This window comes from Anaerobiospirillum thomasii, assembly GCF_900445255.1.
GTDB lineage: Bacteria > Pseudomonadota > Gammaproteobacteria > Enterobacterales > Succinivibrionaceae > Anaerobiospirillum_A > Anaerobiospirillum_A thomasii.
In genome coordinates this window covers 680,687-738,357 of record NZ_UAPU01000007.1, presented here as the reverse complement: position 1 = coordinate 738,357, position 57,671 = coordinate 680,687, and the positions used below count along the sequence as shown (strand labels likewise).

At 41.5% G+C, this 57,671-nt stretch carries 49 protein-coding genes and 1 tRNA gene (2 of these 50 running past the window's edge); 32 read left to right on the top strand and 18 right to left on the bottom strand.

The features are described 5' to 3' along the window. Together ahpC and DRZ93_RS10435 are read left to right on the top strand one after the other, a co-directional pair. A protein-coding gene (gene ahpC, locus DRZ93_RS10440; protein ID WP_113743688.1) for an alkyl hydroperoxide reductase subunit C crosses the window boundary here: on the top strand, window positions 1-215 show its final stretch. 349 nt of this gene lie to the left of the window's left edge; 215 of the gene's 564 nt are visible here — the last part of the coding sequence; its start codon lies beyond the left edge, outside the window; the stop codon is at window positions 213-215. Between the two features lie 87 nt (window positions 216-302). Further along, window positions 303-1,934, top strand: coding sequence for an FAD-dependent oxidoreductase (locus DRZ93_RS10435; protein ID WP_113746553.1), 1,632 nt, complete (start codon window positions 303-305; stop codon window positions 1,932-1,934). Between the two features lie 57 nt (window positions 1,935-1,991). Here the strand turns inward: DRZ93_RS10435 and DRZ93_RS10430 are convergent, their stop codons facing one another. Continuing rightward, window positions 1,992-3,146, bottom strand: a complete 1,155-nt coding sequence (locus tag DRZ93_RS10430; RefSeq protein WP_113746552.1) for a methyltransferase domain-containing protein — start codon at window positions 3,144-3,146, stop codon at window positions 1,992-1,994. A 109-nt stretch (window positions 3,147-3,255) separates the two neighbouring features. On the opposite strand from DRZ93_RS10430, the gene DRZ93_RS10425 reads away from it, so the two are divergent. From DRZ93_RS10425 to DRZ93_RS10405, 5 genes are all read left to right on the top strand, one after another. Continuing rightward, the gene (locus tag DRZ93_RS10425) at window positions 3,256-4,539 is read left to right on the top strand and encodes an alpha/beta fold hydrolase (protein WP_113743691.1); all 1,284 of its coding nucleotides are present in this window, start codon (window positions 3,256-3,258) and stop codon (window positions 4,537-4,539) included. Window positions 4,540-4,548: 9 nt separating this feature from the next. Next, window positions 4,549-5,658: a glutamate 5-kinase gene (gene proB / locus DRZ93_RS10420; protein ID WP_218564288.1), complete on the top strand. Its 1,110-nt coding sequence runs from the start codon at window positions 4,549-4,551 to the stop codon at window positions 5,656-5,658. Between the two features lie 3 nt (window positions 5,659-5,661). Further along, window positions 5,662-6,933, top strand: coding sequence for a glutamate-5-semialdehyde dehydrogenase (locus DRZ93_RS10415; protein ID WP_113746550.1), 1,272 nt, complete (start codon window positions 5,662-5,664; stop codon window positions 6,931-6,933). Window positions 6,934-7,066: 133 nt separating this feature from the next. Further along, on the top strand, window positions 7,067-7,993 hold the full coding sequence (locus tag DRZ93_RS10410; RefSeq protein WP_113746549.1) for a flagellin N-terminal helical domain-containing protein: 927 nt from the start codon (window positions 7,067-7,069) through the stop codon (window positions 7,991-7,993). 208 nt (window positions 7,994-8,201) lie between these two features. Then, window positions 8,202-9,116, top strand: coding sequence for a flagellin N-terminal helical domain-containing protein (locus DRZ93_RS10405; protein ID WP_113743695.1), 915 nt, complete (start codon window positions 8,202-8,204; stop codon window positions 9,114-9,116). 84 nt (window positions 9,117-9,200) lie between these two features. Here DRZ93_RS10405 and DRZ93_RS10400 read toward each other — a convergent pair whose 3' ends face one another. Further along, entirely contained in the window at window positions 9,201-10,097 is an 897-nt protein-coding gene (locus DRZ93_RS10400; protein WP_113743696.1) for a universal stress protein, read from the bottom strand. Window positions 10,098-10,319: 222 nt separating this feature from the next. On the opposite strand from DRZ93_RS10400, the gene modF reads away from it, so the two are divergent. Continuing rightward, window positions 10,320-11,774 carry a molybdate ABC transporter ATP-binding protein ModF gene (gene modF, locus DRZ93_RS10395; protein ID WP_113746548.1) on the top strand — a complete coding sequence of 485 codons (1,455 nt, stop codon included), beginning with the start codon at window positions 10,320-10,322 and terminating at the stop codon, window positions 11,772-11,774. Between the two features lie 41 nt (window positions 11,775-11,815). Here the strand turns inward: modF and ychF are convergent, their stop codons facing one another. The 7 genes from ychF to dksA all read right to left on the bottom strand — a co-directional run bounded on the left by ychF (window position 11,816) and on the right by dksA (window position 18,246). Continuing rightward, on the bottom strand, window positions 11,816-12,910 hold the full coding sequence (gene ychF, locus DRZ93_RS10390) for a redox-regulated ATPase YchF (protein ID WP_113743698.1): 1,095 nt from the start codon (window positions 12,908-12,910) through the stop codon (window positions 11,816-11,818). Next, window positions 12,911-13,516, bottom strand: coding sequence for an aminoacyl-tRNA hydrolase (gene pth / locus DRZ93_RS10385; protein ID WP_113746547.1), 606 nt, complete (start codon window positions 13,514-13,516; stop codon window positions 12,911-12,913). It lies immediately after the preceding gene. Beyond that, window positions 13,503-14,003, bottom strand: coding sequence for a 2-amino-4-hydroxy-6-hydroxymethyldihydropteridine diphosphokinase (gene folK, locus DRZ93_RS10380; protein ID WP_113746546.1), 501 nt, complete (start codon window positions 14,001-14,003; stop codon window positions 13,503-13,505). The genes pth and folK overlap by 14 nt, the downstream gene beginning before the upstream one ends. Window positions 14,004-14,006: 3 nt before the next feature. Then, window positions 14,007-15,503: a polynucleotide adenylyltransferase PcnB gene (gene pcnB / locus DRZ93_RS10375; protein WP_258400083.1), complete on the bottom strand. Its 1,497-nt coding sequence runs from the start codon at window positions 15,501-15,503 to the stop codon at window positions 14,007-14,009. 138 nt (window positions 15,504-15,641) lie between these two features. Beyond that, window positions 15,642-16,793: a methyltransferase domain-containing protein gene (locus DRZ93_RS10370; protein ID WP_113743702.1), complete on the bottom strand. Its 1,152-nt coding sequence runs from the start codon at window positions 16,791-16,793 to the stop codon at window positions 15,642-15,644. Window positions 16,794-16,868: 75 nt separating this feature from the next. Beyond that, window positions 16,869-17,747 carry a tRNA glutamyl-Q(34) synthetase GluQRS gene (gene gluQRS / locus DRZ93_RS10365; RefSeq protein ID WP_113746545.1) on the bottom strand — a complete coding sequence of 293 codons (879 nt, stop codon included), beginning with the start codon at window positions 17,745-17,747 and terminating at the stop codon, window positions 16,869-16,871. Between the two features lie 49 nt (window positions 17,748-17,796). Next, window positions 17,797-18,246, bottom strand: coding sequence for an RNA polymerase-binding protein DksA (gene dksA / locus DRZ93_RS10360; protein WP_113743704.1), 450 nt, complete (start codon window positions 18,244-18,246; stop codon window positions 17,797-17,799). A 417-nt stretch (window positions 18,247-18,663) separates the two neighbouring features. Between dksA and mrcB the strand changes: the two genes are divergently transcribed. The 7 genes from mrcB (at window position 18,664) to DRZ93_RS10330 (ending at window position 25,856) form a co-directional block, all read left to right on the top strand. Next, complete coding sequence (mrcB, locus tag DRZ93_RS10355; protein WP_113743705.1) at window positions 18,664-21,201, top strand: penicillin-binding protein 1B; 2,538 nt, start codon at window positions 18,664-18,666, stop codon at window positions 21,199-21,201. Window positions 21,202-21,210: 9 nt separating this feature from the next. Next, window positions 21,211-21,423: an acyl carrier protein gene (locus DRZ93_RS10350; RefSeq protein ID WP_113743706.1), complete on the top strand. Its 213-nt coding sequence runs from the start codon at window positions 21,211-21,213 to the stop codon at window positions 21,421-21,423. Between the two features lie 21 nt (window positions 21,424-21,444). Next, window positions 21,445-23,010, top strand: coding sequence for an AMP-binding protein (locus DRZ93_RS10345; protein ID WP_172458192.1), 1,566 nt, complete (start codon window positions 21,445-21,447; stop codon window positions 23,008-23,010). Window positions 23,011-23,019: 9 nt separating this feature from the next. Then, complete coding sequence (locus tag DRZ93_RS13595) at window positions 23,020-23,160, top strand: hypothetical protein (RefSeq protein ID WP_172458190.1); 141 nt, start codon at window positions 23,020-23,022, stop codon at window positions 23,158-23,160. A gap of 270 nt (window positions 23,161-23,430) precedes the next feature. After that, a complete protein-coding gene (locus tag DRZ93_RS10340) occupies window positions 23,431-24,279 on the top strand; it encodes an AMP-binding protein (protein ID WP_113746543.1) in 849 nt (282 codons plus the stop codon). Further along, window positions 24,210-24,995, top strand: a complete 786-nt coding sequence (locus DRZ93_RS13890) for an AMP-binding protein (RefSeq protein ID WP_342767051.1) — start codon at window positions 24,210-24,212, stop codon at window positions 24,993-24,995. The genes DRZ93_RS10340 and DRZ93_RS13890 overlap by 70 nt, the downstream gene beginning before the upstream one ends. Before the next feature lie 9 nt (window positions 24,996-25,004). Further along, window positions 25,005-25,856 (top strand): AAC(3) family N-acetyltransferase, encoded by an 852-nt coding sequence (locus DRZ93_RS10330; protein ID WP_113743708.1) that lies wholly within the window; start codon window positions 25,005-25,007, stop codon window positions 25,854-25,856. 43 nt (window positions 25,857-25,899) lie between these two features. Here DRZ93_RS10330 and DRZ93_RS10325 read toward each other — a convergent pair whose 3' ends face one another. The 5 genes from DRZ93_RS10325 to DRZ93_RS10305 form a co-directional block, all read right to left on the bottom strand. Continuing rightward, window positions 25,900-27,267, bottom strand: a complete 1,368-nt coding sequence (locus DRZ93_RS10325) for a DUF4910 domain-containing protein (RefSeq protein ID WP_113746541.1) — start codon at window positions 27,265-27,267, stop codon at window positions 25,900-25,902. 229 nt (window positions 27,268-27,496) lie between these two features. Continuing rightward, complete coding sequence (locus DRZ93_RS10320; RefSeq protein WP_113746540.1) at window positions 27,497-28,915, bottom strand: sodium-dependent transporter; 1,419 nt, start codon at window positions 28,913-28,915, stop codon at window positions 27,497-27,499. Window positions 28,916-29,024: 109 nt separating this feature from the next. Then, window positions 29,025-29,879, bottom strand: coding sequence for a methionyl-tRNA formyltransferase (locus tag DRZ93_RS10315; protein WP_113746539.1), 855 nt, complete (start codon window positions 29,877-29,879; stop codon window positions 29,025-29,027). An 18-nt stretch (window positions 29,880-29,897) separates the two neighbouring features. Further along, window positions 29,898-30,212 (bottom strand): EscU/YscU/HrcU family type III secretion system export apparatus switch protein, encoded by a 315-nt coding sequence (locus DRZ93_RS10310; protein ID WP_113743712.1) that lies wholly within the window; start codon window positions 30,210-30,212, stop codon window positions 29,898-29,900. Window positions 30,213-30,221: 9 nt separating this feature from the next. Beyond that, a complete protein-coding gene (locus tag DRZ93_RS10305) occupies window positions 30,222-35,378 on the bottom strand; it encodes a hypothetical protein (RefSeq protein WP_113746538.1) in 5,157 nt (1,718 codons plus the stop codon). 178 nt (window positions 35,379-35,556) lie between these two features. Between DRZ93_RS10305 and DRZ93_RS10300 the strand changes: the two genes are divergently transcribed. From DRZ93_RS10300 to DRZ93_RS10285, 4 genes are read left to right on the top strand one after another with little or no spacing between them, the layout of a single operon-like run. Beyond that, window positions 35,557-36,345 (top strand): MlaA family lipoprotein, encoded by a 789-nt coding sequence (locus tag DRZ93_RS10300; protein ID WP_172458188.1) that lies wholly within the window; start codon window positions 35,557-35,559, stop codon window positions 36,343-36,345. Between the two features lie 2 nt (window positions 36,346-36,347). After that, on the top strand, window positions 36,348-37,472 hold the full coding sequence (tyrA, locus tag DRZ93_RS10295) for a bifunctional chorismate mutase/prephenate dehydrogenase (RefSeq protein WP_113746536.1): 1,125 nt from the start codon (window positions 36,348-36,350) through the stop codon (window positions 37,470-37,472). Window positions 37,473-37,476: 4 nt separating this feature from the next. Continuing rightward, complete coding sequence (locus DRZ93_RS10290) at window positions 37,477-38,820, top strand: hypothetical protein (RefSeq protein ID WP_113746535.1); 1,344 nt, start codon at window positions 37,477-37,479, stop codon at window positions 38,818-38,820. Window positions 38,821-38,822: 2 nt separating this feature from the next. Next, the gene (locus DRZ93_RS10285) at window positions 38,823-39,212 is read left to right on the top strand and encodes a hypothetical protein (RefSeq protein WP_113746534.1); all 390 of its coding nucleotides are present in this window, start codon (window positions 38,823-38,825) and stop codon (window positions 39,210-39,212) included. Between the two features lie 217 nt (window positions 39,213-39,429). On the opposite strand, the gene DRZ93_RS10280 is transcribed toward DRZ93_RS10285, so the two are convergent. Then, entirely contained in the window at window positions 39,430-40,179 is a 750-nt protein-coding gene (locus DRZ93_RS10280; RefSeq protein WP_113746533.1) for a hypothetical protein, read from the bottom strand. A gap of 67 nt (window positions 40,180-40,246) precedes the next feature. Between DRZ93_RS10280 and htpX the strand changes: the two genes are divergently transcribed. Next, window positions 40,247-41,146 carry a protease HtpX gene (gene htpX, locus DRZ93_RS10275; protein ID WP_113743719.1) on the top strand — a complete coding sequence of 300 codons (900 nt, stop codon included), beginning with the start codon at window positions 40,247-40,249 and terminating at the stop codon, window positions 41,144-41,146. Window positions 41,147-41,181: 35 nt separating this feature from the next. Here htpX and DRZ93_RS10265 read toward each other — a convergent pair whose 3' ends face one another. The 3 genes from DRZ93_RS10265 to DRZ93_RS10255 all read right to left on the bottom strand — a co-directional run bounded on the left by DRZ93_RS10265 (window position 41,182) and on the right by DRZ93_RS10255 (window position 44,402). Beyond that, a complete protein-coding gene (locus tag DRZ93_RS10265) occupies window positions 41,182-42,972 on the bottom strand; it encodes an RNA-binding domain-containing protein (RefSeq protein WP_218564287.1) in 1,791 nt (596 codons plus the stop codon). A 104-nt stretch (window positions 42,973-43,076) separates the two neighbouring features. Further along, window positions 43,077-43,151: transfer RNA gene (locus DRZ93_RS10260), tRNA-Arg, on the bottom strand. 81 nt (window positions 43,152-43,232) lie between these two features. Next, a complete protein-coding gene (locus tag DRZ93_RS10255; protein WP_113743720.1) occupies window positions 43,233-44,402 on the bottom strand; it encodes a flagellar assembly protein T N-terminal domain-containing protein in 1,170 nt (389 codons plus the stop codon). 130 nt (window positions 44,403-44,532) lie between these two features. Here DRZ93_RS10255 and DRZ93_RS10250 point away from each other — a divergent pair, with 130 nt between their 5' ends. The 12 genes from DRZ93_RS10250 to DRZ93_RS10195 all read left to right on the top strand — a co-directional run. Continuing rightward, window positions 44,533-45,579 carry a FlgO family outer membrane protein gene (locus DRZ93_RS10250; RefSeq protein ID WP_113746532.1) on the top strand — a complete coding sequence of 349 codons (1,047 nt, stop codon included), beginning with the start codon at window positions 44,533-44,535 and terminating at the stop codon, window positions 45,577-45,579. A gap of 8 nt (window positions 45,580-45,587) precedes the next feature. Continuing rightward, window positions 45,588-46,049, top strand: a complete 462-nt coding sequence (locus tag DRZ93_RS10245; protein WP_113743722.1) for an LPP20 family lipoprotein — start codon at window positions 45,588-45,590, stop codon at window positions 46,047-46,049. A 22-nt stretch (window positions 46,050-46,071) separates the two neighbouring features. After that, window positions 46,072-46,521 carry a flagella synthesis protein FlgN gene (locus tag DRZ93_RS10240; RefSeq protein WP_172458186.1) on the top strand — a complete coding sequence of 150 codons (450 nt, stop codon included), beginning with the start codon at window positions 46,072-46,074 and terminating at the stop codon, window positions 46,519-46,521. 340 nt (window positions 46,522-46,861) lie between these two features. Continuing rightward, window positions 46,862-47,845 (top strand): phenylalanine--tRNA ligase subunit alpha, encoded by a 984-nt coding sequence (pheS, locus tag DRZ93_RS10235; RefSeq protein WP_113743724.1) that lies wholly within the window; start codon window positions 46,862-46,864, stop codon window positions 47,843-47,845. A 24-nt stretch (window positions 47,846-47,869) separates the two neighbouring features. Then, window positions 47,870-50,272, top strand: a complete 2,403-nt coding sequence (gene pheT, locus DRZ93_RS10230) for a phenylalanine--tRNA ligase subunit beta (protein ID WP_113746531.1) — start codon at window positions 47,870-47,872, stop codon at window positions 50,270-50,272. A gap of 55 nt (window positions 50,273-50,327) precedes the next feature. Beyond that, window positions 50,328-50,585 (top strand): exodeoxyribonuclease VII small subunit, encoded by a 258-nt coding sequence (xseB, locus tag DRZ93_RS10225; protein ID WP_113746530.1) that lies wholly within the window; start codon window positions 50,328-50,330, stop codon window positions 50,583-50,585. Between the two features lie 31 nt (window positions 50,586-50,616). Beyond that, entirely contained in the window at window positions 50,617-51,498 is an 882-nt protein-coding gene (locus DRZ93_RS10220; RefSeq protein ID WP_113746529.1) for a farnesyl diphosphate synthase, read from the top strand. Between the two features lie 2 nt (window positions 51,499-51,500). Then, a complete protein-coding gene (dxs, locus tag DRZ93_RS10215) occupies window positions 51,501-53,384 on the top strand; it encodes a 1-deoxy-D-xylulose-5-phosphate synthase (RefSeq protein WP_113746741.1) in 1,884 nt (627 codons plus the stop codon). Window positions 53,385-53,430: 46 nt separating this feature from the next. Beyond that, on the top strand, window positions 53,431-53,919 hold the full coding sequence (locus DRZ93_RS10210) for a YajQ family cyclic di-GMP-binding protein (protein ID WP_113746528.1): 489 nt from the start codon (window positions 53,431-53,433) through the stop codon (window positions 53,917-53,919). A 2-nt stretch (window positions 53,920-53,921) separates the two neighbouring features. Continuing rightward, window positions 53,922-55,211 carry an AmpG family muropeptide MFS transporter gene (locus DRZ93_RS10205; protein ID WP_113746527.1) on the top strand — a complete coding sequence of 430 codons (1,290 nt, stop codon included), beginning with the start codon at window positions 53,922-53,924 and terminating at the stop codon, window positions 55,209-55,211. Window positions 55,212-55,586: 375 nt separating this feature from the next. Next, window positions 55,587-56,936, top strand: coding sequence for a Na(+)-translocating NADH-quinone reductase subunit A (locus DRZ93_RS10200; RefSeq protein ID WP_113743730.1), 1,350 nt, complete (start codon window positions 55,587-55,589; stop codon window positions 56,934-56,936). Window positions 56,937-56,954: 18 nt separating this feature from the next. Continuing rightward, window positions 56,955-57,671, top strand: partial view of an NADH:ubiquinone reductase (Na(+)-transporting) subunit B gene (locus DRZ93_RS10195; RefSeq protein ID WP_113743731.1) — the 5' portion only. Its footprint extends 519 nt past the window's final position; 717 of the gene's 1,236 nt are visible here — the first part of the coding sequence; the start codon lies at window positions 56,955-56,957; its stop codon lies beyond the right edge, outside the window.

Below are 57,671 nucleotides of genomic sequence, written 5' to 3'. Positions count from 1 at the left end.
TTGCCGAGCGTGGTACCTTCGTTGTTAACCCAGAGGGCAAGATTGTTGCCTATGAGGTTGTAGCTGGTAACGTTGGCCGTAATGCTGAGGAGTTACTCCGTCGCGTAGAGGCTCTGCAGTTCGTTGCCGAGCACGGTGATCAGGTTTGCCCAGCCAAGTGGAAGCCAGGTGCAGCCACCCTCAAGCCAGGTCTTGATCTGGTAGGTAAGCTCTAATCTATCTTACTAAAATAGATTACACATAAGTTTTATGCAGCCCTGCCATTAAAAGCAGGGCTGTTTTAATTTATAGAAGGGAAAACAATGGCTGATAACAATATTTATGATGCAATTATTGTAGGCGGCGGCCCTGCAGGTTTAACCGCTGCTATCTATCTGGCACGTGCAAGATACAGAGTGCTGGTACTTGAAAAGGACAGATTTGGCGGACAGATTACCATTACCCATGAGGTGGTAAATTATCCTGGCATTGAGAGCACAAGCGGTGAGGCTCTGACTGAGACCATGCGTGTGCAGGCTGCAAATTTCGGCGCTGAATTTATGCTCGCTGAGGTCAAGGGCATAGAGGCCAATGACACCATTAAAACAGTAAGTACTTCAAAGGGTGATTTTAAAGCCTTTGCTCTGCTTATTGCCACAGGCGCCAATCCAAGACATATTGGCTTTGAGGGGGAGAGCGAGTTCAGAGGCCGAGGTGTGGCCTACTGTGCCACCTGTGACGGTGAGTTTTTTACAGGCAAGGAGCTTTTGGTCATCGGCGGTGGTTATGCATCAGCTGAAGAGGCTATGTTTTTAACCCGTTATGCCAGCAAGGTGACAATTTTAGTGCGCAAGGATGCCTTCTCATGCGCCAAGTCCATTGCCGATGAGGTTATGGCCCATCCTAAGATTGAGGTTAAATTCAATCATGAGTTAAAGAGCATTGAAGGTACTGATATGGGTATTGTCAAAGCTCATATCTATGATAATAAAAATGACACAAGCTTTGAGTACACAGCCTCAAACCAGGATACCTTCGGTGTCTTTGTCTTTGCAGGCTATGTGCCAAATACCTCTCTTGTAAAAGATATAGTAGCATTGGATGAGAGTGGCTATATCATTACCGACTCTGACATGCAGACCAATGTCAAAGGGGTCTTTGCAGCAGGTGATGTTTGCATTAAAGGACTGCGTCAGGTAGTAACTGCCACAGCTGACGGAGCTCTTGCTGCCTGTGCCATGGAGAAGGTGGCTGCAGCTGCCCATGAAAGCACCGGTATTATTCCTGTTGTGCCAAATGCCACAAGAAAGGCTCCACAGGAGAGTGTTTCAGCTAAGGCCTCAGCCTCTGCAACTACTGATGGCTCCTTTGTTACAGAGGATATGATCCCTCAGCTTAATGCCGTATTTGAAAGAATGGAGAGTGCAATAACTCTTGAGGTCTGCTCTGACGGCTCTGACAAGGGCAGCGAACTTTTATCTGCCATGAATGAAATTGCAGCACTAAGTGACAAGATAACTGTTACACAGGGTTCATGTGATGATATGCCTGCAGTGCGCCTTGTAAAAAATGGACAGTTTACAGGTTTATCCTTCCATGGCGTGCCAGGCGGTCATGAGTTTACCTCATTTATATTAGGTCTGTACAATGCATCAGGTCCTGGTCAGGCAGTTGATGATGCTGACATGCAGCGCATTAAATCAATTGCAGCACCTACAAAAATACAGGTCCTGATCTCCCTGTCTTGCACCATGTGTCCTGATCTTGTGGTGGCAGCTCAGAGAATTGCCTCACTTAATGACAATGTGACAACAGAGGTTTATGATTTAAATCTCTTCCCGGCGCTAAGAGACAAATATAAAGTTATGTCTGTGCCATGTCTTGTGGTAAATGAAGAGCACATAAGCTTTGGCAGAAAGAATATGTCAGAGCTTTTGGATATCATTTTAAAATAAGATAAAAAGCAAAAAAACCAGAGCAAAGCTCTGGTTTTTTGATGGTTAAAGCTTTTATCAGATATAGAAGAGATCTTTTACTTTGCAGTTTAACTGCTTTATTCTCTCTAGAATCTCATTGGTAAATTCATGTGAGGCGCAGATGATAAGAGCATCAATCTCTTTATCCTTAAGAGAGTTTACAGAGTTTACAGTAAACTTGGTCTTGCATGGGGAGACATAAGTTTTACCTTTTCTGTCCTCATGACCGTCAACCACATAAAAATCAATTCTTGAGAGCAGCTCGTGATCTACAGTATCAAGCATTCTGAAGGTGGTTGAGCCTGTACCCCACAGTACAATCTGATCTTTCTGGTGGTTTTCAATAAAGTCCTTGATTTTTATCTGATTCTCAAGGCTGATTGGATGGCTGTTAAGACCTGCAATGGTACGCTCTAAATCCTTTTGAGCCTCCTCCTGACTGAAGAAAGGTACATGAGCTTCACCAGCCTTGAGCTTAACAAAGACGGCGCGGTTAAACTCGCTGTTATCTTTTGCCTCATAGCCTTCAATCATATTAAAGCCATGATCGCAGGCCAGTCTGTCAAAGGCAGACAGAGGAATGCGGTAGTTTTGAGTTGCAAGCGCAATCTTTGATGAAGGTACTTCAAAAATAATATAGCCGCCTTCTTTAAGATTATCTCTTAGATTTTCAAATATGGCATTAAGATCGGTAAAGATGTCTACAGAACTTTGCAGAATAAAGCCATCAAGCTTAGGATTGAACTTTATATCATAGGTATAAAAGTCCTTGCAGGCAGTAATATGCTCTGTAGAGGTAAATTCAGCACCTGGATCATAACCTGTAAGATTGGTATAACCCTTTTGTTCGAGCAGTTTTAAAAGATTGCCGCTTCTTGAGCCAATCTCGACAATGGCATCATCTTTTTTAAGGTATTTTTCAATATATTCAGTAATCTTGGTGTAGTGATTGACGCCTATGCCAGCATATGCACCTAAAAATCCTGTTTTGCAGGCATAATCAATAAGATCCTGCGGCAGGGAATTTAAGTTAAAGCCTATATGACAGTCAAGACAGATAGCGCTTTCCACAGTTGCGCTGGCACCATTGTATGGATTGTCATACTCAAGAGGACTTACCACTATAAGTTCACGTATGGTATTAAGACGTTTGATATTTGAGCTATTGCAATAAGGGCATTGTGTTAACATCTAAAACTCCTTTATTTATATTAACTCAATGATACTATAATATTTGTCATTAGGGCATGATAAAGGTGTATATACCCAACATAAATCTTGTAAAGCGCTGGAGATAGTTATGAGTGATAGCCATGAAAGTAAAAATCTAAGTGAAATTCTGTTCAAGCCTCGGCGCACCTCTCGTGAGACCTCTGTTATATCAAATTCAGATTTGAACATATCTGAGGATCATCTTTTTGGCGGCTATCTTACAGGTTATTTCAACAAGTGGTATCGTCCTGTATATCGCTTTTTGTGGACCTGGCTTGGCGGCAATCTGCTCGATATTGATATGGCTCTTGCTAAAATTGCAGCTAGTGACAATAAAAGATCGCGTGAAAACTGCCTGGATACAGTTATAGATTATGGTCCTGGCAACTGGATTTATGAATTTTCAAGTATAGCTCAGGATCGCTATTTAAGGGCCAAGCAGGAGCTTTTGGCAGGAGAAGAAAAGGCGGCCAGCCATCATTTTAGAATGGCATCGCGCTATTTTGCCATAGCATCATATCCTAATTTAAAAGGTGATGATCTGGCAGCTGAATCTGCTCTTTTAGGCCGCAAATCCTATCGCGAGATCTTTGCCCATGATAAGGATCTGGGGTATTTTTCAGAGGAGAGCTTTAAGGTGCGTGATACAACAGTCACAGCCTTTTTACACAGTCCTGATAATACCTCCTTGCACCCATGCGTCATTATTGCAGGTACCTACTGGCAAAGTGCCATTGACTATTTCCGTATCTATGCTGACTATTTAAGCCGTCATGGTATTGCTGTTTTAATTCTGGATCTGCCAGGTGTGGGCGGCAGTATTTCACTGTCTTTAAACGAAAGAAGCTCTGATATACTTGAATCTGCCATTGAACATCTTAAAGAGAAGGTGCCTTTTATTGACAGCACCAATATAGGTGTTACAGCACATTCTGTAGGCTGCAATCCTGTAGTACGTCTGTCCATATTGCGCCCTGATCTTATAAAGGCCATAGCTCTTATCGATCCTATGGTTGACAAGCTTTATACCAATCAGGATTTTTTAAATGAAATGCCTCTTTGCAACAGAGCTTCACTTGCCAACAGAATGGGGCTTGATGCTGCAAGCTGGTCTACCATTATTCCACAGCTGCAGATTATGTCACTTAAAAAGCAGGGACTTTTGTCAATGTCAGGCAATTGTGCCATACCATGCTTTATCTGCTCTTTATCCCATGGCAAAATAAAAAATGATGATGTTAAACTTATCAACTACAATTTTAAGAATACCTATATAAAAGAGTTTAAAAAATTAAGTTTCACTATGCGGGATTTTCCTGTATTTCTGGAGATTGAAAAGTTTTTCTGTCAGAAATTTGATATAGAAAATTAGGATTTGAATGTGAAAGATTGCAAAACAGTTGTTGTAAAGCTTGGAACCAGTACTTTAACCAGAGGCTCAAAACATTTAAATAAAGCCCATATGCTGGAGATTGTAAGAGCAGTGGCCGCCCTTAAAAGTCAAGGACATAAGGTGCTTTTAGTCTCATCAGGTGCCGTGGCTGCAGGACGTGAACAGTTAAATGATCCTAAATTGCCTGCGCTTTTGAGCTCAAAGCAGATGTTAGCCTCTGTAGGTCAGAGCAAGCTTATGGAGCTGTATGAAAGATTTTTCTCTATTTATAACATACATATAGGACAGATACTTTTAACCCGAGCCGATCTGGAAAACCGCGAGCGCTTTTTAAATGCTAAGGATACATTATCTGCCCTTTTGGAGCATGACATAATACCTGTTATCAATGAAAATGATGCTGTATCCACTATGGAAATTAAAGTGGGTGACAATGACAATATGGCAGCACTGACCGGTATTTTATGCTCTGCTGATATGGTGATACTGCTAACAGATCAAAAAGGTCTGTATGACAGCGATCCAAGAGAAAATAAAGATGCAAAACTTATACGTGAAGTAACAGAGATTAATGAAGATATTATAAAAGTGGCAGGCGGTTCGGGCACCACACTTGGCACCGGTGGCATGTCCACCAAGGTTAAAGCTGCAAGGGTAGCTACAATGGCAGGTATTACCTTGGTTGTGGCCTCAGGTGATGATCCGCAGATAATTGCCGATATAGTCAGTGAAAAGGCCGAGGCTACTTATTTTAGACCGCAGCTTAGCAAAATACAGTCACGCAAGATCTGGATACAGGCAGCAACTAAAACCTCTGGCTCTGTGGTTATTGATGATGGTGCAGTACAGGCGCTGATGCAGGATGGATCAAGTCTTCTGCCATCTGGTATCAAAAAAGTGTGCGGCGAGTTTGAGCGTGGCAGCTGTATATCTGTGACAGACTCTAAAGGTATAGCTCTGGCTATAGGCATATGCCGCTATAACAGCGATGAAATTGATATTATAAAGGGTCTTAAATCACATGATATTGAAGAGGCTCTTGGTTTTTCGCATGGAGCTGTAGTTATACATCGTGATGATTTATGCATAGAGAGCTGATATATGGATATTAAACTTTTAGAAAATATTATAAACAATGCCCACAGAGCAAGTTTTGATATAGGCTCATTTGACAGTGCACTTAAAAATAAAATACTGCACTCATTACATGACATTCTTTGTAAGAACAAAGATCTTATCTTTAAAGAAAATGAAAAAGATATAAATGAGGCTAAGGACAGGGGCCTTAATGAGGCCATGACTGACAGATTAAGATTAAATGATGCCAGGTTTGAGGAAATGACTGATGGCATCTTAAGGCTTATAGCCTTAGATGATCCTGTGGGCACAGTCAGTGAGGGCAGACAGGTAACATCAGGTCTTAAGATACAAAAAGTCAGTGTACCTTTTGGTCTTGTTGGTGTTATATATGAATCACGTCCCAATGTAACTGTGGATATTGCCGCTTTGTGCATTAAATCTGGCAATGCTGCCATACTGCGTGGCGGATCTGAGGCCTATCATACCAATCTCTGTCTGCACAGTCTTATAGTTAAAGCGCTAAAGAGTCTTGATGTCAATGAGCATATAGTAAGCTTTATTGCCTCAAAAGACAGAGAGGATGTGCTCAATATGCTCTCTTTTGACCGCTATATAGATGTAATTATTCCGCGCGGAGGTGAGGCTCTGCACAGATTATGTCAGAAAAACTCTAGCATACCTGTTATTGTAGGCGGTTTTGGCATATCACATATTTTTGTAGATGAGGGTGCTGACAGGGATAAATGTACAGATGTAATTTTAAATGCCAAGTTAAGCAAGCCATCAGCCTGCAACTCATTAGATACTCTGCTCATTCATAAAAATCTTGACAGAGATCTTTTAGCCAGCATAGTTAAGGCTTTAAAGGAGCATAAGGTTAGCATCTATGCAGACAGGGCTATGTTTGATGAGCTTTTACATATGGGCTTTGGCGATTATATTAAAGCTACAGATTCACAGAGTTTTGATACAGAGTATCTGTCTTTGGCTCTTAATATCACTTTTGTGGATGATGTCTATGCCGCTCTTTTACATATGCGTGAGCATGGAGCTATACACTCTGATGCCATTCTAACTGAAAATCTCCATCATGCTGATATTTTTACCAAGGGAGCCACATCAGCTTGCGTCTATGTCAATGCCTCAACCCGTTTTACAGATGGCGGACAGTTTGGTATGGGAGCTGAAGTTGCCATATCAACACAAAAACTGCATGTCAGAGGGCCTATGGGACTAAAAGAGCTTAATACCTATAAATATATCTGCTCTGGTGAATATATCTCAAGAAAGTGATAAATAAGCCATGCGTACGACATGGCTTATACAAAAAAAGCTATAGTTTTATAAAAAGACTAAAGGTTTTGACAGTGCTGTCGTTAATAAAAACAACTAAGCAATAATAATAAGTATTAAAGAGGAATTCACCATGGCCTTGTTTGTAAATACCAACGTTTCATCAATTAACGGTCAGCGCAATCTTACCAATGCAACCAACAATTTAAATACCACCTATCAGAGATTATCCTCTGGTATGCGTATTAACTCTGCCAAAGATGACGCTGCCGGTCTGCAGATTTCTGATCGTTTAACATCTCAGATCAATGGTTTAAATCAGGGTAACCGCAATACCAATGACGGCATTGCTTTGGCTCAGACCATGGAAGGCGCTATGGATGAGATGACCACTATGCTACAGCGTATACGTACCTTAGCCGTACAGTCATCAAACGGTACCAATAACGCCAAAGACCGTGAAGCAATACAACAGGAAGTAACACAGTTATCAAATGAGATTACCCGCATTGCTTGTGCTACAAAGTTTGGTGGTGAGCAGATTTTAGCAGGTGTTGGTGGTGCAGCTGCTGGTGGTGGTGCAGCGGCCAATGGTCTTATCGATAAAGATGGTACCATAACAATTCAGGTTGGTGCCTATCAGGGCGATACTCTCAAAATGACAGGCTTCTCTACTGGATTTACTTTAAGTAAGATGGCCTCTAATGCTATAGGTGCAGCAGGTCCTACAGCTGCAGATCATGGATTTGCTGGAGCTGTCTTTGCTGTTTCATTACAGTCATTTGCACAAAAAGCCATTGATACGGTAGATAAGTTTATCGCAGCGATTGATACTCAACGTGCTCACTTAGGTGCTATGCAGAACCGTATGGAATCATCAATTCGCAATCAGTCAAATGTTTCCATGAACGTATCTGATGCCCGTGCCCGTATCCGTGATACAGACTTTGCCGAAGAGTCAGCAAAACTGTCACAGCAGACCATCATTCAGCAGGCAGCATCATCCATGCTGACACAGGCCAACTCAAGACCACAGCTGGCCCTGTCACTGCTTGGCTAAAAATTTCTAAATTTGAATTCTGTTTGATTAAGGGAGGCTCAGGCCTCCTTTTTTCATCTGCGTTGTATATATCAAAAGGCACTAAGTCTATGGACTTTAGTTTCATATAATCTAAAGATAAAAAAGTAGTAAATTATCCTAAAGTTTTAATTTATAAAACCGTTAATAAGATAAGCTATATACGCAAATAATATTTAGGGGTTTTAACATGGCCTTGTTTGTAAATACTAATGTTTCCTCAATTAATGGTCAGCGCAATCTTACCAATGCTACCAACAGTTTAAATACAACCTATCAGAGATTATCGTCAGGTCTGCGTATCAACTCTGCTAAAGATGATGCCGCTGGCCTTCAGATTTCAGATCGTTTAACCTCACAAATCAACGGTTTAAATCAGGCCAATCGCAATACCAATGACGGTATAGCTTTTGCTCAGACAGCTGAGGGCGCCTTGGATGAAATGAGTAATATGATGCAGCGCATCCGTACTTTAGCTGTACAGTCTGCCAACGGTACCAATAATGCCAAGGACAGAGATGCTATTCAGCAGGAAGTAACACAGCTGTCTCATGAAATTACCCGTATTGCCTGCCACACCAAGTACGCAGGTGAAAAGTTTATGGCGGGTCCAAACAATGCAGCTCAGGGTCAGCCATCATTTTTAAATTCAAAGGCAGCTGTTACTGTGCAGGTAGGCGCCTATCAGGGTGATACTCTTGATATATTATTTTTCTCAAGCGGCTTTGTCATGTCTGCTATAGTAGATGAAGTGCTTAAAAAGAAAGTTGACGGTACTGAAGGCTTTAATAAAGATACCGGTGCCTTTACTGTAAGTAAGCAGTCTTTAGCTGCCCTTGCAATTACTATGGCTGATGACTATATAAGAGCTATTGACTTCCAGCGCTCCGTTTTAGGTGCCATGCAGAATCGTATGGAATCATCAATACGCAATCAGTCGAATGTGGCTATGAACGTATCTGATGCTCGCGCCCGTATCCGTGATACTGACTTTGCAGAAGAGTCTGCCAAACTGTCACAGCAGACCATCATTCAGCAGGCTGCCTCATCCATGCTGACACAGGCTAACTCAAGACCACAGCTGGCTTTATCACTGCTTGGTTAATAAAAAAGATAAATGAGAGATCTCTCCTTTATCTAATAATAAAAATGGCGCCTAATGGCGCCATAATTGTTTTAATGCCTAAAATCAGTCACATTCGCACCTGCTTTCTCTGGCATTGACAATAAATACATCTCCTTTTATCTGCTCTAATACAAGCTCACTTGCATTACAGTTTATAGAGCCTAAAAGTCCTGTTTTATTTGATGTTCCCATGCAGACCATACGTGCCTCAAGATTGCGGCACAGCTTTGGTATTTCCTCATCGACACGGCCGATTAGTACATGGGTTCTGTCATCGCCTATATCATGCTTTACAGCAAACTCTTTTAATAGTTTGTTATGAAGATCCTTTCTTGAATCAGAATTGTTGCTGATAATGGCAGACATAGTGGTATTGGCAGACATCAGACCATGATGCAGAGGTGATACTACATTGGCCACATGTATCTCACCATTGAAGTGATCTGCAAAGATTCTGGCCTTTTCATAGAGTTTCTCATCAACATCAAAATCATGATCATCCTCATCAAAGTCAATAGCCAGTAAAATAGCCCGACCTAAACGCTGAGGAGCATTGGCGTCTTTAACCACAAGCAGAGGGACTGCAATCTGACGCATAATGCAGCAGTCAATGGTACTTATAAAGAGATCTTTTATGGTATTGCGCTTGTTGGCACTGATAATTGCCAGATCAAAGTGACCTGCATTGGCCTCATTTACAAAGGTATCAGGTACATTCTCGCTAAAGATCACCAGAGGAATAAGATTCTTGATTGAAGGGTAGGATGCGCCTATTCTGGCAATTTCCCTTTCGGTCTGAGCCTTGATTTTGTCTATCTGCTGTGAGTCAAATTCATTTATAACTCTGCATGCAACAATTTCTATTTCTGGCAGAAATCTAGCAAACTGAGCTGCACGATCAAGAGCGGGCTGATTATCACCAGGCTTTAATAAAATAATTACTCTGTAGTTCTGACTCATATAGGCCCCCCAATGTTTTTTACGTCGATAAATTTAGATCCTTATATTTATAATTTAATATATATTTTTGATATTAATATTAAAAAATTCATTATTTTTGACATGGGTACACTTTTAACTGATTATTTTTGTCGCACCTTTTATGTGCCTTTTTAAACACTGTTTTAATAAAAATTCAAAGTGTTTTAAGATAAAAAAACAGTTGTTAAAACAGGTATCATCATGGAACTTCTCAATATTTCTAAAGCCTCCTTTGCTATTAAGGAGGGACTGTCATGTCACATTGAAAATCTAGTGGTAAATACTGATAGTCTATGGGTTTTAGTAGGGGCCAATGCCTCTGGTAAAAGCTCTGTAGCCAAAGCCATTGCAGGTGCTATTGAATGCACAAATGGACAGTGTGTAAAAGACAGGTCATGTAAATGTGCTTTAGTTTCATTTGAAAGACAGAGCGAGCTTTTTGAAGATGACTTTAAGTACAGAAATTCAGATACCAATTCAGATGAGGAGCTAAATGGTATCAGGGTGTCTGACTATCTGTCAGGGTGTAATAAAGAGTATGTTACAAAAGCCATGGAGCTTTTGCATATAGACTATCTTTATGACAGGCCGGTGCGTGTGCTCTCAGGTGGAGAGGGGCGCAAAATTATGATTGTAAAGGCAATCTGCTCTGATAATAATCTTATTGTGCTTGATACTCCATTTGATGCCCTGGATACAGAATCAAGATGCAGACTTATTGAAATAATTGAATATATACATCAAAACACAGCCTGTGCCATTGTACTTATTGTCAACAGAAAAGAGGAAATTCCACAGAGTGCATCAAACTTTGGTCTTATAAGTGCATTAAGTCTTAAAAAAACAGGTGACAGAAAATTGCTTGATGACAGTGATTTTGCCTCTTTTTTAAATATAGTCTCACTGCCGCAGATTACTATTCCCAAAGCGCCTTTTAAATTTATACAAAAGGATGTGGCAGGGGATAATCTTGTGACTATGCACAAAGTTAACATCACCTATGACAGAGTTATTTTCAAAGATTTTGATTTTACACTCAACAAAGGAGATCACTATCAGATCTTAGGGCCTAACGGCTGCGGTAAATCCACGCTCATCTCCCTTATAACAGGTGACAATCCTTTGGTCTATGTCAATGATATAACTGTCTTTGGCTATAAAAGAGGACAGGGTGAGTCTATCTGGGATATTAAAAAATACTATGGCCTGGTATCAGGTGCCCTGCATCTTGACTACAGAGTCTCATCGCCTGTCATCAATGTCATACTCTCAGGCTTTTATGATTCAATTGGCCTTTATACCAAAGCCTCTGATGATGAGATCAAATGCGCCAGAGCCTGGCTTGAAATTGCTGGTCTGTCCCATCTGCAGCGCCGCTCATTTAAAGAGCTGTCATTTGGACAGCAAAGACTTGTGCTTATTATAAGAGCCCTTATAAAAATACCGCCTTTGCTTATTCTTGATGAACCGCTGCAGGGACTTGATACCTATGGTCGAGAGCTTGTCAAAGAATTTATATCTGTGATTATTGAAAACTCTAAGACCACTGTGATCTTTGTATCTCATCATACAGAAGATACGCCGCGCGGCATCAAATATAATCTGCGCTTTGTGCCATGCGATGGCGGCTATACAATTGAGAATGACAGGATCTAAAGACAAAGGTGCCAGATTGCTTTGGCACCTTTTAAGAATGATTAGACGTTAAAGAGGAACTCAAAGAGATCGCCGTCTTTAACTATATAGTCCTTACCCTCAGCGCGCAGTTTGCCAGCCTCTTTGGCACCTGCCTCACCGTTGTACTTTATAAAGTCCTCATAGGCTATAGTCTGTGCACGGATAAAGCCACGCTCAAAATCAGAGTGAATCTTACCTGCTGCCTGTGGAGCAGTAGCACCAACCTTGACAGTCCAGGCTCTTACTTCCTTGACACCTGCTGTAAAGAAGGTCTGCAGACCTAAAAGGGAGTAGCCGGCGCGAATTACACGGTTAAGACCTGGTTCCTCAAGACCCAGGCTCTCCATAAACTCTGCTCTGTCCTCTTCCTCCATGGAAGCAAGTTCAGCCTCAATAGCTGCAGATACAGGTACTACAATGGACTTCTCCTTTGAGGCAAGCTCTCTTAGACGGTCAAGATATTCATTGTTCTCAAAACCTTCCTCAGAGACATTGGCAATGTACATGACAGGTTTTAAAGTCAGGAAGTTAAAACCCTTCATAGCAAACAGCTCTTCTTTGGTAAATTCAACCTCACGCAGCATTTTGCCAGACTCAAGAGCAGGCTTGCATTTTTCAAGTGCCACCACCTGAGCTAAAGCCTCCTTGTCACCTCCAGTTCTTGCTCTTTTCTCAAGACGGGATAAAGCCTTGGTGCAGACATCAAGATCGGCAAGAGCAAGCTCGGTGTTAATGACCTCAACATCATCAATAGGATCAACCTTGCCGTTGACGTGAATAACATTAGGATCATCAAAGCAGCGTACTACATGGGCAATAGCATCAGTCTCTCTGATATTCATTAAAAACTGATTGCCAAGGCCTTCACCCTGTGAAGCGCCCTTGACCAGACCTGCAATATCCACAAATTCCATAGTTGTAGGCACTATCTTCTGTGGTTTGACAATTTGTGCAATTTTATCTAAACGTGGATCTGGTACCGGAACTATACCTGTATTTGGTTCAATGGTACAGAATGGAAAGTTCTCTGCAGCAATGCCTGCCTTGGTCAGAGCATTGAATAAGGTTGATTTTCCAACGTTTGGAAGGCCTACGATGCCACAATTAAATCCCATTTATTTCTCCTTTAAAGGTTTAAAACCGTTAATAACTGATGTGCCCCTGTCAAGGCCCTGCTTGAACAGAACTGAAAGACCATGTACTGCACCTACAAGGCTCTGTTCAATAAGATCGCGGCTTTGTGGATCTGGTCTTGAGAGTACATAATTGACAACGTCTCTGTTGACAGGCTTGCCTATACCTATTCTTAATCTGTAGTAATTCTGTGAGCCACCAAGACAGGCACTTATGCTTTTAAGTCCATTGTGACCTGCAAGACCGCCGCCAAATTTGAGTTTTAGCGTGCCTGGTGCCAGATCAAGATCATCGTGCAGCACTAAAAGCTCCTCAGGGGCAATTTTAAAGAAATTGCACAGGGCGCCTACCGATCTGCCTGACTCGTTCATAAAGGTTGTAGGAAATACTACCCTTACCTCACAGCCCTCAATCTCGCCGCGACCTACAAGGCCTGAGAATTTGGAGTCTGGGGCCATATTGATTTTATATTTGTCACACAACATATAAAGGGCATCAAGGCCTATATTGTGCATGGTATGTTCATAGCGGTCGCCTGGATTACCAAGACCTGCTATAAGACGTATATTGCTTTTATTTGTTGCCATGTAACAACTCAACAGAATTTAAATCTTCATCACTAAGCTTTGCTTTGAGACTGTTTATGCTCATATTGTGCCCCGGCACTATAAAATCAGGGGCTATCTGTGCACATGGTATCAAAACAAAAGCCCTTTCATGCATGCGCGGATGGGGCAGTGTCAGAGTAGAGCCTGCATGCGTATAATTTGAAATGGCTATTATATCAAGATCAAGAGTGCGCGGGCCATTTTTTATAGTGCGTACTCTCTTGTGCAGCTGCTCTATATGCTGCAATCTGTGCAAAAGCTCTAAAGGCTCAAGATCACATTTAATAAGCATGGCTGCATTTATAAAATCATCCTGAAACAGATAACCTACAGGTTTGGTTTTATACAGGGAAGAGAAGGCAAGCTCTAAGACACCCTCAAGAGAGGCAATCTGCTCTTTAGCCTGCCATATAATATCTGAGCTCTGTCCCATATTTGAGCCAAGAGAGATTAAAACTGATGCCATAGTCTAAAATGGTATATCTTCGTTAATCTTGATATTTAGGATCTGAGCCTTCTGCTTGCGTCTGTTTTTTCTCTTCTCAAGAGTTTTGGCATGAGCGTTCTCTGCTATAGCTGATATGGCATCAGATCTGCCAAGCCCCTTTTGCTTTGAGTCGAAGTTCTTTTTCTTGCTCTCGCGCTTGAGCCTCTTTTCCATAAGTCTTTTTTCTTTGGCGGCCTTTTCAAGCTCATGAATTCTCACGCGCTCTTCATAATATGGCTGCCAGAAAATAACAGCATCTGCAAGATAAGGATCAACAGCAGCTCTTAGCTTTAAGAGATCAAAGGTTGCTCTGAATAAAGACTTTCTTGAAATAATATCAGCCTGTTCCTCTTTTTTAATGCTGATAAGATCAAGCTGATCCATCCATACTCTTGAGATATCCTCAATTACAAAGTATGGAATATTGATGCATGAGATCTGTCTGAAAATCTTGTCAATAAGGCCTTTGCGCTTTTCATAACTGACAGGGGCCATAAAACTGCTTTCCATAAGCTCAAAGAGTTTATTTTCAAACACAGGATAGAGCAGTATGGAGTAGAGAAAGTAAGGGACATTAAACTTGCCCTGGGCAATTCTCTGATCTGAACAGGTAAGTGCATATTCAATAAAGGCATTGCCTCTTTCTGAGGTCATAATATCAATATTGCTCTGACCGAAGATGTATTTGAGCAGATCGTACTTTTTCATCAGACGGTAGGCCTTAAGACCATAACCGCTCAACAGCAGTTTGTTTATTTCTTCATACATTCTGTCAGGAGATACATAGGTAAGATGTACGCCCATCTTTAAAATAGGGGCAGAGGTGCGCCTTGAAATCTTAAAATCAAGCTTGGCAGCAAAACGTATAGCCCTAATCATGCGTACAGGATCTTCTTCATAGCGTGTCTTAGGATCGCCTATGATATCAATTGTTTCATGGCACAGATCATAAAGACCTCCAAAGTAGTCGACTATGGAGAAGTTGGAAATATCATAATAAAGAGCATTTATAGTAAAGTCGCGGCGTGAGGCGTCATCTTTTAAGGATTTACCGTAATTGTTGTCTCTGACTAAGGCTCCATTGGTGCTTTTAGTAAAACGGTTGGTGCCATTGAGAGACTGCTGTGCCTGTGATTTTAAAGCCGATCTGAAAGTTGTAATCTCAACAATTTCATGTCCATAGACAGCATGGACTATTTTAAATCTGCGACCTATGATTCTGCTGTTGGAAATGACATTGGTAATCTGCTCAGGTCGTGCATTGGTTGACACGTCAAAATCTTTTGGAGCTTTACCAAGCAGCAGATCACGTACTGCTCCGCCTACAAGATAGGATTTAAAGCCACTGTCAATGAGCCTGTACATGGCCCTTAAAGCTTTTTCTGATATGTTGCGTCTTGAAATACAGTGTTTATCGCGTGTGAGCTCTAATTTGCAAAAACCGTTATTCTTAACCTTGGCCTTATGCTCTTTAAGAATGTCATCAAGACCTATGAGTAATGTAGAAATTTTATTAATCCTCAGTTGTAGCTGTATCTTGGTTATTTGCCAGGCATTATACCACTTTTGCCCGCCTTTTTTACATCAAAGGCAGGCATGGCTGTGTGCCCTTTAAAATCAGAGCACGCAGAAGATATTCTCAAGATCTTTCTTGAGCTTTAGCGCTGCATTTTTAATTTCAGCAGCATATTCAGAGCTTGAGCCTATAATTAGAGCTTTGCTGTTACATGAGGTAAGATCACTGATATGATGCACCTCATAGGCAACATTGGCAGGACTTACAAAATACTTGCCTTTGCGGCTTGCATCTGAATCAACCACAAAAAACTTAGCATTTTTCAAAAGAGAGCTGTCGGCGCAGTCTAATATTCTAAAAGCAGATGATCCTGTACCCCAGAGTATAATTTCATCATGGGTTTTCAAGATAGTATTTAAAGCGTCAGTATGCTCTGCATCAAGATAGTCTCTGTTTATATCCTGCACAAAATTTAAAGTCATGGCCTTAAGCTTTGCATCATCAAAATAAGGAACGTAGCTCTGACCCTGCGCTCTTTTTTGTAAAACTACATGCAGATAGCCGTCAAGCTCCTCAGAGTCTTTGGCAAAGACAATATTAAAGCCATTGTCACGGGCAATGCTCTCATAGCAGGCCATATGTAAAAACCAAAACTGCATGGCAAGAGGCACATGGCCACGGACATTTTCTATAATAAAATAGCCTCCGTCATTGAGCTTTTGATGTATAAAGCCAAAGAAATCATGCAGATCATTAAAAAAACCAAGAGAATTCTGACTTATAAAACAATTCTGTCTTTTAAGATCCTTAAGATCTGTAGTAAAGCACTCTTTAATACAGGTTATATGCTCGCTACTTTCAAACTCAGCACCTGGATCATAGCCTGTCAGATTGCTATAGCCTGCATTTTCCATAAGCTGCAGCAGTCTCCCTGTCTTTGAGCCTATTTCAATGACAGCATCATCTTTTTTTACAAATTTAAAGATAAGATCAAGTATCTTGTTGTAGTGATCCTGTCCTATATTATCTGTAGGCTTTATGTAACCAAAGGCGCAGGTTAAATCAAGAGCCTCCTGATCATACTCCTGTGCATTAAAACATAGATTGCAATCTTTACACAAAACAGGTCTTATAGTTGCAAAAGCACCGTTTACATGTCTGTACTCTTTATCAAGAGGAGCCGGGATTAACATTTCGCGTTTAACTTTAAGAGCCTCTACATTATTACTTTTACAGTATGGACAAGTATGCATAATCAATTCACTTCTGTTTAAAAAGGTTATTCAATTATCGTCAGGGATGTTTAATAAATTAATATTTTTTGTAAACTAGCATAATTGTATATCATCAATAACAATATTGTCAGATGGTATAGCGCTGATATCTAAATTTTCAAGGGCAAGATGCAAAATATCAGCACAGATCATAGTTTCATCTATATAGTCTGTTCTCTGACCTAAAGCTAAAAGCGCTGTTTTAATAGCAAGCTGTGGACTCATAATGCTTAGAATATCGGCCGCATGATTCTGCTTTGAAAGTTTAAGTCCGTCAGCTCCAACAGCAAGAGGCAGGTGCATATAGCCAGGGGCATCACAGCCAAAGGCTTTATACAGCGCATTTTGTACAGGAGTTACATCTATAAGATCAGAGCCTCTTACAATATGACTTACATTCTGTCTTATATCATCAACAACACAGGCAAGATTGTAGGAGATAATGCCATCAGCTCTTATAAGGGTAATAAAATTATCCTCAGGATCCCTGACACAGACTTTGCCTTTAATATCATCATAAAATGAGCTGTTAATAAGATCCTTATGATAAAAACGCAATGAGTGATGATTGCTGCCGCTCAGATGCTTTTTATAGCAGGTGCAGGGTCTTTGTTTAAGATCAGATCGGCTGCAACTGCAGTAAAAGGCATAACCTTTGTGCAAAAGCTCTGCGCATTTATCATGGTAAATCTTAGTATCTTTACTTTGAATTAAAATCTCTTTATCAGAGTGCAGCGCAAGTTTATCTAAAGCATCTAGTATGGCTGCTGTGTTTTCACTTTTGCAGCGTGGAGTGTCTAAATCCTCAATGCGTATAAGATAGCAGCCCCTGTTGTGTCTGCTTATAAGATAGGAGCCGACAGCTGCAATTACAGAGCCAAGATGAAGATGTCCTGACGGAGTTGGAGCAAACCTTCCTACGTAGGCTGTCATATATAACCTGCCTTAGAATCAAGGCAGGCACTGTGATGATAAAGGCATATTAGCCTTCGAGCTGTTTTTCTTTAATTTCTGCAAGAGCCTTGCAGTCAACACACAGATCGGCTGTAGGTCTGGCCTCAAGACGCTTGATGCCAATTTCAATACCACACTGATCGCAGTAACCAAACTCGTCGTTCTCAAGCTTGCTTAGAGTTTTCTCAATCTTCTTGATAAGCTTTCTTTCTCTGTCTCTGGCTCTTAACTCCAGGGCAAACTCCTCTTCCTGAGAAGCTCTGTCTACAGGATCAGGGAAGTTGGCAGCCTCACTTTTCATGTGGCCTACTGTTCGGTCAACCTCTGATCTTAACTGATCTCTCCAGGCTGTAAGGATTTTTCTAAAGTGAGCTTTCTGTTCTTCATTCATATACTCCTCACCAGGTTTTTCCTGATAAGGCTGAACTCCGGCAATAGCAAGAGGTCCCATTGATTCGATATTTACATTTTCTGACATACTTATGTTCCTTATATAGCCTCAGGGCCTGAACAATATTATTGTTATTATTACATCCTGTCAAAATCTATGTTCTAGTGCAGGATGCTTGCAATCCAGACTTTAAAGACTGTGCACTGTGCAAAGACCTTATATAAAAAAAGATTTTTATATATAAACACAAAGATCTTTTAAAACCAAGATTTTTAAGGTCTGCATTATCTACTATTGTGATACATCATACAATAAAGACCATGTTAATTTTTCATAAAATTAGACATCAGTCCTAAGCTTTGTGCAATTTGTATCAAAAGAAATCATTTTTTTAAAAAGTTTCTTTGCAGTTATAAATCATAAAAGACAGTTTCTATCATGTATAATGACTTTTTAAATTTTTATTAATTAAACGCGACGATTTGAACCTGACATTCATCAAAAATGCAAAACTCAAATGATAAAGATCCTGTAAATATCAATGAAAATGCCTCTGAAGAAAAAGACAATGAGCAAAGTCAGATACCAGAGGGTTTTTCTATTAAAGATTTTGAAAGCACCAAGGTCAAAGCTGCAACTCAAGATACAGGCACAAACAGTGATGATAACGCTCAGAGTAAGAAAAGAAGCTCTGGTGGCTTTTCGCGCAAATTTACGCTTTTATCCATAAAACTTACCATTGCAGCCATCAGTGTTCTGGCTATTATTTTTATCTATATATCAGTAGTAGTGCGCGAGGGTTTTGATGTTGATGACAAGTGGGTGCTGCCTGCTGTGGTCTATTCACGTCCTCTTGAGCTCTATCCAGATCAGAGACTGTCACTAGAGCAGATGGTCTATGAGCTAAAGCTTTTAAAATACAGGCAGACGCCAAATCCGTCACGTCCTGGCGAATATGCTGTCAACTTTAAAACTGACAAGATTGTGCTTATAAAAAGACCTTTTACCTTCCCTGAAGGTGAAGAGGGCCGCATTTCTCTTTTGATTGATTTTGATGAAAACCGTGTGCAGAAAATCACCAATGCTGATACTAAAGAGGAGCTTGGCTACGTGCGCATGGATCCTGTACTGCTTGACAGAATCAATCGTATCGATCCAAAAGAGGACAGAATTTTTATTACTCTAGACGAAGTACCTAAGCCTCTTATTACCACACTTTTGGAAATTGAGGACAGATCGTACTACTCCCATCTTGGTGTCAACTTCTTTGCCATTGCCCGTGCATTTGTAAAAAATATGATAGCAGGACGTGTGGTAGAGGGTGGCAGTACCATTACACAGCAGCTGGTAAAAAACTACTTTTTAAGTTCAGAGCGTAGCTATGTAAGAAAGATCAAAGAAATATTTATGGCCATGGTTATGGATCATAGATACACCAAGGAGCAGATTTTAGAGGCCTATATGAATGAGATTTATTTAGGTCAGAATGGTGCTGCCGGTATCTATGGCTTTGGTCTTGCCTCATATTTTTATTTTGGCGTGCCTGTCTCTGAGTTAAGTCAGGATCAAATGGCTCTTTTAGTAGGTCTTATCAAAGGCCCTTCCTATTATGATCCATGGCGTCGACCTGATAATGCCCTTGAGCGTCGCAATACTGTGCTTGCAGTGCTGCGCAACCGCGGCTATCTGACTGATGCTCAGTTTGAACAGTATAGCGCCAGACCTCTTGGCATTATTGAAAGAGGCTCTATGAACTACAGCAGAACACCTGCCTTTATGGGTGTTTTAAAGCATGAGATCAAAACCAGAATTGAGCCTGACAATCCAAACTTTCTCTCAGGCAACGGCATCAAGATCTTTACAAGTCTTGACCCGCAGGCTCAGCTTGCAGCTGAAAATGCTGTAACCAAGGAGCTTGCCGCCATTGAAAAGCAGCGCGGTATTTCAGGTCTTGAGGCTGCTATGGTGGTCTCATCCTGGAGAACTGCTGAAATATCAGCTGTGGTTGGCAGCAGAACGCCAAAATATGATGGCTTTAACCGTGTGATTGAGGGCAGACGTCAGATAGGCTCTTTAGTAAAACCATTTGTCTACCTTACAGCCTTCTCGCGTGGCTATCATTTAGGCTCTATTGTGCAGGATACACCTCTTACCGTTAAACTGCAGGATGGCAAGTTATGGTCGCCTAAAAATGATGACAAGAAATTTCGCGGACCTATACGTGTGCTTACAGGTATGGCCCGCTCCCTTAACGTTCCTACTGTAAGACTTGGTATGAGCGCAGGTCTTAAGAACGTTATAGATACACTAGAGCGTGTGGGTTTAAAACAGCATGTGCCTCTGTATCCTTCAATACTTCTTGGTACCACAGAACTTACACCTCTTGAGCTTAACTCCATTTATGCAAGTATGGCTACAGATGGTGTCTATCAGGATCTGACCACCTTGCGTACCGTTATCAAAGACGGTGAGATTGTCTATGAAAGAAAAGACAACAGACATGAAAAGACCCTTGATCCGCGTGATACCTATCTGACCTTATACGGTATGACCGAGGCTACAAGAGCCGGAACAGGTAGACGCCTTGGACAGATGTTCCCTGGGGTCAATATCGGCTCTAAAACAGGAACTACCAACAATCACCGCGATACCTGGTCAACAGGTATTGATTCAGATGAGATTGTTACCACCTGGGTGGGCTTTGACAACAACCGCTCTACAGGACTTTACGGATCATCTGGTGCTCTTATGGTTTATGCTCAGTATCTAAAGGAGCGTGGTGTCAACTCACTTGAACTGCGTCGTCCTGAGGGTATTAAATTTGTAAACTTTGCAAGCAATGGCCAGGTTTTAGCTGACGGCTGCCATGAAGAGGGTATGCGTCTGCTGCCAGCCCGTGAGGATATGATAGTAAATGTCAGACCTTGCTCTTTCGGTGTCTATGAAACAGCTCCGGCATTGCCACCGGTGCAGCCTTCAGCACCTGAGAAAAAGGACAATGAGGATCTCAATGTGCTTGAGCGCTTTTTACTTAATTTTTAGGATGTAGTTATGGATATATATGCAAAGATTGCAGCTATCTTTGATGAGGATAGCCTTGATGACAGCACTGTACTCTTTACTCTGCCACAGTGGAACTCCATAAACTTTTTTGCGCTTTTGACGTTACTAAAAGAGGAGTATGGCAGAGAGCTTCCTATCAAGGAAGTGATTGAATGTGCCACTTTAGGTGATCTTCTTTCGCTGTGCACTAAAGAGAGTTAATAGTTATAGAGGGAAATGGCTGTGACCTTACATGTAAAGGACAGGTTTTTAGACAGTATAGAAAAGTTTGCTGACAAAGAAGCTCTTGACTGCCATGATGGTATTTTAAGTTATAAAGAGCTTGGCAGCAGAGCCTTGAATCTTGTCAGATGTTTTGATGAGGATAAGGTTAGCAAAGTAGGCATCTTTGGTGACAGAGATGTGCTCTCCTATGTAACTTTGTTTGCATCTGTTATCTCGCTTAGAACCTTTGTGCCTTTAAATCAGCGTTTTCCTGTTAAAAAGCTCATTTATATTATAGAAAAATCAGATCTTGATACTATTTACGTATCAAAAAACTGTCTGAATCTTATTGTAAAGATTCTTCCTGAAGTTAAAAGAAAGCTTAAAGTCTATGTGGCTGACACTGATGCAGCCTCTAGAGTACAGGGAACAGGGGCAGATATCAGAGTTCTTGATATTAAGGGAACAGACAGCGCTGCTGATGCAAAGCTTATGGATGCCCTGCGCAAAGTGCAGCCTGCTTTGTCTCATCCTTTATATATTATTTTTACCTCAGGTACCACAGGCGATCCAAAGGGTGTTGAGGTCAGCTTTGATAATATGGCAGCCTTTTTAGATGCAGTAAGTGCGCTGTTTAATTATAGCAGTGAGGATAGAATAGCTCAGGTTTCAGATATTACCTTTGATTTGTCACAGGGTGAGATTTTCTGTGCATTCAGTCATGGTGCTGCACTTGTTGTAGTGTATCCGCAATATCTTTTTGCCTTTGCCTCCTTCCTTGATAAAAAACAGATAAGCTGTGTCACCTTAGTGCCATCTGCTGCACTGCTTTTAAATAAGATGGGGCTTTTGGAAGAGGGCGGACTTAAATCTTTAAGACTGTGTAACTTTTTAGGCGAGGCTTTGCCATACAGTGCCTGTGCGGCTCTGTCCAAGAGTGCAATTAACGCTGATTTTTATAATACCTATGGTCCAACCGAGGCTACAGTTGCTATAAGTTATTTTAAAGTGGATGATTTTAAGCAATCTGGCAATGTTCCTATAGGTTTTATGTATGACAGATCGGTGGCCATACTGCGCGCAGCTGACGGTACAATAGCTAAGGATGAGGGTGAGATCTGCTTAGGTGGTCCTCAGATCTGCAATGGCTATTATAAAAATGAGGCTAAAAACGCATCAGCCTTTTTTATGCATGATGGCATGCGTTTTTACAGGACAGGCGATCTTGGCTGTTATGACATGGTTGATGACAGGAGAGTTCTTGTCTATAAAGGCCGTATTGATGATGAGGTTAAGGTTCAGGGTTTTAGAGTTTCACTGCTTGAGATTGATGAGGCCTTTGTTTCAGCCTTTAAAGTATCAGGTGCGGCCGTAGCCTTGTATGATAATCTTGGCAGTGCAAGTATTGCACTTGTGGTACATGGCAAAGATAACAGCATAGATAAAAAAGAGATTATAAATACGCTCAAAGAAATGCTGCCTTTTTATATGCTGCCATCTAAAATAATTTTCAAAGAGAGCATGCCATACAATGCCAATGGCAAGCTTGACAGAAAAGCTCTGTTTAATGAGCTTAGTTCTTAAGGAGATATTATGTTTGATCCTAAATCAGTTTTGCAAAATTCCTTTTCAAAAGATGATTTATTCAAAACTCTAGAGCGCCTTGGTGTTAAACAGGCAGATACTCTTTTAGTGCACAGTTCTTTATTTTTTTCTTTAAATTTTATCATCTGATAATATTGTTAAATAACTGTCATGAAGATAGTGCGCGTCTGCAGGTGGCCAGTAAGGATATGATAGTAATTTCAGACCTTGATAGCGGCACAGTTCTTTTTATTCTGATATTCTGACTCCGTGAATAGATAAATTTTTATTTACTTTTGTCGTTATTAATAGAGGAGTATGGCAGAGATCTTCTATAGAGGAAGTGTTTGAATGTGCAGTTTAAGTTAACTTCTGTCACTGCGCACTAAAGAGAGTTAAAAGTTATAGAGGGAAAAGGTAGTGACTTTACATGTAAAGGACAGGTTTTTAGAGTGTGTAGAGAAGTTTGCGGACAAAGAGGCTCTTGACTGTCATGATGGCATTTTAAGCTATAGGGATCTGGGTTTAAAGGCTTTAGAGTTTGTCTCTAATTTTGATTTAGATGCAACACAGAAGGTTGGAATATTAGGTGACAGGGATGTTCTATCCTATGTAACTTTGTTTGCATCTGTTATCTCGCTTAGAACCTTTGTGCCTTTAAATCAGCGTTTTCCTGTTAACAAGCTCATTTATATTATAGAAAAATCAGATCTTGATACTATTTATGTCTCAAAAAACTGTCTGAATCTTATTGTAAAGATTCTGCCTGAAGTTAAAAGAAAGCTTAAAGTCTATGTTACTGATGAGACCGCAGCACAGATACTGCATGGTTCAAATGCCGATATAAGAGTTATAGATTTTAATGCACATGATCTTGAGTATAAGTCTTATCAGCACGCACAGCTGCGTAAGGCACAGGCAGCTTTATACCATCCTTTATATATTATTTTTACCTCAGGTACCACAGGCGATCCAAAGGGTGTTGAGGTCAGCTTTGATAATATGACTGCTTATTTAGATGGCATAAGCGCAGTCTTTAATTACAGCAGTGAGGATAGAATTGCTCTTGTTTCAGATATTACCTTTGATTTGTCACAGGGTGAGATTTTCTGTGCATTCAGTCATGGTGCCGCACTTGTTGTAGTGTATCCGCAATATCTCTTTGCTTTTATCTCCTTCCTTGATAAAAAGCAGATAAGCTGTGTCACCTTAGTGCCATCTGCTGTGCTGCATTTAAAGAAAATGGGACTTTTAGATGGGGGGGGGTAAAGACTTTAAGGTTATGTAATTTTATTGGTGAGGCTTTGCCTTACAGTGTCTGTAAGGATATGGCTTACAGTGCTGTTAACAGTGTAATTTATAACTCATATGGACCTACTGAGGCCACAGTTGCCATAAGTTATTTTAAAGTTTGTGATTATAAACGTTCTGGCAATGTACCTATAGGTACTATCTATTCAGGATCAGTAGCCATACTGCGCGCAGCTGACGGTACAATAGCTAAGGATGAGGGTGAGATCTGCTTAGGTGGTCCTCAGATCTGCAATGGCTATTATAAAAACGAGGCTAAAAACGCATCAGCCTTTTTTATGCATGAGGGCATACGTTTTTACAGGACAGGCGATCTTGGCTGTTATGACATGGTTGATGACAGGAGAGTTCTTGTCTATAAAGGCCGTATTGATGATGAGGTTAAGGTTCAGGGTTTTAGAGTTTCACTGCTTGAGATTGATGAGGCCTTTGTTTCAGCCTTTAAAGTATCAGGTGCGGCCGTAGCCTTGTATGATAATCTTGGCAGTGCAAGTATTGCACTTGTGGTACATGGCAAAGATAACAGCATAGATAAAAAAGAGATTATAAATACGCTCAAAGAAATGCTGCCTTTTTATATGCTGCCATCTAAAATAATTTTCAAAGAGAGCATGCCATACAATGCCAATGGCAAGCTTGACAGAAAAGCTCTGTTTAATGAGCTTAGTTCTTAAGGAGATATTATGTTTGATCCTAAATCATTTTTGCAAAATTCCTTTTCAAAAGATGATTTATTCAAAACTCTAGAGCGCCTTGGTGTTAAACAGGCAGATACTCTTTTAGTACATAGCTCTTTATTTGCCTTAGGGCTGCCATCTGACAATATTGTCAATCTTGATGAATTTTACTATAAGGCCTTGCGTGAATATGTAGGGGAGCAGGGCACACTTATTTTCCCGGCTTTTACCTACAGTTATTGTAAAGGCCAGAGCTTTGATATTAAAAATACACAAAGCGCGGTAAGCTCACTTGCCAATTACTGTATACACAAGCATATAGGTTACAGAAGTGCTGATGCTCTTTTCTCCTACATAATTGATGGGCCAGATGCACCAAATCTTAAGTTTTCCAATGTCTGCTTTGACATAGAAGATGGCATTGCAGGCTATATGCTGGATAAAAACGCAAGAGTTTTGATGCTTGGTGTTGGTTTTGCCTGGCTTACAGCTTTTTACAGTGTGGATCAGAAATTAAAGGTGCCATATCGTTTCTTTAAGGAATTTAAAGGGACCACAGTTTATGATACACACGAGTGTGAGAGCAGTTTTTATTATTTCTGCAGAGCCCTGTGTGACAATACAGTAAACAATAACGATACTATAGATACTACCCTGGCACAGCATGGTGATAAAACCATGACAGTGACCCTGGGGCGTGGCAGTGTATCATCAGCACTGCTTAGTGATCTCTTCTTTATCTTTGAGTCATATGTAAAGCAGGATCCATGGTATTTTCTGCAGGGCCCTGCGACTGATACAGGTGATCTTAAAGATGCAGCTATAAACAAGATGCTTTATCCTTGCTATAAGCTCTAAAATATTTTATCTGTCTGCATAAAATCATGCAGACAGATGTCTTTTAAAGATCTTTAAACACACCTTTTGACTTTAGCAGTTTATAGTAGTCTATAACCTCCTTTAGACTCATGCCTGTCATTAAAGACAGATCCATAAGGGTAAAGGAGCCGTCGGCATAGTTTAAAAGTTTAAGTATATTATCAAGAGTAACTCTGTTGTCACTTACACCATCTTTTGAGCTTTGCAATATGAGCGGCGTATTGATAGTAGGGTAGAGATCTCTTTTGCCAAGCTGTGGCTCGCCATATGTGGTGGTCTGTACTTTGTGTACAGACAGATCATAGGTTTTTATAATGTCATATAGGACAGCTGCTGACTGCTCTATGCTCTCAAGAGAGAATAAATCAGGATTATCCAGGCTGGTATGATATTCATCATAGGTGGCATAGACAGTGCGTGAGGCCTGTACAAAAGGCAGATTGACCAAAGCCGAGCAGAACTGTCTTTCATCAGAGCCTGAGTTTGGGGTGAAATCTCTTAGTTTTATAGTACCAAAATCGCCACTTGAGGCTATATATCTTAAATACTTATCAATGGTGTAGTTATCTGCTGCATTATTATCAAGCTTTGAGCTTAACTGTTTTATAAGATCCTGACGAGAGAGCTTAAATGATAAAGGAGTATCCTCGCCTTTTTTGCTGGCAAGACAGGTTAAAACCATACCAAATTCAATATTGTCGGTAAACTTGTGCCCTTGAGTAGAGAGCAGTGATATAGAGCCTATGGTTTCTGGATTGATGATAAATTCGTAGCTGTAGTAGCGATCATTATCCTCTTTTAATTTATTGTAAAGATAGATAAGAGCCATAGGGCCGGAGAGCTCATTATTGAGCATATTGGGATGGCACAGATAGCTTGTAAGTACAATCTTTTTATTACTTGAGCCTGGTAAAAAGGCTCGGCCATAGGTCAGGGCACCATCGTATTTACGGCATTTTATATCAACATAGTAGTTATCTGCTGTTAAAGTCTGTCTTTGTCTGTGAGAAAGACAAAAGCCCCAGCGCTCTTTGTAGTAGGATGTGACATAGGGGATGGCATCTGGCAGATTGGGCAGGGTCCAGATATGATCTTTAAAGAGCTCCTCTGCGCTTACTCTGCCTTCAAAGCTTTCTGAGAAGTTAAGCACATGCATAATATTGTCTTTGCTGCTTATAAGCACATTGCCCTTGTCATCTTTAAGCTCGCCTGAGATAAGTTCCCACTCCTTGGGCACTGTCCAGTCAAAGACTTTAGTGCCACTTTTAACTTCATGTATCTCAAGAGGCATATACTCAGAGATGATGGCAAGTGAGTCTCTTATTCCTTTGCCTGTTATGGAGCGTGGGATATTATAGAGTCTGGTGCATAACTCATTAAAATCTGTCATAAACTTATCCTGCGGTTAAAGGCTTTATAAAACAATATATAAAACGGCACGGCGCCATATAAATTTAATTGCTTTTGCATAATACAATACAAAAAAGCTTTGTGATAGAGAGTATTGTCACTGATGCTGTATGGATAAATGCACAATATGATGTAGGCGCAAAGAGAGTTTAAAGCAGATTAGAGGCTGCAGGTGCAGGATATGTTCTTATATCCTGCACAAATAGAGTTTAAAGGAATGAGCCTTTAAAGCCGTAGACAAAGATTACAATAATTATAATAGGGGCAACGTAGCGTATATAGTTAAACCACAAAAGTGAGGTTTTGCTAAAGACACTTGCATTGTTGTTGATCTCTGAGAGTGCAATTTTTCTCATGACATAACCTACAAACAAGGTGGCACCTAATGAGGTTATAACAAAGAAGATATTGCCGCTTAACTTGTCAAAGGCATCAAAGATATTATTGCCAAGTATGCTTATATCAGCCCATGGGCCCATGGAGAGAATACATGGAATATTACCAAAGACAAAGATGGTGTCTAAGGTTATATTTATGGCCATATCATACTTTAATCTGAATTTTTCATACAGAACGGTAATGATAACCTGATAGATGGTTAATGATGTGGTTAAGGCTGCAATAATAAGCAGCAGGAAAAATACAATTGCAAAGAAATTGCCAAAATGCATATGGGCAAAGGCAATTGGCAGAGCCTTGAACACTAATGACGGACCAGATTCAGGATCAAGCCCTGCACTAAAGAGTGAAGGGAAGATCATAAAGCCTGCCAAAACTGCAATTACAGTATTGATAATACCGGTAATTACAGCAGTCTTGGTCAGATTTTCCTTTTCAGACAGATGGGATGAGAGGGTAATCATCACACCAAAACCTAATGACAGGGCAAAGAAGACCTGACCTAGCACATCCAAAAATAGCTTGGTGTTAAAGTAAAAACCCTCATCAGTAAAGGCTACAATCTTTGAAAAATCCGGGGTTAGATAGAACTTAACACCTTCCATGGCCCCATCTAGGGTCAGATTTCTTACAACCATAAGCATAAGGCAGATAAAAAGCAGAGGCATAAGATATTTAACTGCTCTTTCAATACCACTGATAATGCCTTTTCTTAAAATAAAATAATTGCAAAGAACAAAAAGAAATGTAGCAATAGAGATCTCATAAGGCGAGTTGTGAATGGCATCGATAAAGAATGATTCTGTAAGCTCTCTGTTTACAGGAGATGACAGATCAAGACCTCCTTCAATGCCTACAGCTCCCATGAAGATATGGCCTACATAGGATATAACCCAGCCACCTATGACCATATAATAGGCCAGAATACCAAAGGCTCCTATAAGACCGCTGTAGCCAAATATCTTCCAGAAAGGATGCGAGGTTGCATTCTGCACTATAAGTGTATAGGCATCTACACTGTTTTTCTTGGCGTGACGGCCAATAACATTTTCAACAAGAATAATTGGAATTCCAACTAGCATCATTACAATGATAAAAACGAGCACATATGCTCCGCCGCCGTTTTCACCAACAAGATATGGAAAGCGCCATGTTGCACCAAAGCCAATAGTTGCGCCTGCTACAGTTAAAATATAGGTAAGTCTGTTAGACCAGGTCTGTCGAGCCATGTATCTGCCCTTTTATATTACGCACAAAAATAGAGAATACATAATATATTAAAAGCCCCAAAACTGCCATATGTGCCGATATATATGCCTCATTTGAGCGCAGGGCAGGCTAGTTTTCTATAGCATAGTCGACTATGTGAATAAGGCCGGTTTTACATTTGACATAAAGAGAGCCTTCATGTTCAAAGACACGCCCAATCTCCTGATTCTCAATTTCAAGAGCGCTTTTTTCAATCTTGTGAATAATAATTTTCTGCCCTGAAGGTAAAAAGCAGTAGGCTCCTGGATATGGCGGGGCCAGTGCTCTTACAAAGTTTCTTATACAGCAGAAGGTCTGCAGAAAGTTTATATACCCCATATCGGGAGTACGCTTGCCATAATAGGTGGCAAGAGCATGGTTCTGCGGACGTGGCTTTACTCCTTTTTCAAGAAGATTCAATGACATAAGCAACAGCTCTGGGTAATGTGCATTCATCTTCATTAACAGAGTCTGCCCAGTGTCATCGGCACTGATAACAACACGTCTTTGTGTGATGATATCTCCGGCATCCACTGCACTTTCAATTATATGGCAGGTTACAGCTGTATATTTTTCACCATTGATTATGCTCCAGACATGTGGAGTACGGCCTCTGTAGCGTGGCAGTGGTCCGCCGTGCAGATTAAGAGCCCTGTAGAATAATGAAAAGGCCTCAGCAGGAATTATATTGCGGTAATTGACACTGACAAGATATTCATCAGAGCATCTTTGTTCATCTTTGATAAAGGATGCAAGCAGTTCTTTATCTTTTCTAAGATCAGATGTTGAATACTTAATATTATGCTCAATAGCATAATGTTTGACACCAGAGGGTGAATCATCCTCATGGGTCAGAATAAAGCGCACTTTATAGCCTGCCTCTTCTAGCGCATTAAGGCAGTTGATGGCAAGTGGACCAAAGCCGCAGAATACAATATCTCTCATAAAGACTCTATATGTATCCTAGGCTTTGACATTGATGGCAACAGTACCATCTGCTCTTTTCCATTTTTCTGGAGTTCTGCCCTGTAGTACATAGCTAAAGGCCAGGATGGTGGCAATAATATTGTAAAGATCGGCCGGAACTTCCTCGCCCTCATCAAGCTTTTTAAGCTCATTGAGCAAAACTTCATCCTTGTGTACATAAATGCCAAGATCTTTTGCCATATCTACAATGGCCTGGGCTCTGTCTGCAACGCCCTTAGCACTTAAGGTTGGGGCCTTGCCCTGCTTTTCATCATAGCTGATACCTACAGCTTCAAGTTGTTTTTCTTCCATAGCTATCTCCTAGATATCAACTGATACTGTGCTGCCGTCATTGCGCGGTGCCTGTGGATTTTTGGCAATTGTGCTTTCCTTGAGGCTGACGCGGCCAAGACGCATGCTGCTGGTTCTTGCTGTAATACCAATACACTGCAGGTTGTAGTTAAGATCAGGCATTAACTCCTGTACCTTCTGCATGGCATGCAGATTTTCTGTCACAAAGGACAGTTTAATCTCAGGCAGTTTTGCCACTGCCTTGATTTCAATAGGACCAAGATCCTTAAGATCAAAGGCAAAGTTCAAATGCCAGGTATTCTCGCCATCCTCATCCTTTTCCTTCTTTAAGGTAAAGCCGCCTTCACGGCCACCGTCATAGTTAGGTGGAAGAGGTATATAACGGTTAAGCAGAGGATTTATATTGTTGTTATTGCTGTTCTGTTGCTGCAGTCTTTCAATCTGACCAAAGGTCTCCTCAAGCATAGAGATGGAAGGTCCCTCAAGAACCTTATCTTTCTTTATGGCAGGAAGAGACTGCATTAAAGAGGCAATATCCTGAGATGACATACTCTTTTTAAGGAATTTATGTACATCTTTACCCAGCTGCTGATAGCGAAGACATAAAATATAAAATGCCCACTGATGCATAGCCAGAGCCTGCGAGGAGTTAGGGGATATTGGTCCTGTAACAAAATTCAGCCAGTTTTTAACACTTATCAGATCATCTACAGGATTGTTAAGGGCATTTAATAATTTCTGGGCCTCTTCTTTAAATTCAGGTGGCAGATTTGGATTGCCACTCTGCAGTCTTAAGGTATACATCATCTGATCAAGTGGATTGGCCTTTAGAACATACTGACCATCCTTGCCAGTTACTGTTGGAGTGGAAATACTGTTGTCTGTCTTGATCTCTGCGGTATTATCCTTAATCTCATCAGCTCTGCCACTCTTGAATCTGGCCATGATACGCTTAAAGAAGCCACCTTCTTTTACAGGCTGCATAGAATCAATATGAGTCTGCTCAGGTATTGGGTTGCTGTTGCCTGTTGTTACAACAGAAGCTCCTGGCGGTGTAACCAGATTATTTAAAACAGCCTCTTTGCGTCCTGAAATATTAAGTTTGTCATCTATCTCTGCATTTTCAATAGAAGGGCTCTTGGCTGTAATATCAGCAATGATGTCCTTCTCTGACTTTATAGCCTGCAGTGTGACATTGTGTTCATCATTAAAGTCATCAGAAGGTACGGTCTGAGACAGGACCTTGCTTATGATGTCACTTGGCTTGCTTACAGATTCAGAGCCATCATCTGTACTTTGAGCTGTGCCACTCTGTCCTTTGTTTGGCTGTGACTCAAACAGATCTAAATCAGTAGCCTCAGGTTTTACATACTGATAGAGCTTGGAAATATTGTCAGCATCAGCGCCTTGTGCATTTTCAAGATCTGTAATTAAAGTACTGTTTAATGCCTGGGCATTAGGCATGGCAGTTGAGATATTGTCATAGTCAATATCTCTGTCTACAAAATCATTATTTATAGCAAATTTGCCATTGAGATCGTCTGCATCAAGCTCATCTGCATTCTGGATTGGTGTGCTGATCTGAGGTTTTACCTCTTCAGCTTCAACCTCGGTAGGTTCTTCTGAAGTCTGCACAGGGGCCGTATTCTGAGGTTTAATCTCTTCAGCATCAGTCTCAACAGTATCATCTGTTGCCTGAACTGGAACCTTGTTCTGAGGTTTTACTTCTTCAGCTTCAACCTCGGCAGGCTCATCAGCAGTCTGTACTGGTACTTTATTCTGAGGTTTAATCTCTTCAGCATCAGTCTCAACAGTATCATCGGTTGCCTGAACAGGAACTTTGTTCTGTGGTTTTACTTCCTCAGCTTCAACCTCGGCAGGCTCCTCTGTAGTCTGCACTGGTACTTTATTCTGAGGTTTAATCTCTTCAGCATCAGTCTCAACAGTATCATCGGTTGCCTGAACTGGAACCTTGTTCTGAGGTTTTACTTCTTCAGCTTCAACTTCAGCTGGTTCCTCTGTAGTCTGCACTGGTACTTTATTCTGAGGTTTAATCTCTTCAGCATCAGTCTCAACAGTATCATCGGTTGCCTGAACAGGAACTTTGTTCTGTGGTTTTACTTCCTCAGCTTCAACCTCGGCAGGTTCTTCTGAAGTCTGCACAGGGGCCGTATTCTGAGGTTTAATCTCTTCAGCATCAGTCTCAACAGTATCATCTGTTGCCTGAACTGGAACCTTGTTCTGAGGTTTTACTTCTTCAGCTTCAACATCAGCAGGCTCATCAGCAGTCTGTACTGGTACTTTATTCTGAGGTTTAATCTCTTCAGCATCAGTCTCAACAGTATCATCGGTTGCCTGAACTGGAACCTTGTTCTGAGGTTTTACTTCTTCAGCTTCAACATCAGCAGACTCATCAGCAGTCTGTACTGGTACTTTATTCTGAGGTTTAATCTCTTCAGCATCAGTCTCAACAGTATCATCTGTTGCCTGAACTGGAACCTTGTTCTGAGGTTTTACTTCTTCAGCTTCAACATCAGCAGACTCATCAGCAGTCTGTACTGGTACTTTATTCTGAGGTTTAATCTCTTCAGCATCAGTCTCAACAGTATCATCGGTTGCCTGAACAGGAACTTTGTTCTGTGGTTTTACTTCCTCAGCTTCAACCTCGGCAGATTCCTCTGTAGTCTGCACTGGTACTTTATTCTGAGGTTTAATCTCTTCAGCATCAGTCTCAACAGTATCATCTGTTGCCTGAACTGGAACCTTGTTCTGAGGTTTTACTTCTTCAGCTTCAACATCAGCAGGCTCATCAGCAGTCTGTACTGGTACTTTATTCTGAGGTTTAATCTCTTCAGCATCAGTCTCAACAGTATCATCTGTTGCCTGAACAGGAACTTTGTTCTGTGGTTTTACTTCCTCAGCTTCAACCTCGGCAGGCTCCTCTGTAGTCTGCACTGGTACTTTATTCTGAGGTTTAATCTCTTCAGCATCAGTCTCAGCAGTATCATCTGTTGCCTGAACAGGAACTTTGTTCTGCGGTTTTACTTCCAGAGTCTGATCCTCGTAAATCTCATCTGTAGGTTGTGGAGCAGGTTTTGTTGTATTAACATTCTGCTCTGGCTCTAAAGCCTCTTCATTATGTACTGGTGTAGAGGCTGTATTTACACCACTGTAGAGTTTCTGCTCAAGAATTGAGCTGGTATTTTGACTTGTTGTAAAGTTATATCTGCCATAGTCTGCGGTGCTTTGCAGGCTGACAGAGGCATTCTGTTTGGCCTCAAGTGCTTTACTCTGTATATCGTGCAGGGCTTTGGCCTGCTCTTTTGAAATCTCCTCTGCCTGCTTTTTTGCCTCATCAATAGCTGCAGAATTTTCAATAAGACCTTTTTCCAGGCTTGTAAGTTTGCTCTCCTGATTCTGAGCCTTGTTTTTAAGCTCTTCAGCTGTGGCTTTAATATCATCAAGTTTTTCACTGAGATTTGAGGTTTTCATCTCAATGGTTTTGACAATATCATCAGCCAGCTGCTTTTTAAGCTGAGCTGTAATTTCATCAACTAAAGATTTAGGAGACAGTGGCTCCTGTTTTGTAGGCTCAACAGTACTCTGCGGCTCAACTGGACCTTTTACTGCAGGAGTTTCAAGACTTGGAGTCTGAATGGCAATGGTTTCGCCAGGAGCCATATTGATAGCTCCGTACAGATTGTTCTGAGCTGCTGTATAGGAAATCTTGACGCCCTTATCAAGCATGGTTCCCTGCTGCATCAGTGTCTTTTCAGCTACAGCTTTTGCCTGTTCAGATGGAGTGCTGACATGAGCCTCATCTGCTGTAACTGCAGGTTTTTGCGCACTGACGGTATTTTTTATGTCAGTTGCCATGTCATCGGCGACATTAGGGGCTTTAGCTGAAGTATCGACTATGGCACGCTGTAAAGCCAGATCTCTTGCAGTCTGCAGTTTTTCAGCAGGGCCAGGTTCACTCAGGGTTTTTGATAAAACCTCTTTTGCTGTAGTGTTTACTGTAAAGCTTTCAGGCGGAGTTGCAGGATTTGGAAGTTTACCTTCCTGCACCAGGCGCATGCGCTCCTGTCTGAACTGCTTTTGCAGGCGGGCAGCGCGGGCTGAAAGTTCAGAGAGTGACAGCTCTCTGGCGCTTACATTTTCATCAATAGGAGCGTCTGACTGTATAGGACGGTTGAAGGTGCGCTCCTGGGCACGAACCTGTTCTGTAGGTACAGGTGTGCTTTCAGCATTTTTTCTTGAATTTGGAATCAGATTGCCACGTCTTGCAGTCTGTGCTGCCTTGGCAATCAATGAGTGAATACGTGATGAAATCTCCTCAGAGACTTTGTCATCATAAGGGGCATTGTCAGTGCGATCACGATTCTGCTTGAAAATATCAAGATAGGTTGAATCATCAGGAAATTCATCAAGTGCCTTTCTCAGATAGCGTGTCATGGTCTGCGGTGTGGTGGCACCTGGCTTTTCCTGCACATATTCATTTTTAGGCAGGCGGGCTATGACATCTTTCTGATTGCTTTCAATAAAGGCAATAGACTGTTCAAGTGATTTGCTGACGGCACTTGCCGAGCGAGAGTTTAATCTGTCCTGCGGTATAAAGATCTGTCTCATGGCCAGATCGCGTTCAAGTCCTGCACCAATTGTCTGAGGATCGGTAAGGTTTACAAGACATTCACAGACAAATTTGGACAGAGAGCGGCCTACACCTGTACCTTCTTTGAGAGCCTGAGGCATAGAGTTTAAGCTCTGCTCAAGACTTTTTTGGGCATCACGTGCTCTTACCAGGCGTTTTGATGTAGACAGATTCTGAGCTACCTTCTCCTGCAGTGCACTGTCTCTTGAGATAACCTGTAAAGACAGTTTGTTGAATGTAGACATTGACTCGCGCGTAGAGTCAACAGGCACATCCTCAATTTTATCAGGTGCATTTAGGTATATGCTCAGATTATTTTTTAAAGTATTAAGCCCTTTGTTCAAAGACTCTGGCAGATTGTCCTGCGAAGTCTGCAGTGCCTTAATATATGATGCTGTAGCATGAATATTAATAGTGGGGCTTTTGACTACTTTTTCACTTTTTGCTTTACCAGAGACAGCGTTTTTTTGCATTTCGCTGGCTGCCTTTCTGGCGTTAATATCGATCTGATCCATAATATTTGTCTTTTGTTATACGCGCTGACAAAAAAACTCTATAATATAATAGCAAAATTATTAAGTTGCTTTAGGATAAATCTTGCAATTTTCTGATAATAAGAGCGAATTTGTCAAAAATATCATAGTAAAAACAAAACAAAGAGATACATTTATGTTTAAAAACCTCTGCGCATTTATGTTCACATGTATTTTTATATCACAGGTGCATGCCCAGGTTGGTGTTGTAAATCCAATGTCACCGCGTCAGACAAGTGTTCAAAACAGCGAGAAAAGTTACAACTACGGTTATTCTCTGCTTGCAGGTTCTGCCATTGACTCACTAGAGCGCGTTAACCGTGGCGGTTTTTATCTAAATTATGATATTTTTGACTCATATGTATTGCGTCCTGTAGCCCATGGCTATGCCGCACTGCCTGTATTTGTGCAGGATGGTGTGGGTAATTTTCTGACAAACATTGATGATGTGACATCAACTGTTGACAATATATTTGTGCTGCGCTTTAAAGATTCATTAACTTCACTCTCACGAGTTTTAATCAACTCAACTATTGGAATAGGCGGTCTTTTTGATGTGGCAGGAAGCTTTGGTATTGAGAGAAAGCCTATGTCCATGGCCACTGTTTTTGGTATCTGGGGTCAGCAGCAGGGACCTTATCTTATGATTCCTGTCTATGGTCCGACCACAGGCCGTGCACTGCAGGGCAATACCATTGACAGTGCTCCGTTTTTCTTTACCCCATGGTATGTAAATGCCGTGCATTTTGCACTAAGCGGTATTCATGCCAGAGCTGCCCTTATCGAGCAGGAGGGGCTTGTTGACAATGCCATTGATCCATATGTACAGACCAGGGATTTTTATCTTATGTACCAGCAGGGTCAGGTTAACAAGGCCATGGGTATTGATGCACCTGTCTTAAAAGAAGAAAATCTTGATGATGAATTTTTAGATGAGATCGACGGCTAAAGATGCAAGAGAGTGAGCTTTTGTCAATACGCAGGGAAATTGACAGCATAGATGACAGTATTATTGAACTTATATCAAGGCGCTATGCTCTTGTTGACAGAGCTGTACAGATAAAGCAGGAGCATAAGCTTGATCTGTTTTCAAAGGAACGTGAAAAGCATTTAATTGAGCATTTTAAGGAACTTGCCTTAAAGTATTCACTGCCCCACGATATGCTCGATGACATTCTAAAGCGTCTTTTAAAGCAGTCATATGTACAGGGTGCTGCAAGCTCCTATCCATGTGCCGCAACAGCAGGAGACAAGATAGTTATAGTTGGCGGCAGGGGCGGTATGGGATCATTTTTTGCCCATTACTTTAAAATCTCAGGCTATAACGTACAGATCCTTGAAAAAGATGACTGGGATCAGGTTGATACTATTGTGGCCAATGCTCTTTGTGTCATTGTAAGTGTGCCTATTGATATTACCTGTGAGGTTATAAAGAGGCTCTGTCCATATCTTGATGGTAAAACAGTGCTGTGCGATCTTACTTCGGTCAAGGGAGCAGTAACAAAGATCATGAAAGAGCATTATGCTGGCCCCAGCATTTCGCTGCATCCAATGTTCGGCCCCGACACCAAAAGCTTTTTAAAGCAGGTTGTGGTCAATGTACCTGTCAACATGGCAGATAAATGTGAATTTATGACAGAGCAGATGCGTCTGTTTGGGGCTATCGTCTGCACCTACAGTGCAGAAGAACATGATGAGGCCATGTCTATTATTCAGGCACTGCGTCATTTTACAACCTACTGCTATGGTGTATTTTTAAGTTCAGTCAATGCCAATATCAAACAGATTCTTGATTTGTCATCGCCTATCTACCGTTTGGAGCTGTCCATGGTAGGGCGCCTTTTTGCCCAGGATCCACTACTTTATGGCGATATCATTATGTCATCTAAAAACAATGCCAGGCTTATAAGTCAGTATACCTGTGCTTTGAATAGGGAGCTTGAGGTAGTGGCAAAAGGTGATATCGAAACCTTTGTCAGAAGGTTTAATGAGGCTAAAGATTATTTTGGCGATTATGCAGATATGTTTTTAAAAGAAAGTGCCATGCTTTTATCAAGATATCAGGAATTACGCTGAAGCTATGAAAAAAATCCTGCTTGCTCTTTTGATTACAGCCGCACTTGTTTCATCACTGTGTCTTGGTCAGATTATGGGGGCTGTCTATATCTTTGATAGCAAGATAGAAAGCGCTCTGAACAAGGTGCAGTCCAAGGTAAAAGGTCTTAGTTTTGATATAGCCTCAAGTGAGGGATATTTTGGCTCACGCAGGCTTGTTGTCAATTATGCCTATGCTCTGTCTGAGAACATGGCACAGTTTTATAAGACAGATAAAATATACGGCGCCTTTGAGCTTAATTTAAATATTGGCATACTTGCCTTTAGAACCGATATAAAGCCTGTAAGGGGCTATGGCAATCTTGATACTCTATTAAGCGGTTTTTCAAAAGACAGTATTGATTATCACGCCGTCTTTGAAGGCTCGGCCTTTAGTATGAGTGCAGGCGGAGTTATCAATTTAAAACCAATACAGGCAGGCTATGAGACCTTGCAGTGTACCTTAGGTGAAAGCGCTGCTGTGTTTGATCTAAAAGATTTATCAACACTTAAAGTTGATCTTAAAAGTGCAGGACTTCTGTGCAATGAAAATACAAGATACAACTTTAAAAATGCCCTAAATTTTACCCTTAGGGATCTTCTGTTTTCAGCCAACATAGATATTGAAAAGAAAAGCATTAGAGATAATATTAATTTTGCTCTGTCATTATTTGATCTTGATTTTTCCACAGTATATGCCCTTGGCTTTAAAAATGATGAGAAGGTCAAGGATATGTCGGTGCGTGAGCGTTTTACACTTGAGGGCTTTAACAGTAAGTTAAGTCTTAAAGATGCAGGTCAGGGTAAAACAGCTCTTGGTTTTGATGCTGCCGGCAACATAGGTATTTTTATGCCTTATATTAAAAACGATAGGGTGCAAAGCGGCATAAAACTTGACAATATGCTGCTTAATTTTGATGTTGATGGCATCATGCTTGGCAATATTGATAAGGCTCTTAAACTCAAAGATGCCAAAAAGGCAGTAGCGACACTGCTGGGCAAGGGGCTTTTTAGCTTTAATCTAAAACAGTTTTCCTTTGTAAGCGGCGGAGATAAAAGTCTGATTGATGCTAAGGTTGAGTTTTTTGTCGATGAGATCTGGAAGAGTATAAGTAGCTTTGAGGTTCAGAGCAGCATTAATCTTGCCAAGAGTTTTATAAGATCGCTGCCTCCTTCATATCAGAAGGATATGGAAAATGCTTCTGTCAATGGCGTATTTTCTGAAGGTTTTGACAGCTACAGCTCATCTGTAAGCTATAAAGATGGAGCTTTGTATATCAATGGCACAAAGCAGGATGTAAAAGACTCAGAGCCTGATGAGCAGGATTAGTTGTGGAGCTATCACAGATGCACGCCCTAGAGCTTATAGACTTTAAAAATTTATCTGAAACTGATTTAAAAAAGGTATTGCAGCTGCGCAATCTTGAGAGTGTCAGAGTAAATATGGTGCAGCAGGATATTATAGATCTTGATGAACATATGGCTTTTTGTCTTTCGCTAAAAGAGCGAACTGACAAGCTGTGTCTGTGTTTTAAGTGTGACGGACACATCTGCGGCATTATTAATCTAAGTGATATAGAGCATGGGCAGTGCGATCTTGGCTACTACTTTGTAAAAAAGCCATTTGCAGGCTTTACAAAGGCCTGTTTTTTGGCTATGGGGGGGGGTAGCGCAGAAACTTGGTATCAGGCTCTTTACCATCTTTGTCAGGCAGAGCAATAAAAAAGGTCTGGACTTTGCCAAAGAGCGCCTTGGAGCATACTACGTCAAAGAAGATGCTGACTATGTATATTTTACTCTTGAGCTGCATGAGTATCTAAAGACCCATGAGGCGTGGGCTTTAGATAAGATAAATCATGTATATACCCTCACATGCAATATTAATATTTAAAGCCTCACACCTGTCCCTTTGAGTGCTTTTAAAGTCTCTGTCTGCACTCTAGATTTTAAAGTGTGCCTCTTTTACTCTGTAGATGCACTCTTTGTTGTAGTTGACATAAAGGCCGGCTGCAAGGGAGAGCATAATACCAAGGCATGAGAGTATTATTGAGGTGTCAGTGCTTAAAGTTCCTAAATTGCCAAGGCGCAGAAGTATTGGCAGAACAATAATGAGCAGACATACTAAAAGCACTCTTATATAGCGGGTTGAGGCATCATTAGGGCTGTTGCGTCTGACAATTCTTTTATCAAAATCAAGATGTACGCCAGGTTTCATCTCAATCTCATCATGTTTAACAATAGCAGGCTTGGCGCTGACAATAAAGCGGGCATTTTTGCTCAGAAGATATGATTTGTGGCTGATTTTAACGTTGTAGAGCATATTGGCATTGTATTTTAAGCCCTCATCTATAATCATCTGTATAGCTTTTGGCAGTGAAGAGCTTTCTGCAACTATCATGTAATCGTCTATACGCTCAAGAACATCAAAATCCTTTTCTATATTACTCTGTGTGGTGGCTATGCATTGTTTGGTATTAAAATCATAAAAGTTTAGGTTTTGAGCCTCTTTGATGGTGCATGCGCCATATTTGAATAAAGACGGAGCTGAGATAATCTCAATTTGAGCCAGAGCGCCAGCTGTTATATGTTCTAAGTCTTTGCTAATTTTAGCCTTGTACAATTTACCATCTGTAATTAGAATTGCAGTTTCAGTGTTTGTGTCTATATGTGTAATAACAGCCTGTAGCATAAACGACCCCAGATAGAATTTTTATCGTAATATTATAATAATTTTTGACATTATACAGGAGTTTTTAATGCGCATAATGCTGTTTATACTGATGCAGCTAGGCATTTTAGTTGTAGTCGGTATTGTAGGCTCGATTTTGATGAATGTGTTTAACATCAGAATTTCAAGCGGCTCATATACCTCACTTTTGATTATGTGTGCCATTTATGGTTTTGTTGGATCATTTATTTCTCTGTTCATGTCCAAGTGGATGTGTAAAAAAGCTTACGGTGTTAATACTTTTACAACAGCATCAAGCAATGAAGAGGCTTTTTTATTAGATACCATTGCCGAGCTGTCACAAAAGGCCGGTATTGCCATGCCAGAGGTTGGTATCTATGAGTCAGATGATCCTAATGCCTTTGCTACAGGTGCAAGTAAGAATGCAGCACTGGTTGCAGTATCAAGGGGTCTTTTGAACAATATGTCTCAGGACGAGGTCAAGGGCGTGCTTGGACATGAGATCTCACATATTGCCAACGGCGATATGGTAACCATGTCTTTACTGCAGGGTGTATTAAATACCTTTGTGTATTTCTTCTCATACATTGCAGCCACAGCTGTATCAACATTTATGAGCAGAAGTGACGATGAGGAGGGCTCATCATCAGGTGCAGGCTCTCTTGTATTTTTCATTACCAATATGCTCTTTCAGATCCTGTTTGGTATTCTGGCTCAGATTGTGCTCATGTGGTTCTCACGTTACCGCGAGTTCAAGGCAGATGAAGGTTCTGCAAGACTTGAGGGTAAGGAGTGTATGATTCAGGCTTTAGAGGCTTTAAAAGAGATGGGTCCTTCAGAGTCAAAGCAGGAAGCCTCTATGCAGGCCTTGTGCATCAACGGCGGTTCAAATCTGTCAGCTCTGTTTTTAAGCCATCCTCCACTTGATCAGAGAATTGAAGCTTTAAGACGTCTTAACGTTGTCTAACAGTAAAGGCCCGGATATTCCGGGCTTTTTAGTCTTTATAAATCTTTAATAACGCCTATAACTTCTGCCTTTGTTACATATTGCTGATTTTTACTTTTTGGTTTGTCTGGAAGTGTCATTTGAAGTTTTTGTCCATCAAGTAAAGGCCGCAGATATTTTTGAGTGAAGCTCTTTGTATTTTTATATCCGCAGTATTGTGCAATTTCAGACTTTGTGTGTGGTGTTATACAGAAATTAAGGATTTTGACCTGAATTTCATCATGGGTCCTATCATGGGTCCTATCATGGGTCTTATCATAGGTCTTATCATGGGTCCTATCATGTGTCTCATCATAGGTCTTATCATGGGTCCTATCATGTGTCTCATCATGGGTCCTATCATGGGTCTTATCATAGGTCCTATCATGTGTCTCATCATAGGTCTTATCATGGGTCCTATCATGTGTCCTATCATAGGTCTTATCATGGGTCTTATCATGGGTCTTATCATGGGTCCTATCATGGGTCTTATCATAGGTCTTATCATGGGTCTTATCATGGGTCCTATCATGTGTCTCATCATAGGTCTTATCACATGTATTATCAGTAATATTTTGCCAGGATTGGCTATGATTTATGCCCAGCATGGAAGGCTTTGCTTTTGTTGCTGCAATATCAGTGCTGTTTAGGGGTATAGTTGTTTTAAATATGTTGCCCTCGAAAAACTCTGGAAGCTCACCTGAATAAAGATGCGAATATTTGAAAGTATTGCGCATTCCTGAACCAAGCTCATCTGCAAGTCCTATTTCTCTAAAGACCTTAGATATAGGAGGATTTTTAGCAAAAGGTTGAAAAGAGGATATTTTTAGTAATCCATAGCCATTACAGCGATTAGCATTTTCTGTATATAATTTATCGGCCTCAATAACGAATTTTGCAATATAGGGGCTGGAGTAATCTCTATGGGCAAGACTGTTAGAGAAAATTTCACGTAGAATGTGATCTCTTGCGCTGACACTTTGAATGCCTTCCATAATAAATGTATCATTCAGGTGCTTTTGGCCAAATGCCATCAGTCTGTCATAAGACTCTAGCAGGTTGGTTGAAATTACATCACGATCATCATATCTATCAAGATTTTTTACTCTTAGAATTGCATCAGTCTTATGTTGGGGCAATATAGACATAATGGTGCTGTCTTTGCCAAAGAGTAGAATTGCCGCAATTGTCACACCTTCAAAACCGTTTTCTGAGTCCTTTAGAATCAAGCCGGCGCTTCTTAGCAATTCTTCATTTGATAACAATTTCCAAGGATGGGCTGCTGTTCTGGCATTGGCCATGAGGCGAGCTCTATCAATAAGATCAGATCTCAGATCGTCAAGAGTAAAGTGAGTTACTTTATTTACAAAATAAGTAGTGCTTTTTCTTGCGTATAGTTGATATACCATGTCGGCGTTATCTGTAATATCAATGTCTGACTCATGATTTCTATCAAAAATACGGCCATTATGCCTGCATACAACCGAGCATGCTGGAACTTCTATAACAAATAAGTCTTTAGTATTAATGGTATATTTCTGTGGCACTAAATAAAGAGAAGGGCTTATTTTTTGTGTATTATTAATTGCAGTTACAAAGTCCTTTATAATTTTCTCTTGTGCATCAGTATCTATTCCAATAATTTCGCCATCATCTTTTACACCAAGAATGATTATGCCGCCATCGCGGTTGGAAAAGGAGCAGACTGTATCATACAAATCCTTGGTTATATTTTTTGTGCACTGTTTAAATTCAGTATGAATATTTTCCCCAGAGCGTATAAGATTTTCAAGTTCATCATTAGTCATTAAATCGTAAGCTCCTTAGGTTTTACTGACAACGTTGATTTTAGAATAATATGACTTTATTGGCAAAAAATCTATGCTGTCAATGAGGAGTGGGGAGAGGCAGATGGCGTTCCCAGTAGGAATCGAACCTACAACTAGCCCTTAGGAGGGGCTTGTTATATCCATTTAACTATGGGAACAGCACGCTAATTATAGCAACTATTTACAAAGTCTCAAGTGTTTCTGCACCGCAGAGCGGTGCAGAATCTAATAAGCAAAATTTAGTTGAGCATCACCATATCATCTAGCATAACATTGACAAGATTGCTCTCAAGAGATTTTGGTGTTAGTTTTGCCGAGTGCGGATAGAGCTCGGTTACAGTATAACTTGACTGCTGATCGCTGAACTTTCTGTAGCGCTCACCCTGTCTGTCGGTTATGGTTGAGGTGTGGGAGAGTTTAAACTCCATGCCTTTTTCAAGACCTGAACTGCGTCCCATATTAATGATAATGTCATCACCTTCAACATCTATAACGCGGGCAGATGGAGCTGCACACTGCAAAGCTGAGATAATATCATCTACAGCATAGTTTGACAGCTGTCTTAATCTTTGTCCGTAAGGTGAGGCCAGGAAGCGGTTTGATCTTATATCTACATACTCGCCCTGATCAAAGTCCCAGTCAGTCTCGGCATCATAGCTCTTGTTGAGCAGAATTAGATCTGAAACTGTGTCATAGACAGTTACATTGAAATTGATTCTGCGGGTTTCCTTAAAGGCAAACTGTTTGAAAATATTATCTCCATTGCCTGAGATGGACATGGAGTTTATAGAGCCGATAATGACGTATTGAGCCTGGTTCTGTCTTGCAGCACCTCTTAAATTGTTGCTGTCATCAATGCCGGCAGCTGAACTTGTAGGGCTGATACGCAGATTGATGTTGCTAAGCGGCCTGACATTGAGATTTTGTGATTTGGCAAGTCTCTTATACAGGATATTGGATATTTCTTTATTTATATCCTCAATGCCTGTACTTGACTGAAAGGCCTCATTGTCTTCATAGCGAAATACAATAGGCAGAACTGTCTTTCTGACCTTGGCAAAGTTGCAGATACGGAAGGTGTCATCAACAAAGGCACGGACCTTTACTGTCAGTAAATTGTCTGCTCTTTGCTCTTCAAGCACTGTCACCTGTTTAATAGGTGTAGCACTTTTTATCTCCAGATTGTCAGTAGCTAGAGTTCCGTTATCAGTGCTCTGAATAATATTAATGTTGGCGCCGGCCTCAAGCACTATGGAGCGTAAGGCATCATTAATAGCTTCCTGTCTTGCAGTTTCGATATCCTGAGAGGCAAGGTCGGCAATACCTGAGGCTGTGTGCCATGAAGCTTGGGCATTGATACAGGCAAAAGGCAGAGCCATAAGCGCCATTTTTAAATAGGATATTCTCATGTTTACTCCTATGACAAAATACCGTCATTTTTTTTGGCATTAAGATTGCTTATATATTATCAAAATTAGTATAAAAATAAGCGCTTTTTTATTTTAATTGTTAAAGCGGTTATATTAAAAGAGGCTCAGGATGAAAAAGAATATTGCATATGCAGCTCTTATGATGGCTCTTACTGTAAGTTTCTCTGGCTGTGTGGCAAATAATACCGAAAACGGCAAGAAGACCATCGGTAATATTTATGATAGAGACGCCAACTCCAACTATACAGAAGATGTCTATGAGCATCAGGGCATGGAAATTGCTCTTGTTGCAGCTCAGATGGGTAAGATACTGTACGATACCATGGAGTCAAATTTAAAGGCCCAGGGTAAGACTGAAGTTAAACAAGGCCGTCCGGTGGTTAAATTCCCTAAAATTGCCATAACTACACTTGTAGATACAGACACCTTTGAGACATCTGGTTTTTTAGGTCGTGAGCTGAGTGAAATTTTTGTACATGAGTTAAACCGCCGCAATATTAACGTAGTTGAGTACAAACTCACAGGCAGTATTTCTGTTAACAAGCATGGCGAGTATGTATACTCACGTGATTTTAAAAAGATTGCCAAGAGCGCCTTTGCCACCCATATTCTTGCAGGAACCATTAGCCGTGACAAATTCGGCGTTATTCTGGCCGCCCGCATTGTAAATATGCAGGATCAGAGTGTTTTAGGTTCATCTACAGCCTTTATTCCATACACCGATCTGCCATCATGCTACAAAACCAAGGAGAAAAACTGCTCTTTAGGTGTCTATGATATTGCCGGCAATGAAAGAAATCTGCTTGATGAGGTCGCTTTACAAAAGCAGCAGCTTGAAAAGAGACTTAATGATCAAAGAGCCAAAAACAGACTTGGCGGTGTGCTTGTTGAGGCAGGAGCTGGTAACTCCACCATTGCACCCAGGGGTTATGCCGTAAGCGGTAATCTTGTGGTGCCTGTAACCAGCAAGGGCAACTATGAACAGTATCTGCGTGAGCTTGAGGGCCGCAATTATTTTCAGAAGTTTTTTGGCAGATGCTTTTTTGACAGCTGCGTAGATCCTGTTGTCTATGAGGCTCAGACCTTTGAGCATAATGGACTTATTATCAGAGACATTGGCAATCAAAGTCAGTATCAGAGAATAAAGAGCTACTAGGAGGGCATATGAAAAAGACAACTTTAGCTGCAGTTTTATGCCTTATGGCTCTGTCAGTTACAGCCTGTTCCAATTTCTTAAGCAGAACAGAGCTGACACGCAATATTATCTATACAGATACTGGTGTTAATGAGCCAGATGTATTTCCTGTATTAAGAGCCTCTGGCCATGCACTTATTTCAGTGCAGCGTGGACCTACTCCAAATCAGAAAATGCTGCAGGCCATGCGCGCCTCAAAGCTTGAGGCTTACAAGGAGCTTTCAGAGCAGGTCTATGGTATCTACATTGATGCCCGTGACAGCGCCAGCAATTCAATTCACAGACAGGACAAGCTTGAAAGTCAGGTTAACGGCATGGTGCGCGGTGCCCGTGTGATACGTCAGTATCCAGTAGGTGATACCTATGTGACAGAGCTTGAGCTTGATTCAAAGGTCATCTATGAGATGTATCAGATGAGAAATGCATTTTAATTAAAAAAAGGGAGAGATGATTATGTTTGTAAAAACTGAACCTGCAATAAGACCCTTGATTGAGTATTTAAAAGAGCAGAATTCTCTTTTAGATACAGTTGCTGTAATTCTCGGTAAAGAGATTAAGGCTCTTACTGCCAAGGACTACAATTCAATTGAAACCTTAGCTGAGGAAAAATCAAAGGTTATGTTAAGACTGCAGTCAAATGATCAGAAGATAAGACTGCATCCTGATTCTGAAGAATTAAAGAGCACCTTCCTTGAGCATGTGCTTGTCTTAAAGCAAAAGCTCTTTGAGTGCAAAAAGAAGAATATGGTCAACGGCCGTCTTATTGATATGGATCTGGCCTCAAACCGCCGTCTTTTTGCTGTGCTTATGGGCGCCCGTGACAAGGCCACCCGCAATATGACCTACAACGACAAGGGCACAACAACTGCAACCGGCCCTCTGCGTGTAAGCATAGAAGCCTAATTTTATAAAATCACACCTTATATATACCGCATACTATGTGCGGTATTTTTTTATCCTTTACATTTAAATAAAGTCAAAACCTGTCATTCTTTAGGTGCATCTTTTTGTGCAAAAAGACAATACAGGGCAAGGTCTCATACATATCATTCCTCTTCTTTGATACATAGAGATCTATCTGTTGATATAAAAAAGTGCATAAGATAGTAAAAATTAATAAAAAAAACTCATAAAATTAAATCTTTTGCATAATTTATAGGTGAACTTAGGGCGCTAGCGTGAGATAATTGACAAATTAATTTAAAATTACACAAAATTTGCAATTTAAACGTGGTGTTTTTTAATGGATAAATTACTTGAAGCTAAAGAGCAGGGTATAGCAGCTGCTTTGCGTGCACAGACCTTACAGGAACTTGATGCCGTACGTGTTGAATATTTGGGCAAGAAAGGTCTGTTTACCGAATTTATGAAAGAGCTGTCAAAACTCAGTGCCGAGGACAGACCAAAGCAGGGTGCACTTATCAATGAAGCCAAAAGTTTTGTAATAAAGGCCATTGAAGACAAGAAGAATGCTATTGAAAAGGCATTACTTGATGCCAGATTAGCCAGTGAAAAGGTTGATATCACACTGCCTGGCCGTCGTCAGGAGGTTGGCAATATACATCCTGTCACCAGAACAATTGAGAGAATCACCGAGCTGTTTTCAACCATGGGCTTTGTGTCAGTAGGCGGTCCTGAGATTGAGGATGACTATCATAACTTTGATGCGCTCAATCTGCCTCCGCATCATCCGGCCCGTGCCTCTCATGATACCTTTATGCTTGAGAACTCACTGCTGTTAAGATCGCAGACCTCATCAGTACAGATAAGAACCATGGAGAAGCAGCAGCCTCCTATACGCATTATTGCCCCAGGCCGTGTATACAGAAATGACTATGACATGACCCATACTCCTATGTTCCATCAGGTTGAGGGTCTGCTTGTTGAGGAACACACTTCATTTGCCGAGTTAAAGGGCATTCTTTATGAGTTTTTAAGAAACTTCTTTGAGGAGGAGCTTGAGGTACGTTTCCGTCCTTCATACTTCCCGTTCACCGAGCCTTCAGCTGAGGTTGATGTAAAGCGCAAAGGCGGCAAGTGGCTTGAGGTTTTAGGCTGCGGTATGGTGCATCCTAATGTGCTCAAAAATGTAAATATAGATCCTGAAAAATATGTAGGCTTTGCCTTTGGTATGGGTGTTGAGCGTCTGACTATGCTGCGCTATGGCGTAAACGATCTGCGCGCCTTCTTTGAAAATGACATCCGTTTTATAAAGCAGTTTGCCTAACATTTAAAGGATAGAGATACAATTATGAAATTCAATAAAAACTGGCTTGACGAGTACGTAGAGAATAATTTAAGCGCACAGGAAGTATCTGACATGATAACCATGGCAGGACTTGAGGTTGACTCAATCTCTCCTGTGGCAGGATGCTTTGACAATGTAGTTGTGGCAGAGGTTTTAACCTGTGAGGATCACCCTGATTCTGATCATCTGCATGTTACAACAGTAGACTGTGGTGAAAGCGCCCCTTTACAGATTGTATGCGGTGCCAAGAACTGCTGCAAAGGCCTTAAGGTGGCACTGGCCAAGATTGGTGCCACACTGCCAGGTGACTTTAAGATCAAACCTGCCAAATTACGTGGTGTAGAATCAGCAGGTATGCTCTGCTCCTACAAGGAGCTTGGCATGGCCGAGGAGTCAGATGGCATTATTGAGCTGCCATGCGATGCTCCTGTTGGCATGTCACTGCGTGAGTATCTGTCACTTGAGGATAACACTATTGAAGTTGATCTGACCTCAAACCGTCCTGACTGCCTGTCAATAAGAGGTATTGCCCGTGAAGTTGGTGTGCTCTTGAGCACCGATGTCAAGGATGTACAGGTCAAGACTGTAGAGTCCACCATTGATGACAAGTTTGCTGTAAATGTCGAGTCATTTGATGACTGTCCACGCTATCTGTGCCGTGTGATAAAAGGCGTCAATCAGCATGCCACATCACCTGTATGGATGACAGAAAAGCTGCGCCGCTGCGGTATACGCTCAGTATCTCCTATTGTTGATGTAACCAATTATGTCATGCTTGAGTTAGGTCAGCCTCTGCATTCATTTGATTTAGACCGTCTGCACGGCGCCATTACTGTAAGACGCGGCAGAGAGGATGAGAAGCTCACACTGCTCTCTGGCGATGAGGTTGAGCTTGATGCCAATACTCTGATTATTGCCGATGACAATGGTCCACTGGCTCTTGCCGGTATCTTCGGCGGTCTTAACTCAGGTATTAATGACAATACTTGCAATGTGCTTTTAGAGTCAGCCTTCTTCTCACCGCTTGCCATTAAGGGCAGAGCCCGTCACTATGGCCTTAACACTGATGCTTCACATCGTTTTGAGCGTGGTGTTGACTGTGAGATTCAAACTCTGGCCATGGAAAGAGCCACCGAGCTTTTAATTGCTATAGCCGGCGGTCAGGCAGGTGAGATTGTAAGTTGTCAGAGAGCACATAACATTCATGATTCACACAAGGTATCACTGCGCAGATCACGTCTTGACAGAGTGCTGGGCAAGGTCATTGACAATGATACAGTGATGAATATTCTAAAGCGCCTGGGGCTTAATCCTGAGTTTATCAAGGGGGCAACTGATGCTGAGGATACTTTTGTTACAACCTGCCCATCATTTAGATTTGATATTGCCATAGAAGAGGATCTTATCGAAGAGGTAGCCCGTATCTATGGTTATAACAATATTGAAAATGCACCAATCAACAATACACTGCTTATGGTCGAGCGCAAGGAAAGCTCACTGCCACTGCGCAGTGTACGTGATGAGCTCGTTGCTCTTGGTTATACTGAGGCTATTACCTATTCATTTACCGATCCAAAGGTTTTAAATGCCTTAGGATTTGATAAAGGTATAAAGCTTTGTGACCCAATTTCACCTGAGCTTTCAACTATGCGCGAGACATTACTTGCAGGTCTTGCCATTGCTGCAAAATACAATTTAAACCGTCAGCAAAAGCGTATACGTCTTTTTGAGACAGGTCTGCGCTATATTGCCGATGAAAGTGCCGAAAACGGTGTAAGACAGGAGCCTATGCTTGCTCTTTTATGCTGCGGCGATGTGTTCAGTGAGAGCTGGTCGGTACAGTCACGTCAGATTGATTATTATGATGTAAAGGGTGATTTTGAGTCACTGCTTGATCTGACTGCCAACAAGAGTAGCTACAGCTTTGTACCAACCAAGGCTGCATATCTGCACCCAGGTCAGGGCGCTGACATTGTGCTTGATGGCAAGGTTGTAGGTTCATTAGGTATTGTGCACCCTCAGGTACAAAAAGAGCTTGGCTTTAAGAGCCATGTAGGTGTGATTGAAATTGAGCTTGCCGCTCTTGCTTCACGCATTGTGCCTGTATTTAGCGAGATTTCAAAATTCCCGTCAATACGTCGTGACTTTGCCTTTGTGGTATCAAAGGAGGTCAGAGCATCCGATCTTAGCGCTGCTATTGTCAGTGAGCTTGGCTCAATTGTCAGCGATGTCAATATTTTTGACGTCTTTGAAGGTGAGAGCCTTGGTGAGGACAAAAGAAGTATTGCCCTGTCAGTTACACTGCAGGATAAGGAGCGTACTTTAGAGGATGGCACTGTAGATGAGTTAAGTCAGAAGATAATTGCTCTTGCTGAAAAATCATTTGCAGCCACACTGCGCTCTTAATATATATGACCGCCCTCATTGCAGGGGCGGTTTTGCTTATTTGTAGGATTGTATTATGTCAGAGACTGCCAATGTAAAAATGTCATCCCTTGAGGCTTCACTGCGTGAGCTTGAGGAGCTGACAGCAAAAATTGAGTATGGAGAGCTGCCTGTAGATGAGGCTATTGCCTTGTACTCACAGGGTATGCACAAGGCTCTTGCATGCCGCAAAACTCTGATGGAGATGAAACAGAAGGTCATGCAGACCAGGGCTCAGGCCGGTGAGGCTATGGCCGCTCTTAACGAGAGCAATGGCTCTGATGATGTATTCTAGTTTTATCTTGTTTTAAACATTAATTGCTATTATGGAATTTAAAGAGTTTTTTTCTCTGATCCGCAGCAGGGTTGATGCAAGGCTTAAAATTAAAATAGACAGTCTTGACAATGATGCTGCCGATCTAAAAGAGGCCATGACCTATGGTCTGATGCTGGGCGGTAAGAGATCACGTCCCTTTTTAGTATATGCAACTGCCAAGGCCTTAGGTCTTGATTTTAGTGAAGTTGATAATGCCGCCTGTGCCGTCGAATGCATTCATGCATACTCTTTAATTCATGATGATATGCCCGAGATGGACAATGACGAGCTGCGTCGCGGTCTGCCGTCGGTGCACAAGAAATTCGGTCAGGCAACAGCTTTGCTTGCAGGCGATGCGCTGCAGACTCTGGCCTTTGAATTTTTATCAGATAATAAAAATAATCCATGTGCCACTATTAAAATGGTGTCGTTGCTGTCAACACTTGCAGGTTATAAAGGCATGTGCGGCGGACAGGCCATGGATCTTGCTGCAGAGGGCTGCGCTGTAGGCCTTGAAACTATGCAGCTTCTGCACTCTAAAAAAACAGGAGCTCTTATCTGTGCTAGTGTGCTTATGGCAGCTTCACTGCTTGATGAGAGTGAGCGCACAACCTATGATGCTTTGCATACTTATGCCAAAAAAGTAGGTGTAGCCTTTCAGATCTGGGATGATGTGCTTGACGTAATTGGTGATACAAGTATTTTAGGTAAAAAGGCAGGCTCTGATATCAGTCTTGACAAGAGTACCTATCCAAGTCTTTTAGGTCTTGACAAGGCCAGAGAGCTTGCCATAAAGACTGCCAGTGAGGCTGTGGAGGCTTTAGATGCTGTTGCATCTGATACTTCCTTGCTAAGAGAGTTTGCTTTATTTTGTGTACAGAGAGATCATTAACAGTGGCATCAGATGAATTACAGGAGCTTGGCTCAACAACGCATTTTTTAGAGAACATTTCTGATGCTTCAGATCTTAGAGCGATGCGCAAAAGAGATCTTAATGGTCTGTGCACTGAGATAAGACAATGCATTATTGATACTGTAAGTAAAACCTCAGGTCATTTTGCCTCAGGACTAGGTGTAGTGGAGCTTACTGTAGCTCTGCACTATGTATATGATACACCTGATGATGTAATTATCTGGGATGTTGGTCATCAGGCCTATCCACACAAGATACTGACAGGATCTAAAGACAGACTGCATACCATAAGACATAAGGATGGTCTGCACGCCTTTATTAAAAGAGGCGAGACTGCCTATGATCATTTATCAACAGGTCATGCTTCAACCTCTATAGGTTCTGCCATAGGTATGGCTGTAGCCAACAGAAATTTAGGACGCAAAACCAAGGTTGTGGCAGTTATTGGAGATGGTGCCTTATCTGGAGGCTGTGCCTTTGAGGCTTTAAATCATGCCGCTGAAATTGAGGGTATAGATCTTACCGTTATTTTAAATGACAATGAGATGAGTATTTCTGAGAATGTAGGAACACTTTCACAGGGTCTGTCTCATCTGCTTTCATCTCAGCCTTATGCCAAATTTGTAGAGAGCGGAAAAAAGGTACTGGAAATAGTGCCGGCCGTGCGTGATTTTGCTCTGCGCGCCCAGGAGCATGCCAAGGGTATGCTGTTGCCAGGTACTTTATTTGAAGAGTTTGGCTTTAATTACATAGGCCCTGTAGATGGTCATGATTTAAGACGTCTTATTCCTATACTGCAGAATGTAAAGGAGCTGGGCGGTCTGCAGTTTTTACATGTACTGACTACCAAGGGCAAGGGTTATGCCAAGGCTGAGGAGGATCCTATAACCTATCATGGTGTGCCTACCTTTGATCCGTCCAAGGGTATTGACACTACCGTAAAGAAGGTGGATAAATCATTTTCAGCTGTATTTGGCAGATGGATCTGTGATGCGGCTGAAAAAGACAGCAAGATTACAGCTATTACACCAGCCATGCGCATAGGTTCAGCGCTTGAGGAGTTTGCCCAGCGCTATCCTAAGAACTTTTTTGATGTGGCAATTGCCGAGCAGCATGCTGTGGTCTTTGCCTCAGGTCTTGCTGCAGGTGGTATGCGTCCTGTGGTTGCCATCTACTCATCATTTCTGCAGCGTGCCTATGACGGTGTGATTCATGATATTGCCATACAGAATCTGCCTATAATGCTGGCCATTGACCGTGCAGGTCTTGTAGGTCCGGATGGTGCCACCCATCAGGGTGCCTTTGATATAGGCTTTTTAAAGATAATTCCAAACTTTACAATCTTCTGTCCATCAGATGCAAAAGAGCTGTATATGGCTTTAAATACAGCCTATGGCATAAATGGTCCTACGGCTGTGCGCTATCCGCGTACTAATGCCACAGGTTCACTTGAGGGTATTAGTCTTGAGGACAGAATTGAAATAGGAAGGGGCCGTGTGCTACACCAGGGCTCTGATGTCTGTGTGCTGGCCTTTGGTTCATTATCTGTAGATTATCTTACCATGTGTCAGGAGCAGGGTTATACGTTGTGTGACATGCGCTTTATCAAGCCTCTTGATACAGATCTTGTACTTGATATGGCCCGCAGCCACCGTCTTGTTATTACAGCTGAGGATGGCTGTATTGAAGGTGGTGTTGGTCAGGATGTGTCCAAGATTATCTTTGATGATAAGTGTGACTGCAAGGTTGTAAATTTAGGTTTACCTGATAAATTTATCGATGAGGGCACAAGAGGCGAGCTTCTTGAGTTTGTAGGTCTTGATGCCTTATCAGTATATAAAAGAGCACAAAAAGAGCTTATGTAGCTTGAAACTATGGTACAGAGCGTGGATTAAAAGTAGGAGAATAGCAATGCCATCATTTGATGTTGTATCAGAGATTAAAAAAGACGAATTACAGAACGCTATAGAAAACGCCAATCGTGAACTTTCCACCCGCTATGACTTTAGGGGGACTGATGCCAAATTTGAGTACTCAAAGGCAGACTCAAGTGTCAAATTAGAGGCTGATGAGGAATTTCAGGTGCAGCAGATGGATGAGATTCTGCTCTCTAAGCTCGTTAAAAGAAATATTGAGGTTACAGCTGTTGATTTTGGTGAGATTACACGCTCTGGCAAGAAGTCTATTCAGACAGTTACCTTCAAGCAGGGCATTGACAAGGAGCTTGGCAAGAAGATAGTCAAAAAGATTAAAGATGCCAAGATCAAGGTTGATGCCAAGATGAATGACGACACAGTGCGTGTTACCGGCAAGAAAAGAGATGATCTGCAGGCCGTGATTGCACTGCTGCGTAATGAGGATATGGGACAGCCTCTGCAGTTTAATAATTTCAGAGACTAGTTATGAGCGAGGCTTGCACAGCAGATACAGCAGTCAAGACTTCTGTATTAAGGCAGATTTTTTCTAAAAAAATGGCCATCTGTATTATTACAGGTTTTGGCTCTGGCATGCCTTTATTTGTTCTTTTAAATCTGCTGTCGGCCTATCTTGCCAAAGAGGGGCTTGATCTTAATGTCATAGGGGCCATGTCGCTTATCATGTTTCCCTATACCTGGAAATTTCTGTGGGCTCCCTTTGTAGATCGCTATACCCTGTTCAAAGGCGGCAGGCGTAAAAGCTGGATGCTTGTAACAGCACTGCTTTTAACCATTGCCATTGGCCTTATGGGTCTTACTCCTCCAAAAGAGTCTATTGCCTTTATCTCTCTTATAGCCTTTTTTGTAGCCTTTATCTCTGCTACACAGGATATAGTGCTTGATGCCTACAGACGTGAGATTCTAACTGATAATGAACTGGGGCTTGGTAATTCAATTTTTGTAAACTCCTATAAGGTCTCATCCTTAGTGCCAGGAGGTCTGTCCTTAATACTTGCAGATTTTATAGCCTGGGATATGGTCTTTTTCATCACTGCACTTTTTATGCTGCCCAATGTGCTTTTAGCTCTGTTTATAAAAGAGCCGCAGGTAAGTGTAAAGCAAAGATCGCTAAAGGAGGCGGTAGTTGATCCATTCAGGGAGTTTATTCAAAGGCGCGGTATCAAGGCAGCTCTGATCTGCGTGCTTTTTGTATTTTTATATAAACTTGGTGATTCTATGGCTGTGGCCCTGGCCACCCCTTTTTATATTGACCTTGATTATGATCTGACCACTATTGGCATAGTGGTTAAAAATGTAGGTCTGTGGTCTACTGTCATAGGTGGTCTTGCAGGCGGTGTTATCATGCTTAAAATAGGTATTAACAGAGCTCTGTGGCTTTTTGGCCTGGTGCAGCTTGTAACTATTTTAGGCTTTGTGCTTTTAGCCTACATGGGCCGATATGGTACTCCTTCAATTCTGATTTTATCTGCTGTGGTCTGTGCCGAATTTTTAGGTGCAGGCTTAGGAACAGCAGCCTTTGTCTCCTATATCGCCCGTGAGACCAATCCTTTGTATACAGCCACACAGATTGCACTTTTAACCTCACTCTCTGCCGTGCCACGCACATTTTGCAATGCCACCACAGGCTTTTTAGTTGAGGCTTTGGGCTGGGAGCGCTTTTTTATGTTATGTACTGTACTTGCCATTCCTGGTATGCTGCTTTTATTTTATGTAGCACCTTTTAATCAAAAGGATGAGAGTGTGGCAGGGGCCTAGGCACAGCCCTGTTGCACAGCTTTTTTACTTTTAACAACTTATAGATACAAATTATAATTTTTATCGTATTTTGTGATCTTCATATCATATTCCTTATAAATTGATCTGATCTGATGGCTCAAAAAATGGGCTCCTCCATATAGATAACGATCTGCATCACATTAGTATTAAATATATTTAGAGCTGTAAAAAATAATGTGAGTAGAGCTGAACTTGCAAGCCTTGGTAAAATTTTAAAGCTTAGATAAATTATGTTAAAATAATGAATTTGTAAACTTGCCACCTGTGGTAGGGTTATCTGTGAACAGATATTTCTACAAGGGGCATACAAAGAAGTGGGGATATTATCCCTTAGAATTTGAATTGGAACCGCCTATGATTAACATCAAAAAAGGATTGGATCTGCCACTTAGCGGTAAGCCACAGCAAGTGATTGGACAGGCTCCTGCGGTATCTCATGTTGCTCTTTTGGGCACTGATTACCACGGACTGCGTCCATCAATGGCTGTTGAAGTAGGCAATACCGTAAAGAAGGGACAGGTACTGTTCGAGGATAAGAAAAACCCTGGAACACGCTTTACCGCTCCTGCATCTGGCAAAGTAGTTGCAGTAAATCGTGGTGAGCGCCGTGCATTCCAGTCGGTAGTTATTGAAGTTGATGCCTCAGCAAAGGGTGTGGAATTTAAGAAGACACCAAAAGAGAAATTAACTGATCTTACACCAAGTGAAGTTATTGATGAGCTTGTAGAGTCAGGAATGTGGACAGCATTTAGAACACGTCCTTTTGACAAGATCCCATCAGTAAAATCACTGCCTCATTCAATTTTCGTCACCGCCATGGATACAGAGCCAGGCTCAGCTGACGCCAAAGTTGTAATCGACAGAGAGTCTGAGGCTTTTGTAAACGGTCTTATGGTTTTAAGCCGTCTTGGAGATTTCAAGGTTTATGTATGCAAGGATGACAGATCTCTGCCAACCTGCAATGCAACCAACGTTGAAGAGGTGGTTTTCGTAGGTCCTCATCCTGCAGGTCTGCCAGGCACTCACATCCATTTTGTTGATCCGGTATCAGAGACCAAGACTGTATGGCACATTGGCTATCAGGATGTTATTGCTATTGGTCATCTCTTTGTTGAGGGTGAATACTACAACAAGCGTATTATTGCCATCAGCGGTCCAAACGCAAAGGAACCAAGACTTGTAGAGACACTGCAGGGCGCATCAGTAGCTGAGCTTACAGCCAATGAGATTGTAGAGTCACAGTATGGCGTGCGTGTAATTGCCGGCAGTGTGCTGTGGGGCAACAAGGCAGTAGGTCCATATGCCTACCTTGGCCGTTATCACAGACAAGTTTCAATTATTGAGGAAGGTACTGTAAATGAGTTCTTAGGCTGGTTAACCCCAGGCTTTAGACGTCACAGTGTTTCAACTGCCTACGCATCATCATTAGTAAAGCCAGCATCATATATTATCAATACTGCTGTTAATGGTGGTTCGCGTTCTATGGTACCAATTGGCACATATGAGAAGGTCATGCCTTTAGATATGGAGCCTACTATGCTGCTTCGCGCCATTGAAATCAATGACGTAGATCAGGCCAAGATGTTAGGTATTTTAGAGCTCGCTGAGGAAGATGTTGCTCTTTGCACCTATGCATGTCCGGCCAAGACTGATTATGGTCGCCTGATTAGAAGAAGCTTAACCAAGATTGAACTGGAGGGTTAAGCCGTGCTCCTTGATATGATGAAAAAAGTAGCACCTATGTTTGAAAAGGGTGGTGTGCTTGAGAAGTTCTACCCTCTTTATGAAGCTACTTTCACCTTACTTTATACCCCAGGTACAGTAACTAAGGGTCAGACTCACGTACGTGATTTCATTGACTTAAAGCGTATTATGATTATTGTCTGGTTTGCCGTGTTCCCTGCCATGTTCTATGGCTGGTACAACGTTGGTGCTCAGACAGTTATGGCAATTGCCTCCATGCCAAATGGCGCCGAGATTGCTTCAGCATCATATGCTCTGGTTTCTGAGAACTACCACTATGCCATCATTCAGATGTTAGGCGCATCATTAGGTACTGATGCCGGTATCTGCTCCAAGATGATTATCGGTGCAGTATACTTCCTGCCTGTATATCTGGTTGTGTTTGCAGTTGGTGCTTTCTGGGAAGTTCTGTTCTGTCTGGTCAGAGGCCACGAGGTTAACGAGGGTTTCTTCGTAACATCTATCCTCTTTGCTCTGATTCTGCCTCCAACAATTCCTCTGTGGCAGGCTGCCTTAGGTATTTCCTTTGGTGTAGTTATTGCCAAGGAAATTTTCGGTGGTACCGGACGTAACTTCATGAACCCTGCCTTAGCTGGCCGTGCATTCTTATTCTTCTCCTATCCTGCCAATATTTCAGGTACCAACTGCTGGGTTCCAGTAGATGGCTTTTCCGGTGCCACTCCTCTGGCACAGTGG

Bases quoted from the DNA above. Each gene is read 5' to 3' on its own strand.
- folK (WP_113746546.1), bottom strand. From the start codon at position 14,003: ATGGCATCAGTTTTAATCTCTCTTGGCTCAAATATGGGACAGAGCTCA.
- DRZ93_RS10415 (WP_113746550.1), top strand. From the start codon at position 5,662: ATGGATATTAAACTTTTAGAAAATATTATAAACAATGCCCACAGAGCA.
- dksA (WP_113743704.1), bottom strand. From the start codon at position 18,246: ATGTCAGAAAATGTAAATATCGAATCAATGGGACCTCTTGCTATTGCC.
- gluQRS (WP_113746545.1), bottom strand. From the start codon at position 17,747: ATGACAGCCTACGTAGGAAGGTTTGCTCCAACTCCGTCAGGACATCTT.
- DRZ93_RS10280 (WP_113746533.1), bottom strand. From the start codon at position 40,179: ATGCTACAGGCTGTTATTACACATATAGACACAAACACTGAAACTGCA.
- DRZ93_RS10245 (WP_113743722.1), top strand. From the start codon at position 45,588: ATGAAAAAGACAACTTTAGCTGCAGTTTTATGCCTTATGGCTCTGTCA.
- DRZ93_RS10220 (WP_113746529.1), top strand. From the start codon at position 50,617: ATGGAATTTAAAGAGTTTTTTTCTCTGATCCGCAGCAGGGTTGATGCA.
- ychF (WP_113743698.1), bottom strand. From the start codon at position 12,910: ATGGGATTTAATTGTGGCATCGTAGGCCTTCCAAACGTTGGAAAATCA.
- DRZ93_RS10330 (WP_113743708.1), top strand. From the start codon at position 25,005: ATGTTTGATCCTAAATCATTTTTGCAAAATTCCTTTTCAAAAGATGAT.
- DRZ93_RS10400 (WP_113743696.1), bottom strand. From the start codon at position 10,097: ATGAGTCAGAACTACAGAGTAATTATTTTATTAAAGCCTGGTGATAAT.
- DRZ93_RS13595 (WP_172458190.1), top strand. From the start codon at position 23,020: ATGTTTGATCCTAAATCAGTTTTGCAAAATTCCTTTTCAAAAGATGAT.
- pth (WP_113746547.1), bottom strand. From the start codon at position 13,516: ATGGCAACAAATAAAAGCAATATACGTCTTATAGCAGGTCTTGGTAAT.
- DRZ93_RS10200 (WP_113743730.1), top strand. From the start codon at position 55,587: ATGATTAACATCAAAAAAGGATTGGATCTGCCACTTAGCGGTAAGCCA.
- DRZ93_RS10435 (WP_113746553.1), top strand. From the start codon at position 303: ATGGCTGATAACAATATTTATGATGCAATTATTGTAGGCGGCGGCCCT.
- DRZ93_RS10250 (WP_113746532.1), top strand. From the start codon at position 44,533: ATGAAAAAGAATATTGCATATGCAGCTCTTATGATGGCTCTTACTGTA.
- tyrA (WP_113746536.1), top strand. From the start codon at position 36,348: ATGCAAGAGAGTGAGCTTTTGTCAATACGCAGGGAAATTGACAGCATA.
- DRZ93_RS10410 (WP_113746549.1), top strand. From the start codon at position 7,067: ATGGCCTTGTTTGTAAATACCAACGTTTCATCAATTAACGGTCAGCGC.
- htpX (WP_113743719.1), top strand. From the start codon at position 40,247: ATGCGCATAATGCTGTTTATACTGATGCAGCTAGGCATTTTAGTTGTA.
- modF (WP_113746548.1), top strand. From the start codon at position 10,320: ATGGAACTTCTCAATATTTCTAAAGCCTCCTTTGCTATTAAGGAGGGA.
- DRZ93_RS10350 (WP_113743706.1), top strand. From the start codon at position 21,211: ATGGATATATATGCAAAGATTGCAGCTATCTTTGATGAGGATAGCCTT.
- DRZ93_RS10370 (WP_113743702.1), bottom strand. From the start codon at position 16,793: ATGCATACTTGTCCATACTGTAAAAGTAATAATGTAGAGGCTCTTAAA.
- DRZ93_RS10405 (WP_113743695.1), top strand. From the start codon at position 8,202: ATGGCCTTGTTTGTAAATACTAATGTTTCCTCAATTAATGGTCAGCGC.
- DRZ93_RS10240 (WP_172458186.1), top strand. From the start codon at position 46,072: ATGTTTGTAAAAACTGAACCTGCAATAAGACCCTTGATTGAGTATTTA.
- DRZ93_RS10305 (WP_113746538.1), bottom strand. From the start codon at position 35,378: ATGGATCAGATCGATATTAACGCCAGAAAGGCAGCCAGCGAAATGCAA.
- DRZ93_RS10290 (WP_113746535.1), top strand. From the start codon at position 37,477: ATGAAAAAAATCCTGCTTGCTCTTTTGATTACAGCCGCACTTGTTTCA.
- pheT (WP_113746531.1), top strand. From the start codon at position 47,870: ATGAAATTCAATAAAAACTGGCTTGACGAGTACGTAGAGAATAATTTA.
- DRZ93_RS10255 (WP_113743720.1), bottom strand. From the start codon at position 44,402: ATGAGAATATCCTATTTAAAAATGGCGCTTATGGCTCTGCCTTTTGCC.
- DRZ93_RS10300 (WP_172458188.1), top strand. From the start codon at position 35,557: ATGTTCACATGTATTTTTATATCACAGGTGCATGCCCAGGTTGGTGTT.
- DRZ93_RS10265 (WP_218564287.1), bottom strand. From the start codon at position 42,972: ATGACTAATGATGAACTTGAAAATCTTATACGCTCTGGGGAAAATATT.
- DRZ93_RS10425 (WP_113743691.1), top strand. From the start codon at position 3,256: ATGAGTGATAGCCATGAAAGTAAAAATCTAAGTGAAATTCTGTTCAAG.
- DRZ93_RS10320 (WP_113746540.1), bottom strand. From the start codon at position 28,915: ATGGCTCGACAGACCTGGTCTAACAGACTTACCTATATTTTAACTGTA.
- mrcB (WP_113743705.1), top strand. From the start codon at position 18,664: ATGCAAAACTCAAATGATAAAGATCCTGTAAATATCAATGAAAATGCC.
- DRZ93_RS10430 (WP_113746552.1), bottom strand. From the start codon at position 3,146: ATGTTAACACAATGCCCTTATTGCAATAGCTCAAATATCAAACGTCTT.
- DRZ93_RS10310 (WP_113743712.1), bottom strand. From the start codon at position 30,212: ATGGAAGAAAAACAACTTGAAGCTGTAGGTATCAGCTATGATGAAAAG.
- xseB (WP_113746530.1), top strand. From the start codon at position 50,328: ATGTCAGAGACTGCCAATGTAAAAATGTCATCCCTTGAGGCTTCACTG.
- DRZ93_RS10325 (WP_113746541.1), bottom strand. From the start codon at position 27,267: ATGACAGATTTTAATGAGTTATGCACCAGACTCTATAATATCCCACGC.
- DRZ93_RS10315 (WP_113746539.1), bottom strand. From the start codon at position 29,879: ATGAGAGATATTGTATTCTGCGGCTTTGGTCCACTTGCCATCAACTGC.
- pheS (WP_113743724.1), top strand. From the start codon at position 46,862: ATGGATAAATTACTTGAAGCTAAAGAGCAGGGTATAGCAGCTGCTTTG.
- DRZ93_RS10210 (WP_113746528.1), top strand. From the start codon at position 53,431: ATGCCATCATTTGATGTTGTATCAGAGATTAAAAAAGACGAATTACAG.
- DRZ93_RS10205 (WP_113746527.1), top strand. From the start codon at position 53,922: ATGAGCGAGGCTTGCACAGCAGATACAGCAGTCAAGACTTCTGTATTA.